The organism is Bacillus sp. TH17, from assembly GCF_016651125.1.
GTDB lineage: Bacteria > Bacillota > Bacilli > Bacillales > Bacillaceae_G > Bacillus_A > Bacillus_A mycoides.
The window spans coordinates 173,014-230,684 of the sequence record NZ_JAEKEN010000001.1; the positions used below are offsets into that span (position 1 = coordinate 173,014).

Below are 57,671 nucleotides of genomic sequence, written 5' to 3' on the forward strand. Positions count from 1 at the left end.
AGATAGAGCACGCTCCTTTAACAGTTTCTTTATTAATTTACCGAGCCGCTCATTTGGATTTCCATTGGGCATAATGTAGGCACTCCTTTTCTATTGTCTATCGTTGAAAAAATGTTGAGCATTTATTACAAGTATATGAAACAGACAGGCACAGTTGCTCAACATTTTCATAATATGCAACGAAAAGTGAGAAAAGGGGTGACTGTACGATGAGTACGGCAGGTTTATTTTCAATTTTTTTAATCGGGATTGCGTCTAATTTAGATAATGCAGGTGTTGGAATTGCATATGGCATTCGTAAAATTCGAATTTCGTGGCTTAACAATTTTATCATCGCATTTTTTGGATTTTTATTTACTTTACTAGCTGGATTTTTTGGGAATTGGATCGCATTATTTATTTCAGAGTTCACAGCAAACATTATTGGAGCAGTCGTTTTAGGAATAATCGGGGTGTTTATTTTATGTCAGCCTTTCTTGAGTCAAAAAGATACCGTAGAATCTAAAGATAGTAGTGTACTTATGGGGGTTTTACGTGATCCAGAAAAAGCAGATTTTGATGGTTCTAAAACAATTAGTTTTTCTGAAGCAATTGTTTTAGGAGTTGCATTGTCCATAAACAATATTGCAGGTGGATTTGATGCTGGAGTAACAAATTTAAATCTTTGGCTTACGGCATGTATTTCTGGAGTTTTTAGTTTTATTTGTATTAGTGGTTTTACGTATGTTGGTAAAAGATTTTTAGCTGAATACTTAGGGAAATGGGCAACTATAATTGCAGGTGTGTTATTAATTCTTATTGGAATTGATCAATTGTTGTAAGAAGGATATGGAAAACAGTATTCGAGTATTTCCTTGGAAATACACTAAAAAATTGCATATATCGACGTGAAATCTTTTCACGGTAATGAAAGATTGTAAGTATTATACAAATATTTGGTGTAAAAAGGTTTGAAAAAGTAAAAGCACCTGCATAGGTGCTTTTTAGCGTATATCTTCAATTAGTTGTGCACATTCTTCATCATGCATACTGTACTCACTTAAAACTTGAATACAAAGCCATTTCAGTTCTTCAATACTATGCTCAAGTTCTTCGGGAAGTACATGGTAAATGTCTTCAAGTCCCATTCCGAAATGAATAAGTTCTAATACTTGATCATCGATGTTCCGATCCATTAATAGTTCAAGCACTTCTAAATTGAATATGTATCGGTGAGATTCATCGAGTGAAACAACTTTTAGTTTCAAACTTTCTACAATACTCAATATAAAAAGAAGAATTGTTTTTTCGAGAACAGGTTGTTTCTCCATTTGAAATATGAGTTTCATCTTTTACACCTCCACATACAGCGCTAGGTTGTACTATATTATTCAGGAGGGGGGAGCAAATATGCATAATAAAGAGAACTTTTATTACTGTTTTTTTGAATTGTGTTGATGCCTAGTAGAACGGATTTTTTGTGAAATAAAAAATCCTGCCAATATAGCAGGATAACTTCTAAATTAAAACATACTCCAACCTTCTTGGGCAGAAAGTAATTCAAGAATTTTAAAACCAGCGATACTATTTCCGTTTGCATCTAAAGCTGGTCCGAAAATACCGATTCCCATTTCGCCTTTTACGCAGCCGAAAATGCCGCCCGCTACACCACTTTTTGCAGGGATTCCAACACGAATTGCAAATTCACCAGATTCATTATACATCCCGCAAGTAACCATAAATGTTTTACAAATTTTCGTAATATGTTTAGGGATGATCTGTTTCTTTTTATAAGGATCATATCCATCCATTGCAAAGATTAAACCAATACGTGCTAGGTCGATACAGTTAACCTCAATTGCACATTGACGCGTATATAAATCCATAAGTTCTTCAATATCGTTATCGATGATGCCATTTTGTTTCATATAGTAACAAAGAGAACGGTTTAAGTAAGCTGTTTCTAATTCAGAAGTGGCAACTTTAGAAGAATAACTAATAGTAGGATTGTCTGTTATATCACGCACAAATTGAAGAATGCGTTCCATCTTCTCCTCGTTATCATTACCAGCTAGCATACTTGTAATAGCTAATGCACCCGCATTAATCATTGGATTAAGAGGCTTGGAAGAACTTGTTGTTTCAAGCTTAATAATAGAATTAAATGGGTCACCAGTTGGTTCCATTCCAACTTTAGAAAATACAGATTCTTCACCACGGTCTAAAAGGGCAAGAGCAAGTGTAATTACTTTAGAAATACTTTGAAGAGTAAATAGTGTTTGTGAGTTACCAGCATGGATATATTCTGTTTCTTTATGGAAAATGGCAATCCCTAGATCATTTGGATTTGCATTTCCTAGTTCGGGGATATAAGTAGCAAGTTTTCCTTTTTTCGTATATGGTTTTACTTGTTCTAACAACTGCTGTAAGTTGTTTGTTTCAATGCACTGCATAGTACCAACGCTCCTATTTCGAATTAGCTAAGTTTACTTTTCCCGATATGCTCGGAAATAAATAATAACATGAAAAAGTGGAATGATAAAACGAAAGTTGAATGTTCTATAGTGAGTCTTCAGTTTCGATTATTCCGTGTTATAAAAGGAAAATTTTCCTTTTATATAACAGTTTGGAAATAGGAGATTTATCCATAAAAAGTTCGGAAATAAAAACTACACATCTATACAACTATATGTTATTATGGTTATGTAATAGAAAGCGTTTTCTAAAGCGTACTTATAATGATAACGATTTCATAAATTTGATAGGGGGAATTAAGATGTTGCAGTTTTTACAACGTATTGGTAAAGCGTTAATGCTTCCAATCGCCGTACTACCAGCAGCAGGATTATTGCTTCGTTTAGGGCAACCAGATGTATTTAATATTCCTGTTATGGCACAGGCCGGCGCAGCGGTTTTTGATAATTTAGCACTTATTTTTGCAATTGGTATTGCAATCGGTCTTTCAGTTGATGGTAGTGGTGCAGCAGGTCTTGCAGGTGCAATTGGTTATCTAGTTATGAAAAACAGTATTGATGCACTTAGTAAGGGATATTCTACTGCAGAATTACAAGATAAATTAGGTAAAGTCCAAGATTTAATAGGAAATAGCGCAAATGTAGATCCATCTAAGCTTGCAGATACAATGACACAAGTATCTAAGGCAGCCGAATTATCGACTAAAGTGGATATGAAAGTTTTAGGTGGTATTATTGTCGGTGTTATAGCAGGATTCCTTTATAATAAATTCCATAAAATTAAACTTCCAGAATGGTTAGGTTTCTTTGCTGGAAAACGTTTTGTTCCGATTGTTACATCGGTTGTAATGCTAATATTAGGAATTCTATTCGCACAAATTTGGCCAGCAATTCAAAATGGTATCGATGCATTAGCTCATGGAATTGTTAATTTAGGTGCAGTTGGTTCAGGTCTATTTGGTTTATTAAACCGTCTATTAATCCCAATTGGTTTACACCATGTAATGAACACATATTTCTGGTTCGTATTTGGTGACTTTACAAATGCAGCAGGTAATGTTGTAAATGGTGACATCGCTCGCTTCCTTGCAGGGGATAAAACAGCAGGTATGTTTATGACTGGTTTCTTCCCAGTTATGATGTTCGGTTTACCAGCAGCATGTTTTGCAATGATTGCAGCTGCTAAACCAGAAAAACGTAAAATGGTTACAGGTATGTTAGGTGGCCTAGCATTAACTTCATTCTTAACTGGTATTACAGAACCTATTGAATTCTCATTCATGTTCTTATCACCATTATTATATGGTATTCATGCCGTGTTAACAGGTATATCTTTATTCGTAACAACATCACTTGGCATTCACGATGGTTTCACATTTAGTGCCGGTGCAATTGATTACTTCTTAAACTTTGGTATTGCAACAAAACCAGTGTTACTAGCAGGAATCGGTTTAATTTACGCAGCAATTTACTTCGTAGTATTCTACTTCTTAATTAAGAAGTTCGACTTAAAAACTCCTGGTCGTGAAGATGACGATGAGTTAGCTGAAGAGGGTGATGCACCAGTTGCAGGTTCAATTGGTGAAACTTACGTAGCAGCTTTAGGCGGAAAAGAAAACTTAACAGTTATTGATAACTGTGCAACGCGTTTACGCTTACAAGTGAAAGATGCAGGTTTAGTAAATGAACCAGCATTAAAACGCGCAGGTGCAAAAGGCGTTATGAAATTAAGTAACACAAGTGTACAAGTTATCGTAGGTACAAATGTTGAATCTGTTGCCGATGATATGAAAAAACACGTATAAATAGTTAGATAAGAGGATATCCAAAAAGATTGATAACACCAGTCTTTTACAGGATATCCTCTTTTATTATGTTGAAATTTTAAAGGGAATCTTACTTTTGTAAATTTTCTTTTTCTTTTTTATACATATAGGTTGGTAATATGTTCAGCGCATGATAAAGTAGGGATGACATAGAATGGAATGTCTATAATCTACTGAAATGATTTGGAGAAAGTCTTGTGTAGATGAATTAAATTATCGGTAAATAAGGGGAAAAAGGTAATCATGGATCAGGAAAAAAATACTGTTAATGGGAAAGTACGTCGTCCGATTGTATACATAAAAAGAACAATCATTCTCGTCCTACTATTTTCACTTGTATATTTCATGTATACAAAAATTGTTGCGCATAATAAAAAAGAAGAAACTTTAAAAGCAGCAGCAGAAATGAAGAAGCGAGAAGAGATAAAAAAGATAGAAGAAGTGAAAAGGCAAGAAGCTGAAAAACAAAGAAAACAAAAAGAACAGGAAGAACAGATAAAACAGGCGCAAGTTATAGAGAAACCTGCTGAAGGACCGCCTCAAGAAATTAATGAAAACGCTCAATTGGATCAATATTTACAGAGCATGGGATTTAGTGGGACAGCTGTTATTGTGAAGAATGGGAAAGTTCTTGTGAATAAAGGATACGGCATGGCTAATAAAGAGAAGCAAGTGCCGAATAATTCAGAGACGACCTTTTATATTGGTTCTATTTCAAAAGCATTTGTGGCGACTGCTATTATGCAATTAAAAGATCAAAATAAGTTACAAGTAGAGGATACAGTTGCAAAGTATATTCCAGACTTTCCTCAAGGTAATAGCATTCAGTTAAAACATCTATTAACACATACATCAGGCATTCCGGAATATGAGCAGGGAAAAGAAGATATTTCTCATGAAGAGTTGATAAAACGAATAGGAAACCAAAAGCGTATTGCAGGACCAGGAGAGAAATGGAAGTATTCAGATTCGAACTACTCTATACTTGCTTACATTGCTGAGAAGGTAAGTGGACAACCATTAGAAGAATATATTAAACAACATATTTTTGCTACTGCTGGTATGAAGCATTCTGGTTTCGGTAAAGCGTTAGAGCAAACAAGGTTTCCATCGACAGGTTATAAAATAGTGAATAATAACATGACAACACCTAACATTCCGAGCATGTCACAACTATATGGTTGCGGTGATATATATACAAGCGCGCATGATTTATATTTATTTAATGAAGCACTCTTTTCTGGAAAATTAATTTCAAAAGAGAGTTATGATCAAATGTTTACAGCTGTGAAAAAGGATTACGGATTTGGCTGGTATGTAGATCCAGGAAGCTATTCAAATCACGGTGTAATGCCAGGTTGGAATTGCTTAAATGGTTTTAGTAAAAATGGTAGTGTATATGTGGTTTTATTATCTAACATTCAAAATAACATTAAATCATTTGGTAAAGTGAATAACGACATTTATACGATGTTGCGGAATATTGAAGTGTAAGAGGCTATCCTTTTGGATAGTCTTTTTTGTATTGAGGAAATATATGTGCGGTTCGATGATGAAATAAATGGAAAATGGGAGGTTTATGAGTATACATAAGCATCATGCACGCAATGCGAAACGAATTTTGTGTATTACGGCGTAGCTGCCATTGTGACAATTGAAAATTAATATATATATAAAGACAGATGGGAAACTATCGATCTTTTTTTATGCTCTGAAACAATTATTTCTTTTAGAAAATGTATGCCTTACCTATCACAAAAAAGTCTGCTTTGTATAAATTAAGATGTATGGATGTAAATTTTTATACTTTAAAAATAATAGGAGGAGAAGCATATGTGTCTGTTCAGAAAATATTGGCATAAATTATCCAGACTGTTTAATAGACAATTAGGCTATTTTTTAGATGACAAGTTACTGCCTGCTGTGGAACGACTTTTATTTTCACAAAACTTTGCGAGATTTATTCAAAGAAATTCTAAGCAAGCTACGGAAGAGTTTATAGAATCAAGTCAATTTCAATCTATTATTTGTAACATTTTAAAAGAATGCAATACATCACCTTTTAAGGAAATTGCAAAGCAATATTTAGGTAAAAACGTAGAAATTACTGTGACAGTTGGACAGTTAGTAGGTGTTATTGTAGCAGTTGGTGACGATTTCTTAACGCTGCAAGAAGGAATAGGAACTGAAGTTTTATTACCATTTACAAGTATTATATCAATGAAAGAAGTGTAAGAAAGGAGACTTATATATGTTATTTACTGATGAATTGCGTAACCATGTTGGTGAATTAGTGCAAGTTGTGACAGCGGCCGAAATTGTTGCAGGTATTCTTTTATCTGTTACGGACGGGGCAGTAAGTGTTCGTACATCTCCTTCTTATGGACCACCTGAAGATGTACTTGTGCGTATTCCTATTATTGCTTATGTTCGCTTGGAAGGGTAAGAGTGATACAAGTATGAGAATATCAGTTGTTATTCCAGCGCATAATGAAGCAAGTACTTTATCACAAGTTTTAGTAGAAGTGGAGAAGCTGAAGCCGTATGAAATTATTGTAGTAGATAATGGATCGACAGATGGAACGAATGAAGTCGCATTACAGCATAGTTGCCATGTGATTTATTATAAACATTCTCTTGGTAATGATGTAGGAAGGGCAATTGGAGCTAGAGAAGCAAAAGGTGAAATTGTATTGTTTTTAGATGGTGACATCGTTATTGAGAGTAAAGAGCTACAACGTTTCGTGAAAGGAGTTCAGCAAGGGCACCAAATTGTTGTGAATAATTTAACATGGTCTGTTTATTTAAAGATGAGACCACACTATACGACAGTTGGAAAATTCATGTTGAATCGTTATTTGAATAAAAAAGAGCTTGTTGTTGGTTCTTTAATCGCAATTCCACATGCGATGAATCGGGATGTTATTGAGAATCTTGGGTGGTGGAATTTAGCAGATCCAGCACTATTTCAAGCGATGGCGATGTCTAGAGGAGTAGATATTGCCGATATGGCTTCGGTCGATGTAATTCACACGAATAAGGTTCGTCCTGTGCATACGGGTACATCACCTGGTTCTCCTTATCCGAAGGCGACTAGTCGTATTATGGGTGATCATTTGTGTGCTTTGCAATACATAATCGAAACATATGGTAAACGTGGCGGTTTTTCGGAGGGAAACAGGGATAGAGAGTTTATAGGGAAGTATAAACCAGTTTTATTACAAAAGGAAAAAGCGAAATACAGTGCTATTATACCCGTATCAGAAGAAAAAATGACTATAAGATCTGTCATACAGGAAGTGAAAAAGGCAGGTGTAGATGAAATTATAGTTGTTGCGAATGGAGCAGATGCCGAGACAATTAAACAAGCAAAGCTAGAGAATGTTATTGTAGTTGAATTCGCGAAGGCACTTGGACATAATGTAGCACGAGCGATAGGGGCTATGCATGCTACGGCAGATATTTGTTTATTTGTTGATGGTGATTTTGCTATTCCGGCAAAAAAGCTAATTCCATTTTTGCATGCTATTGAAGACGGAAATGATGTGGCGTTAAATGATTTGCAATGTTTGTTAGATATGTTTCACCCGGCAGATCCAATTAGTATGGGGAAATATTTCGTGAATTTGGTAGCGAAACGACCAGATTTATGGAACAACTCATTAACGGCAGTGCCACATGCTATGCATAAAAAGGTAATAGAGAAAATTGGATATGATTCCCTTATCATTCCACCATTAGCTCAAATGAAAGCTATTTTAGAAGAATGCTCTATTACAGCAGTGGAATTTGTAGATGTTATAAAAACAAATCGAGTACGTCCAGAGCAACATGGGTTTGTAAATGGAAGAATTCCTGCATTCGATCGTATTTTCGGTGACCAGCTTGAGGCGATTGCTTATTTATTACAACATACGAATGGGCGCGGGAGTTTTACAGACGGAGAAAGGGATAGAGATATAATACTACAATTGAGAAGGGAAGAAGAGAATATAGATGAATGCTAGTAGTAAAGTCACCATTATTGGATTAGGATATGTTGGCCTTCCTTTAGCGGTCCTTTTTGCAGAAAGAGGACATGCTGTACTTGGATTAGATAAAGATACTAGGAAGATAGAATCAATAATTAAAGGAGAAAGTTATATTCCTGATGTTTCTTCTAACGTATTACAAAATTTATTGAACGAGAGAAAATTAATAGTAAATACACCAGATAAAGGTGTTGCGGAGTTCCAAAATAGTGAGTATGTTATTGTGACTGTGCCAACGCCAATTAATGAGAATAAAGAACCCGATTTAAGTGCACTCGTTTCAGCCTCCCATTATATACAACAACACCTTCAAGAAGGACAAACCTTCATTTTTGAAAGCTCCACATATCCAGGTACACTGGAGGAAGTTATCATTCCGATTATTTCTCAAACAGGTAAAAAGGTAGGAGAAGATTATTATATTGGGTATTCTCCAGAGCGAATTGATCCAGCGAATAGCCAGTATTCAGTTGAAACAATTCCAAAAGTTATTAGTGGACAAACCGAGCAGTGTAAACAAAAAGTACAGGATTTGTATAGCACTATATTTGATGTAGTCGTTCCAGTTAGCTCTCCGAAAGTGGCCGAGATGTGTAAGCTATTTGAAAATATTCAGCGCTTAGTTAATATTTCATTAGTAAATGAGTTAAATATACTTTGTGAAAGTTTGAATATTAATTTTTATGAGGTGCTTGAAGCGGCATCTACAAAACCGTTTGGATTTACTCCGTATTGGCCAGGACCAGGAATAGGAGGACACTGTATTCCGGTAGATCCTTTATATTTTCAATGGAGAATAAGAAAGGCTGGAGCAATTAGTCAATTAATTGAGGCAGCACATGTAATTAATGAAGAAATGCCAGCGAAAATAATCGGGAAAGTAAAAGGTGTGGTGCAATCACCCGCAACGGTTTTAATAGTAGGGATTGAATATAAGAAAGATGTAAATGATTTGAGAGAATCACCGGCGTTGCCAATTATTCAATTATTAATAAAAGAAGGATACAAGATAGAATATCATGATCCGTATATTTCTACAGCGAAAATTGGAGATACACTATATCAATCTGTTCCATTAGATGAACAAAGAATTAAACAAGCAAATTGTATTTTAATTGTAACGGATCACTCTAGCATCGATTGGAATCTTTTTAAAGGGATTGAGCGATTAATAGATACACGTGGAATCGTAAAGAAGGTGAGTGTATGAGTGAAAAATGTTTAATTACAGGTGGAGCAGGATTTATTGGTTCGCATTTAGCTGAAGAGTTGGTGAAAAGAGGTTATGAAGTTACTATTGTGGATAACTTCTATAAAGGAAAAAATAAATATCATAATGAGTTAATGAAAGAGCTCCGGGTTATTCCAATAAGCGTTTTAGATAAAAATTCAATTTATGAATTAGTGAATCAACATGATGTGGTGTTTCATTTAGCTGCAATTTTGGGAGTCAAAACTACAATGGAAAAAAGTGTAGAGCTTATTGAAACAAATTTCGATGGAACGAGAAATATTTTACAAGCAGCGTTAAAAGGGAAGAAGAAAGTAGTATTTGCATCTACTTCTGAAGTATATGGAAAGGGAGAGCCGCCATTCTCTGAAGAAGGAGATCGTTTATACGGTGCAACTTCCAAAATACGTTGGAGTTATGCAATTTGTAAAACGTTAGAGGAAACATTATGTTTAGGGTACGCATTAGAAGGTTTACCTGTAACGATTGTTCGTTATTTTAATATTTATGGTCCAAGAGCGAAAGATGGTCCGTACGCAGGAGTAATTCCACGCTTTATTCGTGCGGCTTTGCAAGGTGACGATATTCTCGTGTATGGAGATGGAAAGCAGACACGCTGCTTTACGTATGTAAGTGATGCGGTCGAGGCAACAATTCGTGCAATGGATGAGAAGGTAAATGGTGAAATTATTAATATAGGTTCTGAGAATGAAAAAAATATAAGGGTAGTAGCGGAAGATATAAAAAAATTAACGAAGTCTATTTCCAAAATTGTGCACGTTCCATTTGAGGAAGTATATCCACATGGATTTGAAGAGATTCCAAATAGAAGACCAGACGTAACGAAATTAAGAGAACTCGTTCAGTTTCAAGCGAAAGTAACGTGGGAACAAGGATTGAAAGAAACTATTAAATGGTTTCGTGAAGAAAACAATGGCTAAGTCGTTATCAGTTATTATTCCCGTATGTAATGAAGTGGATACGATTTCAGATGTGGTTCAATCGGTAAAACCATTGAATCCAGTAGAGATTATTGTAGTAGCAAATGGTTGTAATGATGGTACAGAAGCGATTGCTGAGAGCTTAGGATGTACAGTAATCCAGCATAAAGAGTCACTTGGTAACGACGTTGGACGCGCAGTTGGTGCAAAACATGCGATAGGTGATGTATTACTGTTTGTAGATGGAGATTTTGCTATTCAAACTTCAAAATTACAATTATTCCTTAATCCGATTTTACATGATCAGGCGGACATCGTTTTAAATAATTTGGACGCATTATTTTTAAAGAAACAAAAACCGCACTCCGTGACAGTATGGCGCCAAATATTAAATGCAATGTTAGAGCGTGAAGAATTAAAAATTGATTCTTTATTATCTGTACCTCATGCGCTGACGAAGGAAGTTGTGCAAAGTATTGGAGAAGAATGTTTTGTTAATCCTATTGTGGCTCATCTACGCCTAGCACAAAGTAAATGGAGAATTAGTCGTCATTGTGCAATTGACGTTATTACGCCAAATAAATTTCGTCCATTCGAGCATGCTGCATATGGCACGGATCTTTCTCAATCTGAAAAACGAATGATAGGTGATCATATAGAAGCTGTAGCAGAGCGGATATTAGGCAGCGATGGGCGCGGAGGATATTATGATGGAAATAGGAAAAGAGAGAGTGTCTATCATACTCTAAATTTTGAAGATTTTTATCAAGGATGGGGCGTTACATCTAATTTGTATAAAGGAGAGCAATTATCGGTAATTATTCCTGTGCAAAATGAAGAGAAAACAATTGGAAACGTTATAGAAGAGCTTCGCAAAATTGAACCTTTTGAAATCATCGTTGTTGTAAATGGTTCGTCCGATAAAACGGCAACAATTGCAAAAGACAAGGGAGCAACAACAATTGTGTATAAAGAAGCACTTGGAAACGATGTGGGGCGTTCGCTTGGAACTTATTTTGCAAAAGGAGAAATTGTTTTATTTATAGACGGTGACTTTGTTATTCCAGCTAGTGAGCTATATCCCTTTGCAAAAGCTATTGCAGATGGAACGGATGTCGCATTAAATGATTTAAATCATTATTTAGATTTGAGAGTACCACTTCATCTTGTAACAGCATTTAAATATGCAGTAAATTTAGCTTGTGATAGAAAAGATTTAGGAGTAGGCTCTCTTATTGCTGTACCTAATGCGTTTAGTCGTACTTGTTTGAAGGAAATAGGGTATAAATCATTATTGTCACCTTGTGTAGCACAAGTGAAAGCTGTACTTTCAGGTTTTGAAATCGCTTGTGTAAGTCGTGTCGATGTTGATAAGATGAACCGTATTCGTCCCAGTGAACATTTCGCAAAAATAGGTCATCCTCCAGCTGTCCTTCGAATTATTGGTGATCATATAGAAGGATTAGAGCAATTAATTGCATTAACAAACAGTCGTGGTGGATTTTACGATGGAAATAGAAAAAGAGATGTTTTATAGTGGTAACAAAAAAAGTGTACAACGTATGTACACTTTTTTGCTCTGTTATAAAAACTATAACAGATTAGGAGATAAGAGTATTACAGCTCTACAATGGGTATCGTTCTTATATTACAAAATAGGACTCGTATATAAGAATACCAAAAAAATACAATTAAAGAAAGGGTTAATTCTAAAGAGTTTTATATGAGGTTAACACTATGTATGTAGTAGTTTGCTCAACATTTCACAAACATGTCACAACTATTTCGTCCACTTCCGAAAAAAAGTAGTATTCTAAGTGTGTAAGCTGTTATATAAAAAAACGTAGTCCTGTACTAATCAAAAATGGAGGAGATTAGGATGACTCAAGTATTAGAAAATGTAAAAAGCGCGTGGGAAAACTTTAAAGGTGAAAAATGGAAAGCAGAGATTGATGTTCGCGATTTCATTTTAAATAATGTAAACGTTTACGAGGGAGAAGACTCTTTCTTAGCGGAAGCAACTGAAGCAACGAAACAACTTTGGGATCAAGTAATGGATTTAACAACAAAGGAACGTGAAAACGGTGGCGTTCTTGATATGGATACAAAAATTGTTTCTTCTATTACATCACATGAACCAGGATTTTTAAATAAAGATATTGAAAAAGTGGTCGGTTTCCAAACTGATAAACCATTTAAACGTTCTTTACAACCATATGGTGGTATTCGTATGGCAGAACAAGCTTGTGAAGCGTATGGATATGAAATGGATAAAGAACTTAGCAAGATTTTCAGAGACTGGCGTAAAACTCATAATCAAGGTGTATTTGATGCATACACACCAGAAATGAAAGCGGCTCGTAAATCAGGTGTTATTACTGGTCTTCCAGATGCGTATGGACGTGGACGTATTATCGGTGACTATCGCCGCGTAGCGCTATATGGTATAGATCATTTAATTGAAGCGAAAAAAGCTGATTATAATTTAACTGGCGGTGTAATGAGCGAAGATACAATGCGTTTACGTGAAGAATTATCTGAGCAAATGCGTGCACTTCAAGAGTTAAAACAGATGGCTGCTTCTCATGGATTCGATATTTCTAAGCCAGCTACAAATGCACAAGAGGCCTTCCAATGGTTATACTTTGCTTATCTTGCAGCAATTAAAGAGCAAAACGGGGCAGCAATGAGCCTTGGACGTACCTCTACATTCTTAGATGTTTACATTGAAAGAGATTTAGCAAATGGTACTTTAACAGAAGAAAAAGCACAAGAAATTGTTGACCATTTCATTATGAAATTACGTCTTGTGAAATTTGCAAGAACACCTGATTATAATGAACTATTCTCTGGAGACCCAACTTGGGTAACTGAATCTATCGGTGGTATGGCGTTAGACGGTCGTCCGTTAGTAACAAAAAACTCATTCCGTTTCTTGCATACATTAGATAATTTAGGACCAGCACCAGAACCAAACTTAACAGTTCTTTGGTCTAAACAATTACCAGAGAACTTTAAAAACTACTGTGCAAAAATGTCTATTAAAACATCAGCAATTCAATACGAAAATGATGACATTATGCGTGCTGACTACGGTGATGACTACGGTATTGCTTGTTGTGTATCAGCAATGAGAATTGGTAAACAAATGCAGTTCTTCGGAGCACGTGCAAACTTAGCGAAAGCATTACTATATGCGGTTAACGGTGGTAAAGATGAAAAGTCAAAAGCACAAGTTGGTCCTGAATACGCACCAATTACTTCTGAAGTATTAGATTATGAAGAAGTTATGCGTAAATTCGATATGACAATGGAATGGTTAGCTGGTCTATACTTAAATACATTAAATGTAATTCACTATATGCACGATAAATATAGCTATGAACGTATTGAAATGGCACTTCACGATACAAATGTTCTTCGTACAATGGCAACAGGTATCGCTGGATTATCTGTAGTAGCAGACTCTTTAAGTGCAATTAAATATGCACAAGTAAAACCAATTCGTGATGAAAATGGTATTGCAGTTGATTTCGAAATTGAGGGAGATTTCCCTAAATACGGTAACAATGATGATCGTGTAGATGAAATCGCAGTAAATCTTGTGAAAACATTTATGAACAAGATTCGCAAACATAAAACATACCGTAATTCTGTTCATACAATGTCAATCTTAACAATCACATCTAACGTTGTATACGGTAAGAAAACTGGTAACACTCCAGATGGACGTCGTACTGGAGAACCATTTGCACCGGGGGCAAACCCAATGCATGGCCGTGATACAAAAGGTGCATTAGCATCATTATTATCTGTAGCTAAATTACCATATGAAGATGCACAAGATGGTATTTCAAATACATTCTCTATTATTCCAAAAGCACTTGGTAAAGAAGATGATGTACAAGTACGCAACTTAGTATCTATGCTTGATGGATATGCAATAAAAGAAGGACACCACTTAAATATTAACGTATTTAACCGTGAAACATTAATGGATGCAATGGAGCATCCTGAAAAATATCCACAATTAACAATTCGTGTATCTGGTTACGCTGTTAACTTTATTAAATTAACTCGTGAACAACAAATTGATGTAATAAACCGTACAATGCATGAAAGCATGTAAGTGAAAAAAGTGTCCCTCTGCTTTTAATATATAGCGGAGGGAGGCTGTTTCAATAAAGGAGGAAGTAACATGGTAAAAGGAAGAATACATTCTGTAGAGTCTTGTGGTACTGTTGATGGCCCAGGGATTCGTTATGTCATATTTACACAAGGGTGTTTATTACGTTGTCAATATTGTCATAATGCTGATACATGGGAAATCGGTAAAGGTAAAGAAATAACAGTTGAAGAAGTGATGCAGGATGTGACATGTTACCTTCCATTTATTGAAGCTTCTGGAGGCGGTATAACAGTTAGCGGTGGAGAGCCACTATTACAGCTAGACTTCTTAACCCAGTTGTTTAAAAAGTGCAAAGAAGCTGGTATCCATACAACAATCGATTCTTCTGGCGGTTGTTATTCTGAAGAACCAGAATTCCAAAATAAGCTAGATATTTTAATGGAGTATACAGATTTAGTTTTATTGGATTTGAAGCATATTGATTCAAAGAAACATCGTAAATTAACAGGGAAACCAAATGAACACATTTTACAATTTGCTCGTTATTTATCGGATATAAAGAAACCAATTTGGGTAAGACATGTATTGGTTCCCGGTGTTACCGATGGTGAAGAGGATTTGCAAAAATTATCAAACTTTATTCAAAGGCTATCTAATGTTAAGAAAGTGGAAGTGCTGCCATATCATAAGCTCGGTGTTTATAAATGGGAGGCACTTGGACATAAGTATCCACTTGCGGATGTGAATCCACCGACAGAAGAAAATGTTGAACATGCAAAACATATTTTACAAGCAGTCTAACCTAAACATTTGGTTAGGCTTTTTGTTTCTTCATAATAAAATCTAGAGTATATATTTAGAAAAGAGTATACTGAAAAGGGAATATCCATATTTTTGTAAAGAATAAGCGGAGAAATTTACATAATTGTAAAGGGAAATCAAAATAGTAAAAAGAATTAAGAAGTAAAAGAGTGAGTATTATGGAATATAGAACATTTGTAAGTTATTGCGAAAGCTCTTATAGGAAAGTATAATGTAAAGATATGAGCACAGATAGGATTAAGGGGTCAATCTTATATGCTTTGCATATCCACGACAGATACATAGCTAACAGGAAAGTATTAGAATCCGAGTATGTAGTTTTTAAGGAAAATGTTTTTCCTATTGTCGTATATGCAATATGGAGAAACAAAAAGCTAGGAGTGGATTTGTTTGATAAAAAACCCCAAGGTTTTAATATTAACTGCACATTACGGTAACGGTCATGTGCAAGTGGCAAAAACATTAGAACAAACATTTCGCCAAAAAGGAATCGAAGATGTAATTGTATGCGACTTGTTTGGAGAATCACATCCAGTTATAACCGATATTACAAAATATTTATATTTAAAAAGCTATACGGTAGGAAAAGAATTATATCGTTTGTTTTATTATGGTGTAGAGAAAATTTATGATAAAAAAATAGCATCTTGGTATGCGAATTTTGGGAGAAAGCGTTTGAAGACGCTATTACAGGTGGAGAAACCGGATATTGTTATTAATACCTTTCCAATCATCGCTGTACCAGAATTGAAAAAGCAAATAGGTATTTCTATTCCTGTTTATAACGTATTAACGGATTTTTGCGTGCATAAAATATGGATCCATCGAGAAGTAGATCGTTATTTTGTAGCAACCGATCATGTGAAAAAAGTGATGGTTGATATCGGTGTACCTGCAGAACAAATTGTTGAAACAGGGATTCCGATTCGTAGCAGTTTTGAGCTAAAGATAAATCCAGCAATTATATATAATAAATATCAGTTATGTAAGGATAAAAAGATGTTACTAATTGTAGCAGGTGCTCATGGTGTGCTAGGGAGTGTAAAAGAGCTATGCCAGTCATTTATGTCAGTACCAAACTTACAAGTAGTTGTCGTTTGTGGGAAAAACGAAGCTTTAAAGCAAGATTTAATGGAACTACAGGAACAAAGTTCTGATGCTTTAAAAGTATTTGGTTATGTTGAAAACATTGATGAATTGTTCCGTGTTACTTCTTGTATGATTACGAAGCCAGGTGGTATTACATTAAGCGAAGCAGCAGCATTACAAGTACCTGTCATTTTATATAAACCTGTCCCAGGACAAGAGAATGAAAATGCGTTGTATTTTGAAAAAAAAGGGGCTGCAGTTGTAATTCGTGATGATAGTGAAGTTTTTGCAAAAACAGAGGCGTTATTACAAGATGATATGAAGCTTCTTCAGATGAAAGAAGCAATGAAAAGTATTTATCGTCCTGAGCCAGCTGGTCATATTGTGGATACAATTTTGGCAGAAAATCATGCAGAGCCGAATCATATACCTATTAAATCACCAGTTCTTGCCGAATCTTTTACTTAATATGAAACCCTCTTTTAAGCATTTAAAGAGGGTTTTTTTATTGTTGTAAAAAAATAAACGTGAATTATTAACTTATCCCGCAAAAGCCCGATTGGTGAGGGCTAATAATCAGTGGGGATAAACAAAACTCCCACTGATTAAAGTTTCACTTTATCCACAAGGGATTGCGCTTTCATTAGACAGTAAAATCGGAATATTAACAGCTATATCCACATAATCCACAATTTTTAGAAAATTATCCACAATTCTCACGTTTAGAATTCATTTAAATAAATGAATTTGTAAAATACTTTTGTAATTTATGCACAATTCTACGGTTTTTGTGGATAAGGTTGTCCACAAAAAAGGTTCCTTATAAATAAGGAACCTTTTTTACTAATTCATTGGAAAATATTATGTAATGAAACTGAATAATTAGGGGGGAAACCTTCTAATTATTCAGTTTCACTTTAAATACTTTTTGAGCGATAGCCCGCTGCACGATCTGCTTTTCGAAATTCTCGCTGATAGAGAACTTCTTGTGTACTAGATAATGTGTTTTTTGCTTTATCACGTTTCTTTTTATCCATTACAAATCACCTCGTGTTCTAAAGTCACTATCTATCGTTTCCAAAGACATGGGGTGATATACATATATGTCAAACTAGTAATGATTAATTATCATTTCTGAATTTTTAGATTACGCTTCTTTTAATTGGTGTGCTTCTTGGAATGTTGTATCTCGCATTGTTGCAAGTGTATACTGATCTTTTGGAATTTCATATAAATTATATACTTCTTCATGCGCGTTAATTTCATCATAAACGGCTTTTCTTGTTTCGTTTGCTAGATTTACATATTGTAGTTTTTCGGCAGCTTTAATAGACCGAATATTTATTTTACGAATACGCATAAAAATCGTTTCAATATCTAATTCATAGAAAAGTTCGCTAAAAAATGAATCTTTCGCCAATTTATTATATCCTTTACCATGATATGGTTTGCCAAGCCAAGTTCCGAGGAATCCAGCTTTTTCTTGCACATCAAATAAAGTAATTGTGCCGATGGGGTTACCCCATTCATCTAAAATTGTGCGTGAGATTAATTCTCCACGCTCTTCGGCTTCGATTGTTTGTTTCGTTAAAAATAAATATTCTTCATAAGAATAGGCCTTTTGACGCACAAAAGGGAAGACAGCAGGATCCACCATTAATTCGTATAGAACGTGGCTGTCGTGTAAGTCGCGTTTTTTCAACACACTAACTCCTCCTCACACGAGGGTAGCATGACGAAAAAGCACCCACCCTCGAAATTTTTATATCAATCTTTAAAAAATTTCGGGGTGGGAATCGAACCCACTAGAACCAGTTTCTAACGCTGGTGGCGCACCATTTGCCTTCCCCATTCATCAATTTGAAAATGATAATCACGACACAAATTGATTATGGTTTCATTCAGTTTATAATCGTATAATACTGTATCTAGTCAAAAAAATAAACTAGTTTTTTTTATTTTTTTTGTAAATTATTTTTCCGTCAATCATAGTGAGTACAGGCTTGGCTAAATAATGGAAAGGATGATGTGTCCATAACACGAGGTCAGCATCTTTTCCAACATCAATGCTTCCAATTCTATCCTCCAAACGTAAATTTCGAGCTGGGAAAATAGTGATTCCTTCCAACGCTGTTTTCTCATCTAATCCTTCTCTTACTGCAATAGCAGCGCAAACATTTAAATATTGAATTGGTGTATAAGGGTGGTCGGTTGTAATAGAAACTTCTACTCCATTTTTCGATAAAATATGATAAGTATCCCACGTTTTGTTTTTAAGTTCGATTTTCGAACGTCGCGTAAGAGTAGGTCCAACTGAAACTTTTAAATTGTGTTTCGAAAGCTCTTCAACAATAAAGTGTCCTTCTGTACAATGTTCAATACGTAAATCAAGATTGAATTCTGTCGCAAAGCGTAAGGCTGAAGTGATATCATCTGCGCGGTGAGCGTGGATACGTACCGGTATTTCTCGGCGGAGTGCTTTTAAAATAGGTAGCATTCGAAAATCAGCTTCATGCCCGTAGTGTTGTGCGTCATAGAATGATTCACGAAGTAACCCCATAATTCCCATACGTGTTATTGATTCTTTTGTACCGTTGCTATGGAACTTTTTAGGATTTTCTCCAAAGGCAATTTTTAAACCAGCAGGTTCCTGAATAATCATATGATCAATACAAGTTCCAGCAGTTTTTATTACGCAAGTAGTACCGCCGATAATGTTTTGGCTTCCGGGCATCACGTGAACAGTCGTAACACCATTTTGTACAGCGTCTTGAAATGCAATATCAAAAGGATGAATCCCGTCTAAAGAACGGATATGTGGTGTTGAAACTTCGGATGTTTCATTTGCATCATTACCAGCCCAACCAGTACCTTCATCGTAGAGGCCAAGGTGAGTATGAACATCAATAAATCCAGGCAAGAGATGAAGAGCTCGTGCATCTATAACGGTCATATCCTGAGTAGTATCAATATGAGGTTTGACCGCGGCAATGCGTTCTCCTATAACGAGTACATCTCCTTGAAACTTTTGGGATGTAATAGGATATACAATGGCTTGTTTGAGCAATATTTTCATAGAGACCTCATTTCCGTCACCTTGTAATGTGTAGAATAGGTTTAGACAAAGTAACTGAAAGGTTTTTCGTGTAGTAATGCTCCGGTGTTTAAAAAGTAAGAAGTCTTGGAGGAGATAGACTACCCGTAAAACTGTATTTTAAAAGTACTACATTGTATGCAAGAGGATATTTTGTAATGCATGGTTAACTGTTGGAAATGTGTATTGATATCCATGTTTAATAGCTTTATTGGGTAATACATGTTGCCCTTCTAATACAAGTATACTCATCTCACCGAGTAAAGCGCGAAGTACAAATGAAGGAACAGGTAGCCAATGGGGTCGCCTAGTTATAGTGGCAATAATTTCACCGAACTCTTTCATCCGTATTGGCGTTGGCGCTGTAATATTAAAAGGTCCGTCAATTTCTTTTTTTTGAATGATGAAATCAATCATGCGAACGACATCGTCTATATGAATCCATGATAACCATTGGTTTCCAGATCCAAGTGTACCGCCGATATATAATTGATAGGGAAGTAGCATTTTTGGAAGAGCTCCTCCATCTGCACCCAATACGACTCCAAATCTTGTGTAGACAGTTCTTATTCCAATGGAGCGGACTTTAGATGCTTCTTGCTCCCACAAATATACTGTGTTTGCTAAAAAGTCATCTCCTGGAGTCTCTTGCTGTTCTGTAAAAGATTCGGTTTCAGATGTCCCATAGTATCCAATGGCACTTGCATTAATAAATGTGTGTGGCTTTGTTTCAAGGGTTTGTAATTGTTTAATGAGTCCTTTTGTTGTTTGAATTCTACTGTTTAAAATTGATTCTTTTTGTTTTTTTGTCCATCTACTATTAATAGATTCTCCAGCTAGATTAATAACTACATCGATAGAGGAGAGAGGGAAGGTCTGTAAATCCGGTGTCCACTGTACGTATTGAAGGTTAGTGTGTGAAGTTTCAGCAATTTTTTTTCGAGTAAGAATGTAAACAGTAAATCCCTTTTGAATAAAAAAACTAGAAAGGGATTTGCCTATAAAGCCAGAGCCACCAGAAATTGCGATTTTCACAATTATTTCCTCCTCATTATATATATTCTTGAAAAGAAAAAACGTTCCTTGACTATGTTAAAATAATAGAGAGGTGAGAGTATGACTGTCATTACAAAAATAGAAGTGCAAAAACGATCGAAAGAACGATTTAATATTTATATTGATAAAGGTCAAGGCGAAGAGTACGGGTTTAGTGTGAATCAATCAATCTTAATGAAACATGGGTTACAAAAAGGCTTAGAAATTGATGAAGTAGCGTTAGGGAATATTTTGTACAATGAAGAGGTACAAAAAGCATATTTACAAGCGATTTCCTATTTATCCTATCAAATGAGAACAAAACAAGAAATAGAAGATTTCTTACGAAAAAAAGAAGTGGGACAGGCCATCATCTCTGAAGTCGTTTCGAAATTATTACATGATCGATATATTAATGATAAAGAGTACGCTATTTCATACGTGCGAACGCAAAGTAATGTGAATCAAAAAGGTCCAACTGTTATTAGGAGAGGGCTATTAAGTAAAGGTGTTCAGGATTTAATCATTACACATAGTTTACAAGAGTATCCAAAGGAGAAGCAAATGGAGAATGCTTTGTTCCTTATAGAAAAGAAGAAAAAATCTTATCAAAAGCATTCATTTTTACAAATGAAGCTAAAGTTAGATGAAATGCTTGTTCGTAAAGGATATTCTAGAGATGTGATTCAAATTTGCTTGGAAGAATTGAAAGACGAAAAAGATGACGAACAGCAACAAGAAGCGTTACACTATCATGGGAATAAATATTATGAGAAATATAAGAAGTATGATGGTTGGACATTCGAAAATAAGGTGAAGCAAGCGTTATATCGAAAAGGATTCTCTATTGATGAGATAGATATATTTTTACAAATGAAACGTGAAGAGGGATGAGGAAATAAGATGGGTACGCCAAAACGCTACAGTGAAATGACACCACATGAGCTAAGGGAAGAAATTGGGGTTTTGAAGGAGCAAGCAGTAAAGGCTGAGCAACTTGGAATTGTAAATGAATTCGATGTATTAATGAGAAAAATGGCTATGGCTCGTGCTTATATGATAGATATAAATAAATTCCATATTGGTGAGACATATGAATTAGTAGAAGAACCTGGTGTGGTATTTAAAATTACGTATTTCAATGGGGTATTTGCTTGGGGATATAAGCAACATGATAATGAAGAGATTGGAATACCAATTTCCTTGCTGCAGGAAAAATAAAAACCAGAGAGTGAATATCTCTCTGGTTTTCATCTTTGGTAGGCGTTAAAGGAGATAGGAGATTCTAAAATTGGCGTTTTTTACATTCGTTTGCCAGTATAATGAGAGACTGGGTTTGTTGCGTCTGTCCATTAACTTGCGCTTTCGCATGTTTTGGACGAGTCCACGTATGGTTAAATAATTCAGAACGACGATCTAAATGGTCACGGTAGCTCATCTTTATCACCTCGTGTAGGAATTTAATTTGTACTACTCTTCCTGCTGATTTGCAGCACGCATACGCTCTTGTGGGTGCGTGTTAATTGTGCCGTTAGGTCGTTTCGAAGCGAAGCGTGATTTCGCTTTCGGTTGACCGTCGATTTTGCTGTTGTTTTTTGACTCAGACCAAAATTCGGCTTGTCTACCCATTAAGAACGCCCCCTCACTATCAGTCGATACCCCTTTAAGAAGTATCACTTATAGAATGTGCAAAATAGAAGAAACTATCCTTTAGAAATTAAGGGAATAAATAGGTAAAAGGAGAATAGAACATGAATGATATTTATGAAACATTAACGAAAGAATTATTAGATAAAAATGACAACCTTTCTTACGCACAAGCTCGTGCATGGGTTGAATTACTGTGGGAAGACTTCCGAACAACTTATGCTAAATCAGGTCGTTACCAAGGTGAGGAAATGACTGAACAAGTGGTACGAACATGGGTTAATAATCATGGAGGGCGCCTTCATGAAATGCGTACAAATAATCCGAAGTATAGCCATTTAATCAATCAAGAAGATCATTTGAAACATTAAAAAAAGCGACGTAGGTCGCTTTTTTTAATGTGGAAGCAATTCCAGTTTCTTTCGAAGTTTCTCTTCGCTGAAAATCCATCCTGTATATGAACTAATAATATTTAAATTTTGATCGAGCTGAACGATTGCGACGAATGGATAATAATCTTTACTTCGATACCGCAAATCAATAAATCGAACTTCATAATAGTTATCATAATCGAAAATATCCCAGCGATATACAGGCGAGAAAGATAAGAAAGCAGATATATTTTCATCTCGCACAGCAGCTTGCATAATGGCGGTATTCGGGAACGGTACGCGATCGAATTTGTCGTATACAAGGATGTTACCGCGGTGCCATCTTGCGACGTAGTAATGTTCAGTTGTAACGACGGCTAAATGATAATGATAAAATTTGTAAGAAGGAGAAATAATTACTTTCTCTACATTTTTGAAACGTTTGTATACTACACTTTTAATATTTCGATGCATCATAATGCGGCCAATGTAGTAAACAAACATTAATATATAAGCTGCTAAAGCAGTATAGCCTTTATGTGCTCCGACAAGCATACAGGCGATAGCTAGTATATGGATAAAGAAAATGACAGTATCAAACGTATTAATTATGCCGAGCGCTACCCATTTTTTTGTGAAGGGCCTTAATGCCTGTGTACCATAGGCATTGAAAATATCCACAAAGACATGAAGAAAGACGGCAATAAATGACCAAAGTAGTAGATGCAGATAGGGAGCGTCTGAAAAGAAGGCGAAAGAGATGCCACTTATAAGGAGTGACCAAAGGATCACTGCAGGGATGGAATGAGTAATCCCGCGATGATTTCTTATATATTTAGCGTTATTACGCAATTTTAAAACTGTATCGATGTCAGGAATATTGGAACCCGCAATTGTTGCAAGCATCACTGCTTGTGGCCCAATATCACTTTGTGCTATAGCTGGATCTAATGTTGCCAAACTGCCTAGAGTAACGCCCATAACAAGGTGAGTGGCTGTGTCCATAGAAATCCACCTCCGTTTTTTATTAATGTAACTCTTTTTATTCGATACCTCAAGTCCTTTGCCTTCTAGTTCCTATGTCATCTTACTTAAATTTTTTCCTAAAATCTTTATAATAGTACGTATATGCAAAAAAATGAGGGGGATCAAGTTTGACACTTGAAATATTAAATGAGTTTAACATAGAACAGTTTCAAAATGATTTAATTGGTTGGTTTGAAAAAGAACAACGTGATTTACCGTGGCGAAAAAATAAAGATCCATACCGTGTTTGGGTTTCAGAAATTATGTTACAGCAAACAAGGGTAGAGGCTGTAAAACCATATTACGCAAATTTTATGGGGAAGTTTCCTACGCTTGAAGCGCTAGCAACTGCCGATGATGAAGAAGTATTAAAAGCATGGGAAGGCTTAGGTTATTATTCTAGAGCACGAAATTTACATGCTGCAGTAAAAGAGGTAAAAGAAGTATACGGCGGGACAGTACCGAGCGATGTAAAGAAAATTGAAAAATTAAAAGGAGTGGGACCATATACAAAAGGTGCCATTTTAAGTATTGCATATGGCATACCAGAGCCAGCGGTTGATGGAAATGTTATGCGCGTATTATCTCGTATTTTATCAGTGTGGGATGATATTGCAAAACCGAAAACGAGAAAAGTTTTTGAAGAGATTGTGCGTGAAATTATTTCTATAGAAAATCCATCTTATTTTAACCAAGGTTTGATGGAATTAGGGGCATTAATTTGTATACCGAAAAATCCATCTTGTTTACTTTGTCCTGTACGTGAACATTGCAGAGGGTATGCTGAAGGTGTTCAAAAAGAACTACCAGTGAAGAGTAAAGCGAAAGCACCTACAATGGTACCGCTCGTTGCGGGAGTACTTCAAACTGAAGATGGCCGTTACGTAATTAATAAACGCCCAAGTACGGGATTACTGGCTAATATGTGGGAGTTCCCGAATATTGAACTAAGTGAAGGTATTCGTAATCAAAAACAACAGCTTACGGATTATATGAAGGAGAGCTTTGATCTCTCTGTTTCTATTGATGAATACGCGATGAATGTACAACATACTTTTACACATCGTACTTGGGATATCTTCATATTTTACGGAAAAGTAACAGGTAATATTGTCGAAACGGATACATTAAAGTTTGTATCGAAAGAAGCGTTTGAACAGTTACCTTTCTCGAAATCACATCGTACAATTTATGAAAAGTGTGTTGAGAAAATTACAATGCAGTAAAGTGAAACTTTAATCAGTGGGGGTTTTCTTCATCCCCCACTGATTATTAGCCCTCACCAATCGGGCTTTTATGGGCAGCCCGACCCCAACCTAACTTCTTTGCTTTCGCTGCATTTTGAGGTGGGGTCTTACTGCCCGGCAAATAGCGGGATAAATAATAAAAAACGTGTTCCAGAACTTTGGAACACGTTTTTTTATATTGAAAATAAATTTGTATTTTGAGGTTGAAAATCCACGCGTTTATAATCCGCCCCGTGACTCGATTTCTTTCACAACTTCTTTATAAATCGTTTGTCCCTCTACATTTAGATAAGGCATAATTTGCTGAAATGAATGATGAAAATAAGCTAATTCATCCTCTTTCCATTCATTTTTGGAAATCATAGTTAGCTCAGTCATATCACGTCCAGTATACATATTCCCACCTCCATCATATGTAGTTTGAATGAGTGATAAGAGATATATACGTGAATTTTCAAAAAGAAAATTAGGGATAACTTCTAAGTGAATTGGTTACATTATTGATTGTGGAGGTGAGAAAGATGAGTAAAAAACAACAAGGTTATAATAAGGCAACTTCTGGTGCTAGCATTCAAAGTACAAATGCTAGCTATGGTACAGAGTTTGCAACTGAAACGAATGTACAAGCAGTAAAACAAGCGAACGCACAATCAGAGGCACAGAAAGCACAAGCTTCTGCTGCTCAAAGTGCAAATGCTAGTTATGGTACAGAGTTTGCAACTGAAACAGATGTGCATGCAGTGAAAAAACAAAATGCACAATCAGCTGCAAAACAATCACAATCTTCTAGTTCAAACGAGTAATGAAAGAAAAACACTTCTCCAATTCGAGAGAAGTGTTTTCTTTGTGTGCGTGACACTGTAATGAAAATAAAGGGAACGACATAACTTCTAATAAGTCAACAAATGTAGTCAAAGGAGAAAGAAGTTCACGATTAGAAATATGTAATAGGAATTATAAATGGCGAATGAATCAAAAAAGGGGGTAAGTGATGAACGACTTTGATAAGTTGGTAGGAGAGCAGTTGGAAACGATGGATGAGCTTTTAAAGTTACAATCGCATTTAGAGAAGTATCAGCAAATTGAAATGAGTGAAAGGGATACGTGCGATAAAAAAGAATTGCATTTTATCCGTCAAGAAATATATAGAACAGAAATAGCATTAAAACTTTTACATGAAAAATTTGAACAGCAAACGAATAATGTGATTCAATCTTTTGAAATCGAAAAAATAATTTCAAATTAAGGGTGAGATATGTTGTTGATTTTAGGTGAAAAGTCCTTTCTTAAACAGAGGTGAGGGGGCTTTTCTTTTTGTTATATCTTCGTTTAATCTTCTAAAATACGTATTGCTAATTCATAGGAAATGTTCCTTCGTTAAAAGGGTTAGTGATGTGGTATTCAATAATACAAACTTCATTATATTCCTCATGAAAACAAGTGTCCTATCGCTTTAGTTTTAAAATTTTGACAAAAAAGTTATAATAGAAAAAAAGTGAATGCAGTTCAAGGGGTAGTTAAAATAACTTAAGAAAAGCATTTGCAGTTGAAAGAAGGGAGCATATATGGGATTTCCCAAAGAAGGAGAAAAGGTACAAATACATAGTTATAAACATAATGGCTCCATTCATAGAATGTGGGAAGAGACAACAATTTTAAAAGGGACGCAGAGCCTTGTGATCGGAGCAAATGATCGTACAGTAGTTACGGAATCAGATGGTCGAACATGGGTTACTCGCGAGCCTGCGATTTGTTACTTCCATGCTAATTATTGGTTTAATGTAATTGGAATGCTGAGAGAAGAAGGAGTATATTATTATTGTAATTTAAGTTCTCCTTTTGCATATGACTCTGAAGCATTAAAGTATATTGATTACGACTTAGACATTAAAGTGTATCCAGATATGACATATACACTTTTGGATGAAGATGAGTATGAAAAGCATAGTCAAATCATGCAGTATCCACCTGTTATTGATACAATTTTAAAACGAAATGTAGCACATTTAACACAGTGGATTCATCAAAGAAAAGGTCCATTCGCACCGGATTTCGTAGATATGTGGTACGAAAGATATTTAATGTACAGAAATTAAAACAAACCTGCAGGGAATTTCCCGGCAGGTTTGTCCTATTAGAGGGGGGATTATGTGCAAGGTATAAAAAGATATTTACAATTTGTTAAACCATATCGATGGCTTATTGCTATTACAATTATTATTGGTCTTGTGAAGTTCGGTATCCCGCTTATTATGCCATGGTTATTAAAGTATATTATTGATGATGTTATTCAAGGCACGGGATCGCTTCAAGAAAAAACGTCTCAATTAATAACCGCAATTGGGATTGCTTTTTTTATTTTTGCAGTAGTAAGACCGCCGATAGAATATTATCGTCAATATTTCGCGCAGCGCATTGCCAATACAATACTATACGATTTACGAAAATACATTTTTGGGCACTTGCAAAAATTGAGCTTACGTTATTATTCGAACACAAAAACAGGGGAGCTTATTTCACGTGTAATCCATGATGTAGAACAAACGAAGGACTTTGTAATTACTGGTCTTATGAATGTCTGGTTAGATACTGCAACAATTGTTATTGCCATTATCGTTATGTTTTCTATGAATATAAAATTAACCTTTGTTGCTTTATTAATCTTACCTATTTATGTAGTTGCAGTGAAATATTTTTTCGGGCGCCTTCGAAAATTGACGAAAGAGCGCTCGCAAGCGTTAGCAACTATGCAAGGGTATTTACATGAACGTATTCAAGGGATGCAAGTGACACGTAGTTTTGCATTAGAAGAGTATGAAAGAGGACAGTTTGAAAAGAGAAATAATGAATTTTTAACGAAAGCACTAACTCATACGAGTTGGACAGCGAGAACGTTTTCGGTAGTGAATACGTTAACGGATTTAGGGCCGTTACTTGTTATTGGTTTTGCGGCATATGAGGTAATTCAAGGGTCGTTAACACTGGGTACGATGGTTGCTTTTGTTGGATATATGGATAGTTTATATAGTCCGCTTCGTCGCCTTGTTAATTCATCTACAACATTAACACAGTCTTTCGCCTCGATGGATCGAGTGTTTGAATTGTTGGATGAAAAATACGATATTGTTAATGTGCCAAATGCGGTGCAAACGAAAAGGCTAGATGGGGAAGTTATATTTGATAATGTTTCTTTTCGTTATAATGCGGATGAAAAAGAAATATTGCATAATCTATCATTAACTATGCGCCCGGGAGAGAAGGTTGCGCTTGTAGGGGCAAGCGGAGGAGGAAAGTCATCTCTTGCTAGTTTAATTCCGCGTTTTTACGATGTTTCTGAAGGTGCAGTTTATATAGACGGGGTAGATGTAAGAAAGTATAATATGAGAAATTTACGTAGTCATATTGGAATTGTGCTACAAGATAATTTATTATTTAGCGATACAATCGGGGCTAATATTTTATATGGCAATCCGAAAGCTACAGAGGCGGAAGTGATTTCAGCTGCCAAAGCTGCACAAATTCATAATTTTATTACAGAGTTGCCAGAGGGCTATGATACTGTCGTTGGGGAACGTGGTGTGAAATTATCTGGTGGACAAAGACAGCGTGTAGCAATCGCACGGGTTTTTCTAAAGAATCCGTCTTTACTTATATTAGATGAAGCAACTTCCGCTTTAGATTTAGAAAATGAACGATATATTCAAGAGGCACTGCAAACGTTAGCTGCAGATCGGACAACAATTATTATTGCACATCGATTAGCGACGATTACGCATGTTGATACAATTATTTATGTTGAAGATGGTGTAATAAAAGAAAAGGGTTCTCATGAAGAGTTAATGAAAAAGAGGGGATTTTATTACAATCTATATCAACTTCAGCATATAACAGAAACAGCTCCTTTAGCGTAAAAGGAGCTGTTTTTTATTCGTCTTCTTTTTTATCTTCGATTTGGAGTTCGCTTTCTGGTTTATGGTATGTGTAGAAGCTATCCACAAGTAAATCTAAATGCTCTACTTCCTCACTGTAGTTAATAATTGAAGAAATAAGAGGGAAGAGGTGTAACCATATTTTATATGCTTCCTCATCGTCTTTATTTTGATAATCCATAAAGATATCAATCAATTCTTGTTTACCGGTTTCAACTTCATCAAGCATCTCAACGGATTGTTGTTTCTTTGCTTTACCAATAAATTTTAATAACACTTGTTCGTGATAATGCGTTAATGAATCAAGTTCGTTTTGAATAGATTCCTGAAACTCTTCTGGCATATAGCGCAGTTCATTTTCGGTGCGATGTAATGATTTTAACGTGCTTAAAGCGCGGCTTGTTGTCGCTAACATTTGTCTGAATAAAACGAGCTTACGAATTTTCGCGAATTGTATTTTTTTCGTATAGCTTCTTTCTTCTTTATACAGCAAATAGTAATGATTTAGTTTAATCATTTTTTCTTTCATGCGATCAATATCGGTTTTTAGCGTTGTAAAATCAGAAGCTTGCCTACTGTTCATACGAATCCATTTAACAATTTCCTCTGTATTATCAACGATGCGATGGTAAAGTTTTGTTTCATATTTTGGCGGCATAAATACTAAATTTACAAGCGAAGCCGCAATAATTCCAATCATAATCGTCGCGAATCGAAGTAAGGCAAAATTAAAGAAATCTTCGCCTTGATACTCCATAATGGCGATAACTGTTACTAAAGCGAGTGATATTGTTTTTTCTAAGCGTAATTGTAAAGTAAGAGCAATTACTAATATACACGTTAATCCAATAATAAAAGGATTATGTCCAAAAGCAGTAGCAAATACGATAGCGAATACAGCACCAATTACGTTTGCTTGAATTTGCTCAAGAGCAGTTAAATACGAGCGGTATACAGACGGTTGAACAGCAAAGATAGCTGAGATTCCCGCGAATACAGGACTCGGTAATTGAAGTAAAATACAAGCAAATAAAGCTAATGTAATGGCAATACCCGTTTTTAAAATGCGAGCACCAAGTTTCATACCCTTATTGATATCCTTTCTCTTGTCATAATGAATGTACAACATGATACTATACATTCATTACAATATGTTAGCAAGTGATATTTTAGTGACGTTAAAAAGTTTAATAAATAAATTACAATCAATTTATAATTTCTCCAAATTCTCTTTAAACATCTATTCTTTAATAAAAAAACCTGCTGAATTTCAGCAGGTTTCAAATTGTTATTCTAGATTACTATGCGATGCTCGCTTCGTCAATTTTTTTATGAAAATAAATATTGTACATATCATTCAGTTGAAATAGATGGATCCGCCTGTTCTTTTTTCGGGATAATTTCATAGAAGTGAAGCTGGATATCATCTAATAATGGTGTTAACAAAGCGACTTCTTCATATTGTTCGTGCTCATTTAATACACGAATGTAGTCTAATAATAATTCATTCACATCTTGCAAACCATTTTTACTAATTGGCTGCAATGTTACATTTGCACCTTTAGCAATTCTTCTTTTTAAAGCGTGCTCTGTTAAACCTAAGTTTGGCTCATGATGTAAATAAACAACACCACCAGTCATGCCGGCACAAATCCATGGACCAGGATCTCCTAAAACAAGAGCGCGACCATTTGTCATATATTCAAAAGCAAATCCTTTTATATTAGAATATACTCCGATATTTCCTTGTTCTTTTTCGCGGAGTGGTTTTGTAATTCTGCCTCCAATTATCATATCTGCTCCAGAAAGGCGAATGCCAGCACGAGCATCAGCGTTACCTTGCACGTATAATGCACCTTTTTGAGCACCGTATCCAAATCCTTTTCCGACAGAACCGTTATAATATGTTCCATCTGTTCCTTTTGCTTTCGTTATATAAATGCCACCGCCAAATGAAGTTTTTCCAATTCCATCTTGCGCGCCACCATTTACGTGTATAAATAAGTTCTCGCTATTGTACGCGCCTAATCCGTTTCCGGGAACAGATCCGTTTGTATACTTTAATGTAAGTGGTTCAAGATGAGTGTTTTCATATAATTTGCTACGAATACGATAACAGGATTCTAGACCGCCCATTACGCGTTGCTCTACGCCGACGCTTACTAATTCTTTTGACTGGAGAGAATTTGTTGTTTCAAATTGTTTTTCTTGTACAGATGCCGTTATTTTCACAGATGAATCTTCTATCGTTTGTATTAAATTACGTAAGTCTAATAAGTCCTTGCCTCGAGTTTGTTCTAATAAATCCGATCGTCCGATAATATCTTGTAAGTTTGTGTAACCGAGCTGCCCTGTTAAACGTTTCAATTCTGTACCGAAAGTAGTGAATAGGCTTAATAGCCCTGTAACTGCGCTTTCTAATTCACGTGGAACGAAACGGCGCAGTCCATGTTCTTTCGCTTGAGCTTCAGACTCAATTTGTGTTGCAATTCCGACGTGGCACGTATCAAGATGACAACCACGGCAAGTTGTACAGCCAATTGCAATCATTGATAATGTGCCAAATCCGATCCGGTTTGCTCCAAGGAGCATGATTTTTAAGGCGTCATTTACACTTCGAATACCGCCATCTGCCCAAATCTCTACTTTATGTCTCATATTTGCTTCTAGTAACGCATTGTGAGCAGCTTTAACACCAATCTCTACAGGAAGACCAACATGTTGCAATGCGTGAATACGCGCAGCACCTGTTCCGCCATCAAATCCACTAATGTTAATAAAGTCAGCGCCAGCTTTTGCGATACCGACAGCAATTGTTCCGATGTTAGGAACGACAGGAACTTTTACAGCTACTTTTGCAAGATGATTAGCCGTTTTAATTTCTGTAATCATTTGAGCCAAGTCTTCAATTGAATAAATATCATGGTTGTTAGAAGGTGAAATTAAATCCGAACCAATTGTAGCATTACGTGCTTCCGCAATTTTGGCAGTCACTTTTGAACCAGGCAAATGTCCACCTTCACCAGGCTTTGCTCCTTGACCTATTTTAATTTCAATTAAATTTGATGAATTTAGTAGTTCAGCGTTTACTCCAAATCGGCCAGATGCAACTTGTTGTCCGCGTGTATGTGGGTACTTACCAATCATATCTTTAATTTCGCCGCCTTCACCGTTCAAACTAATCATATTTAGCTGATCGGCAGCTTCTGCATACGCGCGAAAGGCAATTTCATTTTGAGAACCAAATGACATGGAACTAATAATAAATGGTAAATCATGATTGTGAATGCCGATGGACACTTCTTCAGTCGGAACTACATGCTGTGCTTGTTTTGTTTGAACAAGGTGCCTGATTGCGATGGGAGTGTTTTCTTCTAATTCACTTAACTTGTCGCGGTAATCATCATAAGAGTTTCCTTTTGCAACATCACCAATTGCTTTCCAAATCCGCGGGAATATATGAAATGATTTTCGCATTCTAACTTTTGGATTGTTAAAATCCTCAGCTCGAATTTTTGCATCTTCAGCAAGTGATTCAAGTGAAAAAGCTAAATTATTTGAACCGCAGAAGTTTGTAATTTGTAATATATTTGCGATTTCCTCATGTAATCCAATAGAGGAGAAGAGGCGACCGTAACCGCGTAATTCATGAATTCCAATCGTTGAAATTACTTTCTCTAGTCCTTTATTAAGTGCGGTATACAAATTAGTAATTGGTACTTTTGTTTCATCATTTACCGTTGCGAACAATAAATATGGATTAATACCATCTGCCCCTAATCCGTATAGCGTGACGATATCGTGTAAGGAGCGAAGGGCACCGGAACGTATAACGAGAGAGCATTTCCGGCGTAATTTATTTTCAGTTAATGCTTGATGTACTTTAGCAGTAACTAAATGTGGGTCAATCCATAACAGTTCATTTTGATGAGATTTAGCGTCATCTAATAATAGTAGGGAAGCACCATTTTTAACGGCTGCTATCGCTTCGGAACTAATTCGATTTAATGCGATTTGTAGAGTTTCTGATGGACTAAATGTAATAGAAATTGTAGAGACCGAGCTATGAGTAATGAATAGCTGTATAAGTTGTTCGTACGTAATCGTGTGTAAGTCTGCCGCGATAGATTGAGCTAAATTCCCTTCTAAAATAATGGGTGAAAGCATCTCGATTACAAATGGTTGTTTAGAGTTATCTAATAAACCCGGACGCTCTCCGAGTACAGTACGTGTGGAGAAGTGTTCAACTTCTCGATCGCGATCGATTGCTGGATTTGTAACAACGGCTACACTTTCCTTAATGAAATCAGCAATATTTCGTCTATCTGTATCAAGTGCGGCAAGTGGTGAGTCGTGCCCAAGTGACCGAATTGGTTCGACGCCTTTTGTCGCCATTTGTTCAAGGAGCTGAATATGTTCTCGATCCCAGCCAAAAGCGACGTATTGATTCGTTTCAACTTGAACCGAATCACATAATCCCTCAGCTTCTTTCGTTTCAGGGATAGATAAGTTTACATGATAATTGGTAACATCGATTCGTTTCTTAAAACGGTTATATACTTCAATTTGATAATTGTCGTATTCATAGAGAACGAGCTCATCTTGTTGATTCCATTTTAGTCCAACTTTTTCTCCAGGAGCGAGTGGTTTCGGCTCTGCTACATATTCAGTTGGTGATACAACGCCAGGTTCAGAAGAGAAAATATAGGAGCTCTCTGTCTCTACTTTCCAAACTGGGCGTAATCCAAGGGAATCGACACTGAAAACAGCTTCATCTTTATAACGTGAAATAATACCAGCTGGACCTTGTGCGAAATGCCCCCAAGCCTCACGTATATAAGTGTATAAGTTTTGTAAGTTTGTTTCGTAAAGTTTTATTTCATTAATAATTGGTGGAAATAATATATCCATTGCTTCAAATAAACTGTAGTTATACTGAACGAGAAGGGTTTCTAAGGTGCGGTTTAAATCTTGGGAATCACTGCCCCCGGCAGTAAGTGGTACATTAATCATTTCAGCTTGATCGCGTAATTTTGCAATCGTGTTAATTTCGCCATTATGTCCGAGAATGCTAAATGGTTGTACACGAAAAAAATTAGATAACGTATTAGTAGAATAGCGATTATGTCCTAGTGTCATAGTTGAAGCGATAAGTGGGTGTTGTAAATCATTGTAATAAGCAACGAGTGTATCGCCAGCACCGAGAACTTTATATACAACATGTTCATGACTTAATGAGGCAACATGAATTGCTTCATTTTCTTCGATTTTTATTGTTACAGAAAATAATGTTTGTTCAATATTTTTAACTTCACTTTCGGCGATAAGGGCAATTTGCCAAAATAAAGGTTCTTCTTGTTTACCAAGAGGACCGAGTGCATCTGAGTTTATTACATCATCATTTTCGAGAACAATTGTAAAGCTTTCATTGTTTAGTTGCGTACGAATATAATCTTTTAACTCAGCAATGTTTTCTTGTTTGTTTAGAAAAAAATGTCCAACGATAAAGTGGGGATGATCCACAATCGTTGGATTATATCCGCTACTTTTCAGTTTTTCATTCCAAAGTGCTTTTGGCATGTCGATATGAATTCCGATACCATCTCCTTCGCCATTAATGAAACCAGCTCTATGATTCATTTTGACTAGCGATTGTATACAAAGATCGATGTTTTCTTTTGTAGGAATTCTTCGTTTTTCCATAACGGAAACGATTCCACACGCATCATGTTCTGCATTTTTATAATTCCGAAATAAAGACGGTGACCATTTGTTTTTTTTGTTGAGCATCCGTCAATCCCCCCTCTGGAAAATGAATTATGAATAATCTTACTATTTAAGGCGTGAACTGCCTTGTATACATGGATAGTAAGGATATAAAAGAATATAAAACAGATAATTATGAATAATTATACTATTAATGAGGGATTTATGAAATAGAAAAAAGGAAAAAAGAAAGATGGGCTTTCTTTTTTCCTTTTGTAATGAAGAGATTATTTATTGTTCGCTAGGGTAGAAAATGCTCTGCCAACAGCTTCAATTGTATATTCGATATCTTCTTTTGTATGTTCTGTCGTTAAGAACCATGCTTCATATTTAGAAGGTGCTAAATTAATACCTTCTTGAAGCATCAGCTTGAAGAATCTACCGAACATTTCACCATCTGTATTTTTGGCTGCATCGTAATCTTCAATTGTATTTGTTGTGAAGTATACAGTTAATGCACCCTTTAGACGGTTTACTGTAATATCGATGTTATGTTTTGTAGCTTGATCTAAAATTCCTTTTTCAAGCATTGCGCCAAGTGCATCTAATTTCTCGTATACGCCTTCTTGTTGAAGTACTTCTAGGCAGGCAATCCCTGATGCCATAGAAGCAGGGTTCCCAGCCATTGTACCAGCTTGGTATGCAGGACCGAGCGGTGCAACTTGTTCCATAATTTCTTTCTTACCACCGTAAGCACCAATTGGAAGTCCACCGCCGATAACTTTACCAAGTGCTGTTAAATCTGGGGTTACGCCAAGTAAGTCTTGAGCGCCGCCATACATAAAGCGGAAAGCAGTAATAACTTCATCATAAATTACTAGTGCACCAGCTTCGTGAACAAGTTCATTAACTTTTTCAAGGAAGCCAGGTTTTGGCTCAACAATACCGAAGTTTCCAACGATTGGCTCTACAAGGATAGCTGCTACTTCATGTCCCCATTTATCTAACGCTTCTTTTAAAGTTTCTACATTATTAAACGGAACAGTAATAACTTCTTGAGCGATACTTTGTGGCACACCCGCTGAATCAGGAATTCCAAGAGTAGAAGGACCAGAGCCAGCTGCTACAAGTACTAAATCGGAATGACCGTGGTAACAACCAGCGAATTTCATAATTTTTGTGCGGCCAGTGTAAGCACGAGCAACACGAATGGTTGTCATAACGGATTCTGTACCAGAGTTCACGAAGCGAACTTTATCTAAAGCGGGCATTGCTTCTTTTAACATTTTTGCGAATTTTACTTCTAATGCTGTTGGAGTACCGTATAGTACGCCGTTTTCAGCCGCTGTTTTAATTGCTTCTGTCACGTGTGGGTGAGCATGTCCAGTAATAATAGGGCCATACGCTGCTAAATAGTCGATATATTTATTTCCATCTACATCCCAGAAATAAGCACCTTTTCCGCGTTCCATTGCAACAGGAGAACCGCCTCCAACTGCTTTAAAAGAACGGGAAGGACTATTAACACCACCAACGATATGTTCTAAAGCTTCTTTATGTAACGCTTCTGATTTTGTGAAATTCACTACAATTCATCTCCTTACAAAAATCTATGTATTATTCTAACATGTTTTTTGAAAAGACGTATTGTTTGTGATAGAAGGAGCAGTTGGGTAAACTATTCGTTGTGACATTTAGGAAGGGGGTCCGATTATGAAATCGGTAATTGAGGTACAAGGGTTACGTAAAGAGTTTACAGCTTATTCAAGTCGTCCGGGATTAAAGGGTGCATTTCGCGATTTATTAAATCGTAATTATAAAATAGTACCAGCAGTAAATGATGTTTCTTTTACTGTAAAGCAAGGTGAAATGGTTGGTTATATTGGTGAGAATGGTGCTGGTAAATCAACGACGATTAAAATGCTTACAGGGATTTTGACTCCGACATCAGGACAAATTACAGTGAATGGAATGAATCCACACAAACAGAGAGAAGAATTTGTAAGAACAATCGGCGTTGTGTTTGGTCAGCGTTCCCAGCTTTGGTGGGATATTGCTGTACAAGAATCATTTCGTTTATTGAAGAAAGTGTACGGTGTATCAGACGCTCAGTATAAGGAACATATGGAACATGTTATTGAAACGTTAGATATCGGTCCTTTATTAGATAAACCGGTACGGAAATTATCTCTTGGTCAAAGAATGCGTTGTGAATTGGCAGCGGCGTTAATTCATAATCCGCCGTTATTATTTTTAGATGAGCCAACAATTGGACTAGATGTTCTTGTGAAATTGAAAATACGAGAATTCTTAAAAGAGATGAATGAACGTTATAAAACAACAATTTTATTAACGACACATGATATTACTGATATTGAAGCTTTATGTGAACGCGTCATCATGCTTGATGAAGGGAATATTATGTATGACGGATCTTTAGATAATCTTCGTACGCAGTGGGGAGTAGAGAAGGAAATACATTTTCAGTTTGTTGCCCCAGTTTCATACCAGGAGTTATCAATGGTTATGCCGGATAGTCATGTTGTTTGGTCAAAAACGAAAGAAGAAAACGCATGGGTTGCAAAAATACCGAATGAAGAAGTTATCATTTCTATGTTGATTTCTAAAGTAGTACAAGCCTTTCAAATTAAAGATTTGAAAATTAACGAAGTGTCTACAGAGGAAATTATTCGTAACATTTATGAAGAAGGTATTATGCATGGGTAAGTATATTGAAATGATTCGGATTCGCTTTTTAATGATGCTTGCTTATCGTACAAATTATTACAGCGGGATTTTAATTTATACGATTAACATTGGTGCGTATTATTTTTTATGGCAAGCAATTTATAGCGGGAAAGAGAATATTGAAAGTTTATCTATTTCGCAAATGACTACGTATATTGCGATCGCATGGATGGCACGCGCTTTTTATTTCAATAATATAGATAGAGAAATTGCGATGGAAATTCAAGAAGGACGTGTGGCGGTAGAGCTAATTCGTCCATATAACTATTTAGGTATGAAAGTTATGCAAGGGCTTGGAGAAGGGATATTTCGTTTTGCTTTCTTTTCAATTCCGGGTATGGTTATTGTTACGTTATTATTTTCATTACAAATTACAACAAATTTTCAAACGTGGTTATATTTCTTCTTATCTTTAATATTTAGTTTTATCATTAATACACAAATAAATTTAATGACAGGAATGCTTACATTCTTCTTATTTAATAATAGTGGAATTATGTATGCGAAACGTGTTGTTATCGATTTATTTTCTGGTTTATTATTACCGATTAGTTTTTATCCGTTATGGGCCCAAAAGCAATGGTGTTTTTACCGTTTCAAGCAATTAGTTATATTCCGAGTATGATTTTCTCTGAAGGTATACAAGGAAATAAGTTATATGAAGCTTTATTATTTCAAGTGATTTGGGCAATTATACTTATTATTCCAATTGTACTGATGTGGAAAACGGCGAGAAAACGTCTAATCGTACAAGGGGGATGACGAGATGATATATATAAAATTATTTTTGCAATATGCAAGTCAATATATAAAAACAAAATTGGAGTATCGTGGCGATTTTATCGTCGGATTACTTTCAGATTTATCACTACAAGCTGTTAATTTAATCTTCATTCTCGTTGTGTTTGGGCATACCCAAGCACTAAAAGGGTGGAGCCGAGAAGAAGTGATCTTTATTTATGGGTTCTTTTTAGTACCGTTTGCCATTTTTTCAGCTTTCTTTAATATATGGGACTTTAATGATCGTTACATTATTAAAGGAGAAATGGACCGTATATTAACGAGACCGATTCATAGTTTATTTCAAATTATATTAGAAAGAATGGAACTTGAATCTTTAATTGGAGCTATTACGGGGATTATTGTGATGGGTTATGCAGCAATGGAGCTGCAATTATCTTTTTACTGGTATGATTTCTTCTTATTCCTACTCATGGTAGGGGGAGGGGCACTTGTGTACGGCGGGATATTTGTTACGCTTGCAAGTTTTGGCTTTTGGTCGGATGCGAAAAGTTCCATTATGCCGCTTATGTATAACATAGGGAATTATGGACGCTACCCTGTTGATATTTATAATCGTGTTATTCGCTTTGTTTTAACGTTTGTTTTACCGTTTGCATTTGTTGGGGTATATCCAGCAGCATACTTTTTAAGAAAAACAGAGTGGAATAGCTATGCTTTCGCAACTCCAATTGTTGGTGTTATCTGTTTTACTATTGCAATTACCCTCTGGAATCAAGGGGTTAAACGATATCGTGGTGCAGGAAATTAATTATAGAAGCTTGTTCGTTTCTAAGGGATAAATCAGCTACAGTCCTCATACATATAAAACGAGGTGGAGGACATGTTATGGGGATTTATTCTATTAATTGCAGCAATCGCTATTTTGAGAAGTGTCCAATTATTATGGAGTTCATATTCAAATTCCAATCGTTTCTTTTCGCTGTACAATTTAGCTACGTTGTTTTTGATTTATACAACGGTACTGATTGCGTTTGGATTAAGTTATGTTGTGCTAGAGGAAATGGGTTTTGCAGTTTTGAAAGAAGATGGGGATAGGTTAAGTGCTCATTCCTTTCAGCTCGTTGAAATATGTTTATATTTTAGCGCGGTTACTTTATTGTCCGTTGGATATGGTGATATAGCTCCGATTGGAATCGGAAGATGGATTGCAATTGGAGAAGCGCTAATTGGATATACATTACCGTTTGCCTTTGTGATGAGATCTGTAATAGACAATGAAAAATAAGGTCGCATTTGATATAGTAAAAGAAAAGAGAAGGAGTGATAACAATGATTACAGTAGGAGAAATGGCACCAGAATTTACATTAGAAGGAAGTACCGGAGAACAAATTCGCTTAGCAGACTTTCGCGGTAAAAATGTAGTCCTATATTTTTATCCGAAAGATATGACTCCGGGATGTACAACTGAAGCATGTGATTTTCGTGATGCATATGGATTATTTCAAGAGAAGGATACGGTTATACTTGGTGTAAGTCCAGATTCAGCAAATAGACATATGAAATTCATTGAGAAGCATGAGCTTCCATTTGTACTTTTAGTAGACGAAGATCATAAAGTAGCAGAATTGTACGATGTTTGGAAGCTGAAAAAGAACTTCGGAAAAGAGTACATGGGAATTGAGCGTTCTACATTCCTTATTAATAAAGACGGTGAGCTTGTAAATGAGTGGCGTAAAGTGAAAGTGAAAGGGCATATTGAGGATGTTCTTTCTTATATAAAATAAATCTATATTAATGAGGAGAAAAAATACATATGTAAGGCATGCGTCTATACATATTTTCTTGCGATACATAAAGTGAAAGTGTAGGGCATACCTCCTCAGATGATTGTATTCCAAGTGCGATTATGTCGCACTTTTTTCTATGTAAATGTATAGGGAATGGGGGAAGATACATAAGAATAAGGCTATATACGAAAATAAACCACATACTTATAGTAGAAATATTGACGATTTATAAGAAAAAGAGTACACTCTTTATAAGAATTATAAAATAATAATCCGTATAGAATCGGGGTGCATGACGGTGGTCAAAGAAGAATTAAAAGAAGCGCTAGAAATGCTGAAAAATACGGGTGTACGCATTACTCCACAGCGTCATGCTATTTTAGAGTACCTTGTGGAATCTATGACGCACCCAACAGCGGATGACATTTATAAAGCATTAGAAGGTAAGTTTCCAAATATGAGTGTTGCAACTGTCTATAATAACTTACGTGTGTTTAAAGAAGTTGGACTTGTAAAGGAATTAACTTATGGGGATGCTTCAAGTAGATTTGATTATGTTACAAGTCAACATTATCATGTGATTTGCGAAAAATGTGGTAAGATTGTTGATTTTCCTTATGGAGGATTGGAACAGCTTGAAGAGGAAGCTGCAAAAACGACAGGCTTCGTTATTAATAGTCATCGCTTAGAAATTTATGGCGTTTGTCCAGAGTGTCATAAGGCGTAATATATAATAAAAAGAAAGAGGCTGACGGCTATACGTCGACCTCTTTCTTTATTATATATGGGAATCGTGTTAGACTCATGAGGATTTAAAATGTTAAGTGAAGAATCAAATTTAATAAGAACAAATACAAGAGGTGATTTCTTAGTTAAGAAATCACCTTTTTAATGAGATGAAACTTCTTTAGTTTTGTAAGCTCCATATACCTATGATTTATAACTCTTCTTATTATATTTCTCATCAAATTCTTTTCCTTCTAGATTTCGATCAAGTGTTAAAGGTTGATTGCAATGCATACATGCGTCGACACGACCGAGCATTTTGGTCGGTTTATCGCAGCTTGGACAAATAATTTGTATCGTTTTTGTAGATAACATACCAATCCAAAAGTAAACAACAGTGCTAGCGATGACAGCTAAAAAACCAACCATCATAAAGGTTGTCATAATAATGATGTTTTCGCGAAAAAAGACACCTAAGTATGCAATGAAGAGGCCGATAAATACTAAACTCAATGCAAAGGTTCGGATTTTATTAATTTTGTTCGAATATTTAATACCCATTCCCACCACACTCCTATAGGAATAATATAACACAAAATTTAGAATATTTTACGAAAACGAAGGTGATGATTAAATTTATCACTTATTAAAGAACAGTAGTGCTTTCTTTTAAGATGCAATACAGAAAGAGATTAGGTGGAAGGAGCATGTCTATAAAAGAGGAGTAGTAATTTTTTTCTATAGTTAATTTAGTTTTTTAACGGGATGTGAAATTTTTTCGGAAAAAGTATTGACCCTATATATACTGCGTGATATATTAATAAACGTCGCTGATGCGGAAACGCAGTAAACGACAAAAAAGAAATTTGAAAAACTTAGTTGACATCGAAAAACGAAGATGTTAACATAAGGAAGTCGCAATTGAGCGGCGAAGTAGTTCTTTGAAAACTGAACGAAACAAACAACGTGAACGTCAATTTTTATTTTTAGATGCTAGACAAACTAACTTTATTGGAGAGTTTGATCCTGGCTCAGGATGAACGCTGGCGGCGTGCCTAATACATGCAAGTCGAGCGGATGGATTAAGAGCTTGCTCTTATGAAGTTAGCGGCGGACGGGTGAGTAACACGTGGGTAACCTACCCATAAGACTGGGATAACTCCGGGAAACCGGGGCTAATACCGGATAATATTTTGAACTGCATAGTTCGAAATTGAAAGGCGGCTTCGGCTGTCACTTATGGATGGACCCGCGTCGCATTAGCTAGTTGGTGAGGTAACGGCTCACCAAGGCGACGATGCGTAGCCGACCTGAGAGGGTGATCGGCCACACTGGGACTGAGACACGGCCCAGACTCCTACGGGAGGCAGCAGTAGGGAATCTTCCGCAATGGACGAAAGTCTGACGGAGCAACGCCGCGTGAGTGATGAAGGCTTTCGGGTCGTAAAACTCTGTTGTTAGGGAAGAACAAGTGCTAGTTGAATAAGCTGGCACCTTGACGGTACCTAACCAGAAAGCCACGGCTAACTACGTGCCAGCAGCCGCGGTAATACGTAGGTGGCAAGCGTTATCCGGAATTATTGGGCGTAAAGCGCGCGCAGGTGGTTTCTTAAGTCTGATGTGAAAGCCCACGGCTCAACCGTGGAGGGTCATTGGAAACTGGGAGACTTGAGTGCAGAAGAGGAAAGTGGAATTCCATGTGTAGCGGTGAAATGCGTAGAGATATGGAGGAACACCAGTGGCGAAGGCGACTTTCTGGTCTGTAACTGACACTGAGGCGCGAAAGCGTGGGGAGCAAACAGGATTAGATACCCTGGTAGTCCACGCCGTAAACGATGAGTGCTAAGTGTTAGAGGGTTTCCGCCCTTTAGTGCTGAAGTTAACGCATTAAGCACTCCGCCTGGGGAGTACGGCCGCAAGGCTGAAACTCAAAGGAATTGACGGGGGCCCGCACAAGCGGTGGAGCATGTGGTTTAATTCGAAGCAACGCGAAGAACCTTACCAGGTCTTGACATCCTCTGAAAACTCTAGAGATAGAGCTTCTCCTTCGGGAGCAGAGTGACAGGTGGTGCATGGTTGTCGTCAGCTCGTGTCGTGAGATGTTGGGTTAAGTCCCGCAACGAGCGCAACCCTTGATCTTAGTTGCCATCATTAAGTTGGGCACTCTAAGGTGACTGCCGGTGACAAACCGGAGGAAGGTGGGGATGACGTCAAATCATCATGCCCCTTATGACCTGGGCTACACACGTGCTACAATGGACGGTACAAAGAGCTGCAAGACCGCGAGGTGGAGCTAATCTCATAAAACCGTTCTCAGTTCGGATTGTAGGCTGCAACTCGCCTACATGAAGCTGGAATCGCTAGTAATCGCGGATCAGCATGCCGCGGTGAATACGTTCCCGGGCCTTGTACACACCGCCCGTCACACCACGAGAGTTTGTAACACCCGAAGTCGGTGGGGTAACCTTTATGGAGCCAGCCGCCTAAGGTGGGACAGATGATTGGGGTGAAGTCGTAACAAGGTAGCCGTATCGGAAGGTGCGGCTGGATCACCTCCTTTCTATGGAGAATTGATGAACGCAGTTCATCAATAAACGTTGACTTGTTTTGTTTCGTTCAGTTTTGAGAGAACTATCTCTCAAGTTTAAATGTATGTTCTTTGAAAACTAGATAACAGTGTAGCTCATATTTTTTTAATTTTAGTTTGGTTAAGTTAGAAAGGGCGCACGGTGGATGCCTTGACACTAGGAGTCGATGAAGGACGGGACTAACGCCGATATGCTTCGGGGAGCTGTAAGTAAGCTTTGATCCGAAGATTTCCGAATGGGGAAACCCACTATACGTAATGGTATGGTATCCTTACCTGAATACATAGGGTATGGAAGACAGACCCAGGGAACTGAAACATCTAAGTACCTGGAGGAAGAGAAAGCAAATGCGATTTCCTGAGTAGCGGCGAGCGAAACGGAATCTAGCCCAAACCAAGAGGCTTGCCTCTTGGGGTTGTAGGACATTCTATACGGAGTTACAAAGGAACGAGGTAGACGAAGCGACCTGGAAAGGTCCGTCACAGAGGGTAATAACCCCGTAGTCGAAACTTCGTTCTCTCTTGAATGTATCCTGAGTACGGCGGAACACGTGAAATTCCGTCGGAATCTGGGAGGACCATCTCCCAAGGCTAAATACTCCCTAGTGATCGATAGTGAACCAGTACCGTGAGGGAAAGGTGAAAAGTACCCCGGAAGGGGAGTGAAAGAGATCCTGAAACCGTGTGCCTACAAATAGTCAGAGCCCGTTAATGGGTGATGGCGTGCCTTTTGTAGAATGAACCGGCGAGTTACGATCCCGTGCAAGGTTAAGCTGAAGAGGCGGAGCCGCAGCGAAAGCGAGTCTGAATAGGGCGTTTAGTACGTGGTCGTAGACCCGAAACCAGGTGATCTACCCATGTCCAGGGTGAAGTTCAGGTAACACTGAATGGAGGCCCGAACCCACGCACGTTGAAAAGTGCGGGGATGAGGTGTGGGTAGCGGAGAAATTCCAATCGAACCTGGAGATAGCTGGTTCTCCCCGAAATAGCTTTAGGGCTAGCCTTAAGTGTAAGAGTCTTGGAGGTAGAGCACTGATTGAACTAGGGGTCCTCATCGGATTACCGAATTCAGTCAAACTCCGAATGCCAATGACTTATCCTTAGGAGTCAGACTGCGAGTGATAAGATCCGTAGTCAAGAGGGAAACAGCCCAGATCGCCAGCTAAGGTCCCAAAGTGTGTATTAAGTGGAAAAGGATGTGGAGTTGCTTAGACAACTAGGATGTTGGCTCAGAAGCAGCCACCATTTAAAGAGTGCGTAATAGCTCACTAGTCGAGTGACTCTGCGCCGAAAATGTACCGGGGCTAAATACACCACCGAAGCTGCGAATTGATACCAATGGTATCAGTGGTAGGGGAGCGTTCTAAGTGCAGTGAAGTCAGACCGGAAGGACTGGTGGAGCGCTTAGAAGTGAGAATGCCGGTATGAGTAGCGAAAGACGGGTGAGAATCCCGTCCACCGAATGCCTAAGGTTTCCTGAGGAAGGCTCGTCCGCTCAGGGTTAGTCAGGACCTAAGCCGAGGCCGACAGGCGTAGGCGATGGACAACAGGTTGATATTCCTGTACCACCTCTTTATCGTTTGAGCAATGGAGGGACGCAGAAGGATAGAAGAAGCGTGCGATTGGTTGTGCACGTCCAAGCAGTTAGGCTGATAAGTAGGCAAATCCGCTTATCGTGAAGGCTGAGCTGTGATGGGGAAGCTCCTTATGGAGCGAAGTCTTTGATTCCCCGCTGCCAAGAAAAGCTTCTAGCGAGATAAAAGGTGCCTGTACCGCAAACCGACACAGGTAGGCGAGGAGAGAATCCTAAGGTGTGCGAGAGAACTCTGGTTAAGGAACTCGGCAAAATGACCCCGTAACTTCGGGAGAAGGGGTGCTTTCTTAACGGAAAGCCGCAGTGAATAGGCCCAAGCGACTGTTTAGCAAAAACACAGGTCTCTGCGAAGCCGTAAGGCGAAGTATAGGGGCTGACACCTGCCCGGTGCTGGAAGGTTAAGGAGAGGGGTTAGCGTAAGCGAAGCTCTGAACTGAAGCCCCAGTAAACGGCGGCCGTAACTATAACGGTCCTAAGGTAGCGAAATTCCTTGTCGGGTAAGTTCCGACCCGCACGAAAGGTGTAACGATTTGGGCACTGTCTCAACCAGAGACTCGGTGAAATTATAGTACCTGTGAAGATGCAGGTTACCCGCGACAGGACGGAAAGACCCCGTGGAGCTTTACTGTAGCCTGATATTGAATTTTGGTACAGTTTGTACAGGATAGGCGGGAGCCATTGAAACCGGAGCGCTAGCTTCGGTGGAGGCGCTGGTGGGATACCGCCCTGACTGTATTGAAATTCTAACCTACGGGTCTTATCGACCCGGGAGACAGTGTCAGGTGGGCAGTTTGACTGGGGCGGTCGCCTCCTAAAGTGTAACGGAGGCGCCCAAAGGTTCCCTCAGAATGGTTGGAAATCATTCGTAGAGTGCAAAGGCATAAGGGAGCTTGACTGCGAGACCTACAAGTCGAGCAGGGACGAAAGTCGGGCTTAGTGATCCGGTGGTTCCGCATGGAAGGGCCATCGCTCAACGGATAAAAGCTACCCCGGGGATAACAGGCTTATCTCCCCCAAGAGTCCACATCGACGGGGAGGTTTGGCACCTCGATGTCGGCTCATCGCATCCTGGGGCTGTAGTCGGTCCCAAGGGTTGGGCTGTTCGCCCATTAAAGCGGTACGCGAGCTGGGTTCAGAACGTCGTGAGACAGTTCGGTCCCTATCCGTCGTGGGCGCAGGAAATTTGAGAGGAGCTGTCCTTAGTACGAGAGGACCGGGATGGACGCACCGCTGGTGTACCAGTTGTTCTGCCAAGGGCATAGCTGGGTAGCTATGTGCGGAAGGGATAAGTGCTGAAAGCATCTAAGCATGAAGCCCCCCTCAAGATGAGATTTCCCATAGCGTAAGCTAGTAAGATCCCTGAAAGATGATCAGGTTGATAGGTTCGAGGTGGAAGCATGGTGACATGTGGAGCTGACGAATACTAATAGATCGAGGACTTAACCATATAATATGAAGCAACGTTATCTAGTTTTGAGAGAATATAAAAAACTTATTGACTTTCAGGGTGAATAAGTTATAATAATGATTGTCTCAAAAGAATAATGTCTGGTAATGATGGCAGAGAGGTCACACCCGTTCCCATACCGAACACGGAAGTTAAGCTCTCTAGCGCCGATGGTAGTTGGGACCTTGTCCCTGTGAGAGTAGGACGTTGCCAGGCAATATTATTCCGCAGTAGCTCAGCGGTAGAGCTATCGGCTGTTAACCGATCGGTCGTAGGTTCGATTCCTACCTGCGGAGCCATTGGAGAGCTGTCCGAGTTGGCCGAAGGAGCACGATTGGAAATCGTGTATACGTCACAAGCGTATCAAGGGTTCGAATCCCTTGCTCTCCGCCATAAGGAATTTATAATATTTGGCCCGTTGGTCAAGTGGTTAAGACACCGCCCTTTCACGGCGGTAACACGGGTTCGAATCCCGTACGGGTCACCACTTTTGGAGGATTAGCTCAGCTGGGAGAGCACCTGCCTTACAAGCAGGGGGTCGGCGGTTCGATCCCGTCATCCTCCACCATATATTATATGAATAATATTGTCGCGGGGTGGAGCAGTACGGTAGCTCGTCGGGCTCATAACCCGAAGGTCGCAGGTTCAAATCCTGTCCCCGCAACCAAATGGTCCCGTGGTGTAGTGGTTAACATGCCTGCCTGTCACGCAGGAGATCGCCGGTTCGACCCCGGTCGGGACCGCCATTTTAATAAGGCTCGGTAGCTCAGTCGGTAGAGCAGAGGACTGAAAATCCTCGTGTCGGCGGTTCGATTCCGTCCCGAGCCACCATTTTAATAAAATATGCCGGCTTAGCTCAATTGGTAGAGCAACTGACTTGTAATCAGTAGGTTGGGGGTTCAAGTCCTCTAGCCGGCACCATGTAAGTTTCGGAGGGGTAGCGAAGTGGCTAAACGCGGCGGACTGTAAATCCGCTCCTTCGGGTTCGGCAGTTCGAATCTGCCCCCCTCCACCATTTTACATAGGGGCATAGTTTAAAGGTAGAACTGAGGTCTCCAAAACCTCCAGTGTGGGTTCAATTCCTACTGCCCCTGCCAAATATATAAACACAACATGGCGGTTGTGGCGAAGTGGTTAACGCACCGGATTGTGGCTCCGGCATTCGTGGGTTCAATTCCCATCAGTCGCCCCATTTTTATTTTTTAAAAAATTACAAATAAATTAATGGATACTTACATATAATTAAGTAAAACTTCGGTGGGCTATAGCCAAGCGGTAAGGCAACGGACTTTGACTCCGTCATGCGCTGGTTCGAATCCAGCTAGCCCAGCCATTTTTGCGGAAGTAGTTCAGTGGTAGAATACAACCTTGCCAAGGTTGGGGTCGCGGGTTCGAATCCCGTCTTCCGCTCCATTTTAACTTCATATGGCGGCATAGCCAAGTGGTAAGGCAGAGGTCTGCAAAACCTTTACCACCGGTTCAAATCCGGTTGCCGCCTTTCTTTTATGCCGATGTGGCGGAATTGGCAGACGCGCACGACTCAAAATCGTGTTCCTTCGGGATTGTCGGTTCGACCCCGACCATCGGTATCATGAACGGCGTAACATCAAGGCTCTACACTAATTGTGTAGAGTTTTTTTGTGTTTTCTTCACACTACAAAATAAGCACTAATAGTGCGTTGGGGTAGTGTGCGGTGAGTAAGTGACGAACTTTAGATACAGTTGGAAGAAACTATGAAGTATTAAAAGGATAAAACCGAACTTTCGGTTTTATCCTTTTATAAAATTTCAGTAGAATATTACATATACAAGAATTTTTTCGAGCACTCTAGAGAGAATCTCTCCACCCTGGTGACATGAAGTTAAATCCGATACCACCAGTTGAAATTACCACATTATCAGCTGGTAATTTCGTAATTTCGAAAAACTTCTTTTCAAACTCTTCTCTGTTGTACTTGTACATAGTTGAGTGACACGACCATATTTGCGTTGAAGTACTCAACCAGTCCCCTAATTCCTTTAATTTAGGGAACGAATCAAAGTGAATTGGACCATCCAATTTCATGAATCTCACTTGATAGATAGTTGGGTTTAACTTCTCTCCTATTCCTTTAAAACCATGTGCTTTTTTCTCACTTGAATGTGTCATAATTACTCTCCCCCATCTTTTCTTCAAATTTTTTCCTATTTTAATTATACAGCAATAGAAAGTAATTATGGTAATATTATGGAATTAATAGAGGAATGAAAAGGAATAGCTTTAGTTTGATAATGAATAGTTCATAACATACTACATAACAAATCTTTAAAAGGACATGGCAGCTTTGCCCTGTTTCTTATTGTTTAGCGAGAAATAATAAAATAAATCATCACAGTAATAAATGAAATATGATAAATTTAATCAAGGGAGAGAAATGAAAATAAAAGGTGTCAGTTATTTAATATGATTCCATTTTGGCTCCGTTACATTTTAATTTATCATGTTTAAAGAAGGTCAAAATTTTTAAAATGCTTTAAAATAAAGGATTTTAAGGGTAGCACTCTATATAAATGTCACCTAAAAAGACCCTAACAGAAATGTTAGGTTTTTTTGTTAAATTATGCTATGTGATTCTAAAATTCGTAATAAACTTAGGAATTCATGTATAATATAACTTGTCGAAAGAACAAAATGATAGTGATTTATATTATGTCTGTAATATGAATCAAAAATGAACTTTTTATATTTCTTTTAAAAATGTGTTGAATACACATTATATTTCATATTAATATTTTTATGTAGATTTAAAATGGGAAAGAGAGTGGAAAGTATGGGCCGTAAATGGAACAATATTAAAGAAAAAAAAGCATCAAAAGATGCAAATACAAGCCGTATATACGCGAAATTTGGACGTGAAATTTATGTGGCAGCAAAACAAGGCGAGCCAGATCCAGAATCAAACCAAACGTTAAGAGTTGTATTAGAACGTGCGAAAACATACAACGTGCCAAGAACAATTATTGACCGTGCGATTGAAAAGGCAAAAGGCGGTTCAGAAGAAAACTATGACGAGCTTCGTTATGAAGGCTTTGGACCAAACGGATCTATGGTAATTGTAGATACACTGACAAATAACGTAAACCGTACTGCAGCAGATGTACGAGCTGCATTTAGCAAAAACAGTGGTAACATGGGTGTAAACGGTTCTGTCGCTTACATGTTTGATGCGACAGCTGTTATCGGTCTTGAAGGTAAAACATCAGATGAAGTTCTTGAAATCTTAATGGAAGCAGATGTAGATGCACGTGACATTCTAGAAGAAGAAGATTCTGTTATCGTTTATGCTGAACCTGATCAGTTCCATTCAGTACAATCTGCACTTAAAGGTGCTGGTGTTGAAGAATTTACAGTTGCAGAATTAACAATGCTTGCACAAAGTGATGTGGAACTTCCTGAAGATGCTCAAGTACAATTTGAAAAAATGGTTGATGCATTAGAAGATTTAGAAGATGTACAGCAAGTTTACCACAACGTAGACTTAGGGGAATAATATAAGACAGAAGACCCTTTCCTTTAACGGATAGGGTCTTTTTTTATGGAGTTAATTAAGGTGGTAAAGTATTAAAGGTATTTTGTAGCTGCTAGGGAATATGGTTATAGGTTTGTATTTTAAATAATCATATTTCTAGGAGGTATTTCTGTGGAGCATAAAACACCAAAGCATATTGTTGCCGTAGCAGGTTATTTAACAAATGAAAAGAATGAGGTGCTTTTAACGAAAGTGCACTGGCGAGCAGATACGTGGGAAATGCCTGGAGGACAGGTAGAAGAAGGGGAAGCGCTCGATCAAGCTGTTTGCAGAGAAATAATGGAGGAAACAGGATTAACTGTGAAGCCTATCGGAGTTACAGGGATTTATTATAATGCTTCTATGCATATTCTAGCTGTTGTTTTTAAAGTAGCATATGTTAGTGGTGAAATAAAAATTCAATCTGAAGAAATACAAGAGGCTAAATTTGTTGCTTTAAACGAAGAGAACATTGATGAGTATATAACGCGTCCTCATATGAAATCAAGGACACTTGATGCGATGAAAGCAATGCATTTTATTCCATACAAAACATGGGAAGTTCAGCCATATAATCTTATAGGAAGGTTGTAAAGAAAAGGTTAGTTATTTGAGGACAGCTCAAATTGCTAACCTTTTCTTTATGTATACTGTTTCAGAAAAAGGTCACAATAATAAAGTGTAGGCTAATAATTGGTGGAGGAAGCAGGACTACCACCTAATTTCCTAGCTTTAGCCAAGTTTTGAGGGAGAATTCTTACTGCACACAAATAGCGAGATAATCCGAAAGCTAGTATTGATTTATAGAACGTTCGTTCTGTATAATGGTGATATATCGTATATAATTAGATTGCTAGATGTTTAAAAGTATAAATGTATAAACTGATATAATAAAAGAATAAAGTGAAATTAAGGAGAGTCCTACTTCCTATAAATAGTGTGATAAATAAATGTATATTCAACATTTCATATGAATAGTAGATAAAAAGGGACTGTGATACAATACATTTTTACACCTTACAATGTTGTAAGGTAGGTGTAAGAGAAATCGATGGGATATTCTTTTATAACAAGGTATTCTTAAATTAAGAGTTATATGCTGTGTGGAAAAGAGGTGTTCGAGATGAAAGAACGAGTATTATCTAGAGTGAATTATCATCAAAAAGTTGCATTAAATCCATTAACCAAATTTCTTTATAAAGCCATTATATTATTATTATTGTTAAGTTTTGCATTATTATTCGTTGGAAATGTAATGATTGAGCGAAGTGATATTAGTAAATTACATGTACCCGCTAAGTTAGAGGTGCCAGAATCATTAACACACGCATTTATTGCGACGGAAGATAAAAGGTTTTATCATCATAACGGTTTAGACTATATAGCGATTATCAGGGCGTCTATTGAAAATATAAAAGCTGGTGGTGTTGTGCAAGGAGGAAGCACGATTACACAGCAGTTATCTAAAAATGCTTTCTTATCTAATGAACGTACATTTTCCCGTAAGTGGAAAGAAATTTTTTATACGAAAAAGATTGAACGTACATTCACAAAGGATGAGATATTAAAATTGTATGTAAGTAATATTTACTACGGAGAAGGCGCATGGGGGATTGAAAAAGCAGCAAACCTTTACTTCGGTAAAAAAGTGGATCAATTAACACTGGCTGAAAGTGCAATGATGGCTGCTATAGTAAAAGCACCGGCTTATTACTCACCTGCACAAAATTATGATAAAGCAGTTGAGAGACGGAATGTAGTTTTAAGGCTAATGGAGAAAGAAGGGTATATAAATCATGATGAATATGTGCAAGCAGTTAGTGAGAAATTAGTAATTCGCCATGATATAAAAACAGAGCAATCCATGTTAAAAAATGCCCGTGAAAAAGCAGTAAGTTAAAAGAAGTTCCTACATAGGAGCTTCTTTTTTTAATAATTTGTGACAAAAGGCGACACAATATTGTCACAAACGTTGTATTTTTGTAATTTATGTGAGCGTGTTCATTGCGTGACCTATGTAAGTATTGATATTATGTGTATTGTGTACAATGATGTATACAGAATATGAAATTAAAGAGGAATGTATATGAAATCATCAAACAAACTCATGGCTCTTGGTATAGTTTTTTCTATCGCAGTATTGATTGTAATCGGGACGATTGTGTATAGCATCATAAATGACAAGAAAGATAAAGGGAATGAGATGTTTGCTTATTCTACGCAACAATCTTTAGGAAAAGATGATGCTCCAGTTAAGGTAGTTGAATTTGGAGACTTTAAATGTCCAGCTTGTCGTACTTGGGATGTAACAGTATTACCACGATTAAAAGAAGAGTATATTGATAAAGGTAAAGTGCAGTTATATTTTATTAACTTCCCGTTTATCGGAAAAGACTCTGATTTAGGTGCAGCTGCCGGTGAAGCAATTTATAAACAAGATCAAGATTCATTCTGGATTTTCTATGATGAGATTTATCAAAATCAAAAGAAAGATACGGAAGAATGGATTACAGAAGAATTACTTCTTAATATTGTGAAAGAAAAGCTTCCGAAAATTAATGTAGAACAGTTTAAAAAAGATTTACACAGTAAAGAAATGAAAGACAAAGTACGTAAAGATTCAGATCGTGCTCAAAAATTAAAAGTTCAAGGTGCTCCTTCAGTATATATAAATGGGAATCTTGCAAACCCTGATTTCGATAGTATGAAGAAGGCGATTGATAAAGAATTGAAAAAGTGATGAGGTATCTCATCACTTTTTCGACTTTTTTCGATAAATTTCTTGCTTCGATTTTTTTTACATGCTATACTACTTTACATAAGTTATTTCAATATCTTATATTTTTTTCGTATTTGCGGGTGTAGTTTAGTGGTAAAACAAGAGCCTTCCAAGCTCTGGTCGAGAGTTCGATTCTCTTCACCCGCTCCAAATTTTATTTAATGTTTTTCTAATAAATTGTGATCAACGCAGTGTTTCGTTTCTAAGATAAACGAAGCATTGCGTTTTTTAATGTTTGAAAATCATAATTGTATGCGAAAATAGAAGTGAAGAATATTATCCAAAAGTGAATTGATAACCAGTATAGTCGTTACATAAGGGATGGATTCATCGGTGGAGGCGATTGAAAATGGACTTTGAACAATTAAAGCAAGATGTAATTGCGTATAGTAAAACGATTGGTATAGATAAAATAGGTTTTGCCAGTGCTTCACCATTTGAGGAATTAAAGCAGCGTCTAATCCAGCAACAACAATTGAATTATCAGTCTGGATTCGAAGAGCCTGATATAGAGAAGAGAACGAATCCACAGCTATTGTTACCTGGTGCGAAATCAATTATTGCGATTGCTTTAGCATACCCTTCAAAATTAAAAAATGCACCATTAAGTAAACGTGGGGAACGACGTGGGATTTTTTGCCGTGCTTCTTGGGGCCAAGATTATCACCTTGTTCTACGAGATCGTTTGCAAAAGTTAGAGGCGTATTTAATCGAAAAGCTGCCGGATATAGAAGTGAAATCAATGGTTGATACAGGGGAGCTAAGTGATCGAGCTGTTTCAGAGCGTGCCGGTATTGGATGGAGTGGTAAGAACTGCGCTATTATTACACCGGAATTTGGTTCGTATGTATACTTAGGAGAAATGATTACGAATGTTCCATTCCCCCCTGATCGGCCAATAGAAGATCAATGTGGAAGTTGTACGAAATGTATTGATATTTGTCCTACAGGTGCTTTAGTACAAGGCGGGCAGTTGGACTCGAAGAAATGTATTGCATTTTTAACACAGACAAAAGGGTTTCTGCCTGAAGAATATCGCGATAAAATAGGAAACCGTATATATGGATGTGATACGTGTCAGACTGTTTGTCCGAAAAATAAAGGAATGGATTTTCATAACCATCCTGAAATGGAGCCTGACCCTGAGTTAGTTAAACCGTTATTAACACCACTTTTAACAATTAGTAATCGTGATTTTAAAGAGAAGTATGGAATTATGTCTGGTTCATGGAGAGGTAAAAAACCATTGCAACGAAATGCTATTTTAGCACTTGCGCATTTTAAAGAAACAGCAGCAATTCCTGATTTAATCGGTGTTATGAAAGATGATCCAAGACCAGTCCTTCGGGGAACAGCAGCATGGGCACTTGGGAAAATTGGTGGAGATGGAGTAGGAGAAGCGATTGAAAAAGCGATGGAACGTGAGAAAGATGAAGAGGTTCTTCATGAAATGAATCGTGGACTTGAATTGTTAGCACAGAAAAAAGAGTAGATAATATCTCCCTTTTTCATATTGTAATATGGGAGGGAGACGAAATGGTTGTAAAAGCGAATATTGAAAAGCAAGTGCAACAGTTTTTAGCATATATAACAGAGAAACGAACAGATGTAGATGGTATTGCAGTAGATTTGTTACAAATGGTACAGAGAAAGAAACAATTGTTTCAAAAGCGTAGTGCACATATAGTGAAAGCAACTGCAGATATTTCTTTCGTTAGACAATTAAATAGTAATGAGCATCAAGAAATTGATTATCAAATACACTTGAAATATTTAATTAAGCATAAAGAATTATTTTATATCGAAGAGGAACAATTAAAACGACGAGTTTGTTTAAAAAATAGTTGTATAATAGATGATTATGCTCTCGAAGTGTCAGAAGAAATAGGAATAGGTGAAACGTTAGAACGGGAAGTCACGAAAGAAAAATACGGTTCATATCAATATAATCGTTTAGAGGCAGTGAAATATGCAGAGCGTTGGTGGGATGATCGTAATTCTGCATACCGTAATTTTCCGGATAATTGTACAAATTTCATTTCACAATGTCTGCATACTGGAGAAGTACCAATGAATGGACATCCTAACATTCGTAAAGGGTGGTGGCAAAGGGGAAACCAGTGGAGTTGGAGCTGGGCTGTAGCACACTCTTTTTATTGGTATTTGTCAGGTGCTACAACAGGGCTTCGAGCAGAAGCAGTAGAAAGGCCAGAAGACCTTATTCTTGGCGATGTAATTGCGTATGATTTTGAGGATGATGGTAGGTGGAATCATACGACAATTGTAGTAGCAAAAGACGCAGATGGTATGCCGCTTGTAAATGCACATTCAGCGAATAGCCGCAGGCGTTATTGGAACTATGAAGATTCTAGTAAATATACACCACAAATGAAATATAAATTCTTTCATATTATTAATGGGTAGAGATTTTTCGTTCAAGTGGTATAATACGTAGTAGATAAAAAATAGAGGTGAATATCGCGTGGGAGTACATGTTGTTTTATATCAACCAGAAATTCCAGCAAATACAGGAAATATTGCACGTACTTGTGCAGCAACTGGAACAGAATTACATTTGATTAGACCGCTTGGATTTTCAACGGATGACAAAATGTTAAAGCGTGCAGGATTAGATTATTGGCAGCACGTAAAAGTTACGTATTATGATTCAATCGAAGAATTTTATGAGAAAAATAAAGATGGTGAATTCTTTTATTTAACAAAGTATGGCGAGAAAGCTCATACAGCATTTAATTATAGCAAACGTGAGAAGGATTACTATTTCGTATTTGGAAGAGAAACAAATGGATTACCAGCTAATGTAATTGAAGAAAACTTCGATCATTGTTTACGTATTCCAATGACGGATAAAGTACGTTCATTAAATTTATCTAATACAGCAGCAATTTTAATTTATGAAGCGTTCCGTCAACAAAATTATCCAGGATTAGATTTAGAAATCGTGTATTAAAAGTCGCCATTTGGCGGCTTTTTTATTTTTTAAAAAATATGTAATCATACATTTTAAAAAGGTACATATTCATATAGAATGAGATATATGAATGAAAATAGATAAGACGGGTTGAGATAAATATGAAGGAACAATATAATAATCAAAATACCTTTTTAAGTATGATAGATATGGATTTAGTAAGACAGGGATTGTTACATGCTATTCAAGATTTAGTGTTTATTGTGAAAGTTATTGATGATGAAACTTTTAAATATATTTATGTGAATAAAATAGGAATGAATCACGCCAGGCTAGGGAAAGAATGTTATGGGAAAACTTTTGCAGAAGTATTACCAGAAGATACGGCAAGGTTATTGCAAGGACACTATGCAAAAGTAATGAGAGAAGCGAGAGCAATTACATTTTGTGATGTAATTAGTTTGCCAACTGGTGATATACATTATGAATCTTCACTTAATCCAGTATGCGATGTAAATGGAACATGTCAGTTTATTATTTGTATTACTAGAGATATTACAGCACAGGTTAAGAAAAAGTGGAAATAGAAGAAAAACAAATGTTATTTAAGTCATTACTAGAATATAATAATGATTCCATTATATCTGTAGATTCTATTGGAAGAATTACATATGCAAATCCAGCGACTTATGAAATTTTTGGGTATCGATATGAAGAGTTAAAGGACCAATTTATTTTTCAGTTTATAAATAAAGAATATGAAAAAACTTTTCAAATTATATTTAAAAATGCTTTACAGGGAAGAGCAAAACAAATTGTTGCAAAGAAATATATTCATAAAGAAGGATATGAACTTTATATTTCCGTGAGGACAATCCCCATTATTGTGAATAGTGAAATCGTCGGGGTGTACATTGTTACGAGGGATGTTACGAGGCAAGTATTAAATGAGATGAAAACAGAATATTTGGCTTACTTTGATCAGTTAACGGGGTTAATGAATAGAATATCATGTACAAATAAGCTAAATGAATTTTTAGCTGAGAATAAGGAATTCGCATTGGTTTTTATAGATTTGGATGAATTTCACCTTATTAATGATACATTTGGTCATAAAGAAGGGGATCAAGTCTTAAAAAAAGTTACTGAATGCTTACGAGACCTAAAAATAGAAGATATGCATTTATTTAGAGAACATGATGATCAATTTGTTATGTTAATAGAAAATATAACGAGAGAATACGTAGAGGAAGTTGCACAAACAATATTAAAGAAAATTAGTGGGCATTTTGTAATAGAAGAAGAGGATGTTTATTTGAGTGCATCAATTGGGATTGTAATGGCCCCAGAAGATGGAATGGATGAAAAAATGCTTTTCCAAAGAGTCGACGCAGCTTTGGAAAAAGCAAAGGAAAAAGGAAAAGGGTATTATCATTTTTATTGTAGTGGATTAGATTGTGAACGTGAACAAAGGTTTATAATAGAAAATCAGTTACATCGTGCTATAGAGAAAAATGAATTTTCCCTCTATTATCAACCTCAAATTAATATTGAAACGGGAAAGATGGCCAGTATGGAAGCCTTAATAAGGTGGGAGAATAAGGAGCTAGGTTTTGTCTCGCCAAATCAATTTATCCCACTTGCTGAAAGAACAGGGTTTATTATTAAACTTGATGAATGGGTAGTACATCAAGTTTGTGAACAGATACGTGAATGGTTAAATAAAGGATATGAGGTTGTACCAATCGCAGTTAATATTTCAGCTAGACATTTTCGTTCTATTACATTAATAGAGATGATTACACGTGCTTTAAATAAGTACAACGTTCCCCCTCATTTATTAGCAATAGAAGTTACAGAAGGGGCTCTTATACATAAAGATGTATCAAAAAGAGTGTTATTGCAGTTAAAAGAACAAAATTTAAAGATTCATTTAGATGACTTTGGAACGGGATATTCATCTTTAAGTTATTTAAAAACATATCCGATTGATACGTTAAAAATTGATCGTTCTTTTATGGAAGGTATATATAAAGATGAAAGAGATACGAATATTACGGCTGCAATTATTCATTTAGCACATACTCTAGGGTTAAATGTAATTGCAGAAGGAGTAGAAAAGGCGGAACAAATACAGTTCTTAAAGGAAAAGAATGTGAAAATCGTACAAGGTTATTTTTATAATCGCCCTTTATCGATAT

49 protein-coding genes, 16 tRNA genes, 3 rRNA genes and 2 pseudogenes (2 of these 70 only partly in view) are annotated in these 57,671 nt (G+C 37.0%); 54 read left to right on the plus strand and 16 right to left on the minus strand.

The annotated features are described in order from the left end of the window. On the minus strand, positions 1 to 72 hold the start of the coding sequence (locus JFT95_RS00770) for a helix-turn-helix domain-containing protein (RefSeq protein WP_002029602.1). It extends 582 nt beyond the left edge of the window; only the first 72 of its 654 coding nucleotides appear in the window; it begins with the start codon at positions 70 to 72; the stop codon falls past the left edge of the window. A 137-nt stretch (positions 73 to 209) separates the two neighbouring features. On the opposite strand from JFT95_RS00770, the gene ytaF reads away from it, so the two are divergent. Then, positions 210 to 821 carry a sporulation membrane protein YtaF gene (gene ytaF / locus JFT95_RS00775; protein ID WP_002125037.1) on the plus strand — a complete coding sequence of 204 codons (612 nt, stop codon included), beginning with the start codon at positions 210 to 212 and terminating at the stop codon, positions 819 to 821. A 162-nt stretch (positions 822 to 983) separates the two neighbouring features. On the opposite strand, the gene JFT95_RS00780 is transcribed toward ytaF, so the two are convergent. Both JFT95_RS00780 and glsA read right to left on the minus strand, forming a co-directional pair. Next, entirely contained in the window at positions 984 to 1,328 is a 345-nt protein-coding gene (locus JFT95_RS00780; protein ID WP_002125038.1) for a DUF3969 family protein, read from the minus strand. A 174-nt stretch (positions 1,329 to 1,502) separates the two neighbouring features. Next, positions 1,503 to 2,432 carry a glutaminase A gene (glsA, locus tag JFT95_RS00785; protein WP_201051142.1) on the minus strand — a complete coding sequence of 310 codons (930 nt, stop codon included), beginning with the start codon at positions 2,430 to 2,432 and terminating at the stop codon, positions 1,503 to 1,505. 323 nt (positions 2,433 to 2,755) lie between these two features. Here glsA and nagE point away from each other — a divergent pair, with 323 nt between their 5' ends. The 12 genes from nagE (at position 2,756) to JFT95_RS00845 (ending at position 16,990) form a co-directional block, all read left to right on the plus strand. After that, entirely contained in the window at positions 2,756 to 4,258 is a 1,503-nt protein-coding gene (nagE, locus tag JFT95_RS00790; RefSeq protein ID WP_003187209.1) for an N-acetylglucosamine-specific PTS transporter subunit IIBC, read from the plus strand. Positions 4,259 to 4,522: 264 nt separating this feature from the next. Further along, positions 4,523 to 5,773: a serine hydrolase domain-containing protein gene (locus JFT95_RS00795; RefSeq protein WP_002132176.1), complete on the plus strand. Its 1,251-nt coding sequence runs from the start codon at positions 4,523 to 4,525 to the stop codon at positions 5,771 to 5,773. Between the two features lie 339 nt (positions 5,774 to 6,112). Next, positions 6,113 to 6,514, plus strand: coding sequence for an LSm family protein (locus JFT95_RS00800; protein WP_201051144.1), 402 nt, complete (start codon positions 6,113 to 6,115; stop codon positions 6,512 to 6,514). A gap of 16 nt (positions 6,515 to 6,530) precedes the next feature. Further along, positions 6,531 to 6,725 (plus strand): LSm family protein, encoded by a 195-nt coding sequence (locus tag JFT95_RS00805; protein ID WP_002125042.1) that lies wholly within the window; start codon positions 6,531 to 6,533, stop codon positions 6,723 to 6,725. A 13-nt stretch (positions 6,726 to 6,738) separates the two neighbouring features. Continuing rightward, positions 6,739 to 8,286 carry a glycosyltransferase family 2 protein gene (locus JFT95_RS00810; protein WP_201051146.1) on the plus strand — a complete coding sequence of 516 codons (1,548 nt, stop codon included), beginning with the start codon at positions 6,739 to 6,741 and terminating at the stop codon, positions 8,284 to 8,286. Then, positions 8,276 to 9,520 (plus strand): nucleotide sugar dehydrogenase, encoded by a 1,245-nt coding sequence (locus JFT95_RS00815; protein WP_201051148.1) that lies wholly within the window; start codon positions 8,276 to 8,278, stop codon positions 9,518 to 9,520. The genes JFT95_RS00810 and JFT95_RS00815 overlap by 11 nt, the downstream gene beginning before the upstream one ends. Next, entirely contained in the window at positions 9,517 to 10,482 is a 966-nt protein-coding gene (locus tag JFT95_RS00820) for an NAD-dependent epimerase/dehydratase family protein (RefSeq protein ID WP_002140285.1), read from the plus strand. The genes JFT95_RS00815 and JFT95_RS00820 overlap by 4 nt, the downstream gene beginning before the upstream one ends. Continuing rightward, complete coding sequence (locus JFT95_RS00825) at positions 10,475 to 12,019, plus strand: glycosyltransferase family 2 protein (RefSeq protein ID WP_201053577.1); 1,545 nt, start codon at positions 10,475 to 10,477, stop codon at positions 12,017 to 12,019. The genes JFT95_RS00820 and JFT95_RS00825 overlap by 8 nt, the downstream gene beginning before the upstream one ends. Next, positions 11,991 to 12,209, plus strand: a complete 219-nt coding sequence (locus JFT95_RS00830) for a hypothetical protein (protein WP_002125049.1) — start codon at positions 11,991 to 11,993, stop codon at positions 12,207 to 12,209. The genes JFT95_RS00825 and JFT95_RS00830 overlap by 29 nt, the downstream gene beginning before the upstream one ends. 152 nt (positions 12,210 to 12,361) lie before the next feature. Then, entirely contained in the window at positions 12,362 to 14,611 is a 2,250-nt protein-coding gene (gene pflB, locus JFT95_RS00835) for a formate C-acetyltransferase (RefSeq protein WP_201051149.1), read from the plus strand. Positions 14,612 to 14,680: 69 nt separating this feature from the next. Continuing rightward, entirely contained in the window at positions 14,681 to 15,412 is a 732-nt protein-coding gene (pflA, locus tag JFT95_RS00840) for a pyruvate formate-lyase-activating protein (RefSeq protein ID WP_201051151.1), read from the plus strand. 411 nt (positions 15,413 to 15,823) lie between these two features. Beyond that, positions 15,824 to 16,990: a diglucosyl diacylglycerol synthase gene (locus JFT95_RS00845; protein ID WP_002139554.1), complete on the plus strand. Its 1,167-nt coding sequence runs from the start codon at positions 15,824 to 15,826 to the stop codon at positions 16,988 to 16,990. Between the two features lie 449 nt (positions 16,991 to 17,439). On the opposite strand, the gene JFT95_RS00850 is transcribed toward JFT95_RS00845, so the two are convergent. From JFT95_RS00850 to JFT95_RS00865, 4 genes are all read right to left on the minus strand, one after another. Further along, positions 17,440 to 17,559, minus strand: a complete 120-nt coding sequence (locus tag JFT95_RS00850; protein WP_000358484.1) for a YfhE family protein — start codon at positions 17,557 to 17,559, stop codon at positions 17,440 to 17,442. A gap of 110 nt (positions 17,560 to 17,669) precedes the next feature. Beyond that, positions 17,670 to 18,227, minus strand: a complete 558-nt coding sequence (locus JFT95_RS00855) for a GNAT family N-acetyltransferase (RefSeq protein ID WP_002091129.1) — start codon at positions 18,225 to 18,227, stop codon at positions 17,670 to 17,672. Between the two features lie 240 nt (positions 18,228 to 18,467). After that, entirely contained in the window at positions 18,468 to 19,598 is a 1,131-nt protein-coding gene (locus JFT95_RS00860) for an amidohydrolase (RefSeq protein ID WP_002010318.1), read from the minus strand. A 147-nt stretch (positions 19,599 to 19,745) separates the two neighbouring features. Beyond that, positions 19,746 to 20,651 carry a TIGR01777 family oxidoreductase gene (locus JFT95_RS00865; RefSeq protein WP_002191853.1) on the minus strand — a complete coding sequence of 302 codons (906 nt, stop codon included), beginning with the start codon at positions 20,649 to 20,651 and terminating at the stop codon, positions 19,746 to 19,748. 81 nt (positions 20,652 to 20,732) lie between these two features. On the opposite strand from JFT95_RS00865, the gene recX reads away from it, so the two are divergent. Next, positions 20,733 to 21,545, plus strand: coding sequence for a recombination regulator RecX (gene recX, locus JFT95_RS00870; RefSeq protein WP_002029629.1), 813 nt, complete (start codon positions 20,733 to 20,735; stop codon positions 21,543 to 21,545). Between the two features lie 9 nt (positions 21,546 to 21,554). Then, complete coding sequence (locus JFT95_RS00875; RefSeq protein ID WP_002010323.1) at positions 21,555 to 21,872, plus strand: YfhH family protein; 318 nt, start codon at positions 21,555 to 21,557, stop codon at positions 21,870 to 21,872. A 64-nt stretch (positions 21,873 to 21,936) separates the two neighbouring features. Here the strand turns inward: JFT95_RS00875 and JFT95_RS00880 are convergent, their stop codons facing one another. Together JFT95_RS00880 and JFT95_RS00885 are read right to left on the minus strand one after the other, a co-directional pair. Next, positions 21,937 to 22,089 (minus strand): YpzG family protein, encoded by a 153-nt coding sequence (locus tag JFT95_RS00880; RefSeq protein WP_002010325.1) that lies wholly within the window; start codon positions 22,087 to 22,089, stop codon positions 21,937 to 21,939. Between the two features lie 32 nt (positions 22,090 to 22,121). Continuing rightward, positions 22,122 to 22,280 carry a small, acid-soluble spore protein K gene (locus tag JFT95_RS00885; RefSeq protein ID WP_002010326.1) on the minus strand — a complete coding sequence of 53 codons (159 nt, stop codon included), beginning with the start codon at positions 22,278 to 22,280 and terminating at the stop codon, positions 22,122 to 22,124. Positions 22,281 to 22,402: 122 nt separating this feature from the next. Here JFT95_RS00885 and JFT95_RS00890 point away from each other — a divergent pair, with 122 nt between their 5' ends. Further along, the gene (locus tag JFT95_RS00890) at positions 22,403 to 22,669 is read left to right on the plus strand and encodes a YfhJ family protein (RefSeq protein WP_002010328.1); all 267 of its coding nucleotides are present in this window, start codon (positions 22,403 to 22,405) and stop codon (positions 22,667 to 22,669) included. Positions 22,670 to 22,693: 24 nt separating this feature from the next. Here JFT95_RS00890 and JFT95_RS00895 read toward each other — a convergent pair whose 3' ends face one another. Beyond that, positions 22,694 to 23,674, minus strand: a complete 981-nt coding sequence (locus JFT95_RS00895) for a metal-dependent hydrolase (RefSeq protein ID WP_002010329.1) — start codon at positions 23,672 to 23,674, stop codon at positions 22,694 to 22,696. Between the two features lie 149 nt (positions 23,675 to 23,823). Here JFT95_RS00895 and mutY point away from each other — a divergent pair, with 149 nt between their 5' ends. Next, positions 23,824 to 24,921, plus strand: a complete 1,098-nt coding sequence (gene mutY / locus JFT95_RS00900) for an A/G-specific adenine glycosylase (protein ID WP_002091125.1) — start codon at positions 23,824 to 23,826, stop codon at positions 24,919 to 24,921. Between the two features lie 240 nt (positions 24,922 to 25,161). Here mutY and JFT95_RS00905 read toward each other — a convergent pair whose 3' ends face one another. After that, complete coding sequence (locus tag JFT95_RS00905; protein WP_002091123.1) at positions 25,162 to 25,338, minus strand: hypothetical protein; 177 nt, start codon at positions 25,336 to 25,338, stop codon at positions 25,162 to 25,164. Between the two features lie 125 nt (positions 25,339 to 25,463). Here JFT95_RS00905 and JFT95_RS00910 point away from each other — a divergent pair, with 125 nt between their 5' ends. From JFT95_RS00910 to JFT95_RS00930, 4 genes are all read left to right on the plus strand, one after another. Next, positions 25,464 to 25,745, plus strand: coding sequence for a gamma-type small acid-soluble spore protein (locus tag JFT95_RS00910; RefSeq protein WP_002125062.1), 282 nt, complete (start codon positions 25,464 to 25,466; stop codon positions 25,743 to 25,745). Positions 25,746 to 25,933: 188 nt separating this feature from the next. Continuing rightward, complete coding sequence (locus tag JFT95_RS00920) at positions 25,934 to 26,188, plus strand: YgaB family protein (RefSeq protein WP_000997588.1); 255 nt, start codon at positions 25,934 to 25,936, stop codon at positions 26,186 to 26,188. Positions 26,189 to 26,507: 319 nt separating this feature from the next. Continuing rightward, positions 26,508 to 27,038: a nucleoside tri-diphosphate phosphatase gene (gene ntdP / locus JFT95_RS00925; protein ID WP_000506630.1), complete on the plus strand. Its 531-nt coding sequence runs from the start codon at positions 26,508 to 26,510 to the stop codon at positions 27,036 to 27,038. Positions 27,039 to 27,092: 54 nt separating this feature from the next. Further along, positions 27,093 to 28,853, plus strand: coding sequence for an ABC transporter ATP-binding protein (locus tag JFT95_RS00930; RefSeq protein ID WP_002191857.1), 1,761 nt, complete (start codon positions 27,093 to 27,095; stop codon positions 28,851 to 28,853). 13 nt (positions 28,854 to 28,866) lie between these two features. On the opposite strand, the gene JFT95_RS00935 is transcribed toward JFT95_RS00930, so the two are convergent. The 3 genes from JFT95_RS00935 to hemL form a co-directional block, all read right to left on the minus strand. After that, entirely contained in the window at positions 28,867 to 29,955 is a 1,089-nt protein-coding gene (locus JFT95_RS00935; RefSeq protein ID WP_002063696.1) for an aromatic acid exporter family protein, read from the minus strand. A gap of 269 nt (positions 29,956 to 30,224) precedes the next feature. Further along, the gene (locus JFT95_RS00940) at positions 30,225 to 34,661 is read right to left on the minus strand and encodes a glutamate synthase-related protein (RefSeq protein ID WP_201051153.1); all 4,437 of its coding nucleotides are present in this window, start codon (positions 34,659 to 34,661) and stop codon (positions 30,225 to 30,227) included. A 203-nt stretch (positions 34,662 to 34,864) separates the two neighbouring features. Continuing rightward, positions 34,865 to 36,163, minus strand: coding sequence for a glutamate-1-semialdehyde-2,1-aminomutase (gene hemL, locus JFT95_RS00945; protein ID WP_002010346.1), 1,299 nt, complete (start codon positions 36,161 to 36,163; stop codon positions 34,865 to 34,867). Between the two features lie 127 nt (positions 36,164 to 36,290). Between hemL and JFT95_RS00950 the strand changes: the two genes are divergently transcribed. The 6 genes and pseudogenes from JFT95_RS00950 (at position 36,291) to perR (ending at position 40,584) form a co-directional block, all read left to right on the plus strand. After that, positions 36,291 to 37,304 (plus strand): ABC transporter ATP-binding protein, encoded by a 1,014-nt coding sequence (locus JFT95_RS00950; protein ID WP_002029644.1) that lies wholly within the window; start codon positions 36,291 to 36,293, stop codon positions 37,302 to 37,304. After that, positions 37,297 to 38,087 (plus strand): annotated as a pseudogene (locus JFT95_RS00955) (ABC transporter permease). The gene JFT95_RS00950 and the pseudogene JFT95_RS00955 overlap by 8 nt, the downstream one beginning before the upstream one ends. A gap of 4 nt (positions 38,088 to 38,091) precedes the next feature. Next, positions 38,092 to 38,877 (plus strand): ABC transporter permease, encoded by a 786-nt coding sequence (locus tag JFT95_RS00960; RefSeq protein WP_002125070.1) that lies wholly within the window; start codon positions 38,092 to 38,094, stop codon positions 38,875 to 38,877. A gap of 72 nt (positions 38,878 to 38,949) precedes the next feature. Beyond that, positions 38,950 to 39,354: a potassium channel family protein gene (locus JFT95_RS00965; protein ID WP_002125072.1), complete on the plus strand. Its 405-nt coding sequence runs from the start codon at positions 38,950 to 38,952 to the stop codon at positions 39,352 to 39,354. A gap of 44 nt (positions 39,355 to 39,398) precedes the next feature. After that, positions 39,399 to 39,854, plus strand: a complete 456-nt coding sequence (gene bcp / locus JFT95_RS00970; RefSeq protein WP_201051155.1) for a thioredoxin-dependent thiol peroxidase — start codon at positions 39,399 to 39,401, stop codon at positions 39,852 to 39,854. Between the two features lie 301 nt (positions 39,855 to 40,155). Continuing rightward, positions 40,156 to 40,584 (plus strand): peroxide-responsive transcriptional repressor PerR, encoded by a 429-nt coding sequence (perR, locus tag JFT95_RS00975; RefSeq protein ID WP_000237831.1) that lies wholly within the window; start codon positions 40,156 to 40,158, stop codon positions 40,582 to 40,584. 203 nt (positions 40,585 to 40,787) lie between these two features. On the opposite strand, the gene JFT95_RS00980 is transcribed toward perR, so the two are convergent. Next, positions 40,788 to 41,144 carry a YgzB family protein gene (locus JFT95_RS00980; protein WP_002125074.1) on the minus strand — a complete coding sequence of 119 codons (357 nt, stop codon included), beginning with the start codon at positions 41,142 to 41,144 and terminating at the stop codon, positions 40,788 to 40,790. A gap of 447 nt (positions 41,145 to 41,591) precedes the next feature. Between JFT95_RS00980 and JFT95_RS00985 the strand changes: the two genes are divergently transcribed. From JFT95_RS00985 to JFT95_RS01070, 18 genes are all read left to right on the plus strand, one after another. After that, positions 41,592 to 43,143: ribosomal RNA gene (locus tag JFT95_RS00985) — 16S ribosomal RNA — on the plus strand. A gap of 146 nt (positions 43,144 to 43,289) precedes the next feature. Continuing rightward, positions 43,290 to 46,211: ribosomal RNA gene (locus tag JFT95_RS00990) — 23S ribosomal RNA — on the plus strand. Positions 46,212 to 46,311: 100 nt separating this feature from the next. Beyond that, positions 46,312 to 46,427: ribosomal RNA gene (rrf, locus tag JFT95_RS00995) — 5S ribosomal RNA — on the plus strand. The 16S, 23S and 5S rRNA genes sit together here with 15 tRNA genes alongside, the layout of an rRNA operon. A gap of 8 nt (positions 46,428 to 46,435) precedes the next feature. Next, positions 46,436 to 46,510: transfer RNA gene (locus JFT95_RS01000), tRNA-Asn, on the plus strand. A 2-nt stretch (positions 46,511 to 46,512) separates the two neighbouring features. Continuing rightward, positions 46,513 to 46,604: transfer RNA gene (locus JFT95_RS01005), tRNA-Ser, on the plus strand. A 19-nt stretch (positions 46,605 to 46,623) separates the two neighbouring features. Then, positions 46,624 to 46,698: transfer RNA gene (locus tag JFT95_RS01010), tRNA-Glu, on the plus strand. Between the two features lie 5 nt (positions 46,699 to 46,703). Next, positions 46,704 to 46,779: transfer RNA gene (locus JFT95_RS01015), tRNA-Val, on the plus strand. 22 nt (positions 46,780 to 46,801) lie between these two features. Beyond that, positions 46,802 to 46,878 (plus strand) — tRNA-Met (locus JFT95_RS01020). 3 nt (positions 46,879 to 46,881) lie between these two features. Beyond that, positions 46,882 to 46,957, plus strand: a tRNA-Asp gene (locus tag JFT95_RS01025). 9 nt (positions 46,958 to 46,966) lie between these two features. After that, a tRNA-Phe gene (locus tag JFT95_RS01030) sits at positions 46,967 to 47,042 on the plus strand. Positions 47,043 to 47,056: 14 nt separating this feature from the next. Then, positions 47,057 to 47,132 (plus strand) — tRNA-Thr (locus JFT95_RS01035). Positions 47,133 to 47,142: 10 nt separating this feature from the next. Then, a tRNA-Tyr gene (locus tag JFT95_RS01040) sits at positions 47,143 to 47,226 on the plus strand. 8 nt (positions 47,227 to 47,234) lie between these two features. After that, positions 47,235 to 47,308: transfer RNA gene (locus JFT95_RS01045), tRNA-Trp, on the plus strand. A gap of 19 nt (positions 47,309 to 47,327) precedes the next feature. Then, positions 47,328 to 47,403, plus strand: a tRNA-His gene (locus JFT95_RS01050). A 66-nt stretch (positions 47,404 to 47,469) separates the two neighbouring features. Continuing rightward, a tRNA-Gln gene (locus tag JFT95_RS01055) sits at positions 47,470 to 47,544 on the plus strand. Between the two features lie 5 nt (positions 47,545 to 47,549). After that, a tRNA-Gly gene (locus JFT95_RS01060) sits at positions 47,550 to 47,624 on the plus strand. Between the two features lie 14 nt (positions 47,625 to 47,638). Then, a tRNA-Cys gene (locus JFT95_RS01065) sits at positions 47,639 to 47,709 on the plus strand. A 9-nt stretch (positions 47,710 to 47,718) separates the two neighbouring features. Further along, positions 47,719 to 47,800, plus strand: a tRNA-Leu gene (locus tag JFT95_RS01070). A gap of 239 nt (positions 47,801 to 48,039) precedes the next feature. On the opposite strand, the gene JFT95_RS01075 is transcribed toward JFT95_RS01070, so the two are convergent. Next, the gene (locus JFT95_RS01075; RefSeq protein WP_061675866.1) at positions 48,040 to 48,360 is read right to left on the minus strand and encodes a DUF3884 family protein; all 321 of its coding nucleotides are present in this window, start codon (positions 48,358 to 48,360) and stop codon (positions 48,040 to 48,042) included. Between the two features lie 661 nt (positions 48,361 to 49,021). Here JFT95_RS01075 and JFT95_RS01080 point away from each other — a divergent pair. The 9 genes and pseudogenes from JFT95_RS01080 to JFT95_RS01120 all read left to right on the plus strand — a co-directional run. Further along, positions 49,022 to 49,741 (plus strand): YebC/PmpR family DNA-binding transcriptional regulator, encoded by a 720-nt coding sequence (locus JFT95_RS01080; RefSeq protein ID WP_002113875.1) that lies wholly within the window; start codon positions 49,022 to 49,024, stop codon positions 49,739 to 49,741. A 150-nt stretch (positions 49,742 to 49,891) separates the two neighbouring features. Further along, positions 49,892 to 50,353 (plus strand): NUDIX hydrolase, encoded by a 462-nt coding sequence (locus JFT95_RS01085; protein WP_201051157.1) that lies wholly within the window; start codon positions 49,892 to 49,894, stop codon positions 50,351 to 50,353. Between the two features lie 529 nt (positions 50,354 to 50,882). Next, a complete protein-coding gene (locus JFT95_RS01090) occupies positions 50,883 to 51,659 on the plus strand; it encodes a transglycosylase domain-containing protein (RefSeq protein WP_002091102.1) in 777 nt (258 codons plus the stop codon). 186 nt (positions 51,660 to 51,845) lie between these two features. Further along, on the plus strand, positions 51,846 to 52,499 hold the full coding sequence (locus JFT95_RS01095) for a DsbA family protein (protein ID WP_002091101.1): 654 nt from the start codon (positions 51,846 to 51,848) through the stop codon (positions 52,497 to 52,499). Between the two features lie 115 nt (positions 52,500 to 52,614). Then, positions 52,615 to 52,688, plus strand: a tRNA-Gly gene (locus tag JFT95_RS01100). Between the two features lie 199 nt (positions 52,689 to 52,887). After that, positions 52,888 to 54,030 carry a tRNA epoxyqueuosine(34) reductase QueG gene (gene queG, locus JFT95_RS01105; RefSeq protein ID WP_002115986.1) on the plus strand — a complete coding sequence of 381 codons (1,143 nt, stop codon included), beginning with the start codon at positions 52,888 to 52,890 and terminating at the stop codon, positions 54,028 to 54,030. Positions 54,031 to 54,074: 44 nt separating this feature from the next. Continuing rightward, complete coding sequence (locus JFT95_RS01110; RefSeq protein ID WP_002029655.1) at positions 54,075 to 54,962, plus strand: amidase domain-containing protein; 888 nt, start codon at positions 54,075 to 54,077, stop codon at positions 54,960 to 54,962. A gap of 58 nt (positions 54,963 to 55,020) precedes the next feature. Continuing rightward, a complete protein-coding gene (trmL, locus tag JFT95_RS01115; protein WP_002029656.1) occupies positions 55,021 to 55,509 on the plus strand; it encodes a tRNA (uridine(34)/cytosine(34)/5-carboxymethylaminomethyluridine(34)-2'-O)-methyltransferase TrmL in 489 nt (162 codons plus the stop codon). A gap of 122 nt (positions 55,510 to 55,631) precedes the next feature. Next, a pseudogene (locus JFT95_RS01120) lies at positions 55,632 to 57,671 on the plus strand (sensor domain-containing protein); it runs 29 nt beyond the window's last position.

Coding starts and splice junctions, on each gene's coding strand:
- JFT95_RS00940 (WP_201051153.1), bottom strand. CDS start 34,661: ATGCTCAACAAAAAAAACAAATGGTCACCGTCTTTATTTCGGAATTAT.
- JFT95_RS00950 (WP_002029644.1), top strand. CDS start 36,291: ATGAAATCGGTAATTGAGGTACAAGGGTTACGTAAAGAGTTTACAGCT.
- JFT95_RS00830 (WP_002125049.1), top strand. CDS start 11,991: ATGGAAATAGAAAAAGAGATGTTTTATAGTGGTAACAAAAAAAGTGTA.
- JFT95_RS00905 (WP_002091123.1), bottom strand. CDS start 25,338: ATGTATACTGGACGTGATATGACTGAGCTAACTATGATTTCCAAAAAT.
- pflA (WP_201051151.1), top strand. CDS start 14,681: ATGGTAAAAGGAAGAATACATTCTGTAGAGTCTTGTGGTACTGTTGAT.
- ytaF (WP_002125037.1), top strand. CDS start 210: ATGAGTACGGCAGGTTTATTTTCAATTTTTTTAATCGGGATTGCGTCT.
- bcp (WP_201051155.1), top strand. CDS start 39,399: ATGATTACAGTAGGAGAAATGGCACCAGAATTTACATTAGAAGGAAGT.
- JFT95_RS01080 (WP_002113875.1), top strand. CDS start 49,022: ATGGGCCGTAAATGGAACAATATTAAAGAAAAAAAAGCATCAAAAGAT.
- JFT95_RS00825 (WP_201053577.1), top strand. CDS start 10,475: ATGGCTAAGTCGTTATCAGTTATTATTCCCGTATGTAATGAAGTGGAT.
- JFT95_RS00920 (WP_000997588.1), top strand. CDS start 25,934: ATGAACGACTTTGATAAGTTGGTAGGAGAGCAGTTGGAAACGATGGAT.
- glsA (WP_201051142.1), bottom strand. CDS start 2,432: ATGCAGTGCATTGAAACAAACAACTTACAGCAGTTGTTAGAACAAGTA.
- JFT95_RS00875 (WP_002010323.1), top strand. CDS start 21,555: ATGGGTACGCCAAAACGCTACAGTGAAATGACACCACATGAGCTAAGG.
- JFT95_RS00980 (WP_002125074.1), bottom strand. CDS start 41,144: ATGGGTATTAAATATTCGAACAAAATTAATAAAATCCGAACCTTTGCA.
- JFT95_RS01075 (WP_061675866.1), bottom strand. CDS start 48,360: ATGACACATTCAAGTGAGAAAAAAGCACATGGTTTTAAAGGAATAGGA.
- recX (WP_002029629.1), top strand. CDS start 20,733: ATGACTGTCATTACAAAAATAGAAGTGCAAAAACGATCGAAAGAACGA.
- JFT95_RS00890 (WP_002010328.1), top strand. CDS start 22,403: ATGAATGATATTTATGAAACATTAACGAAAGAATTATTAGATAAAAAT.
- JFT95_RS00880 (WP_002010325.1), bottom strand. CDS start 22,089: ATGAGCTACCGTGACCATTTAGATCGTCGTTCTGAATTATTTAACCAT.
- JFT95_RS00885 (WP_002010326.1), bottom strand. CDS start 22,280: ATGGGTAGACAAGCCGAATTTTGGTCTGAGTCAAAAAACAACAGCAAA.
- JFT95_RS00965 (WP_002125072.1), top strand. CDS start 38,950: ATGTTATGGGGATTTATTCTATTAATTGCAGCAATCGCTATTTTGAGA.
- JFT95_RS00800 (WP_201051144.1), top strand. CDS start 6,113: ATGTGTCTGTTCAGAAAATATTGGCATAAATTATCCAGACTGTTTAAT.
- pflB (WP_201051149.1), top strand. CDS start 12,362: ATGACTCAAGTATTAGAAAATGTAAAAAGCGCGTGGGAAAACTTTAAA.
- JFT95_RS00850 (WP_000358484.1), bottom strand. CDS start 17,559: ATGGATAAAAAGAAACGTGATAAAGCAAAAAACACATTATCTAGTACA.
- nagE (WP_003187209.1), top strand. CDS start 2,756: ATGTTGCAGTTTTTACAACGTATTGGTAAAGCGTTAATGCTTCCAATC.
- JFT95_RS00815 (WP_201051148.1), top strand. CDS start 8,276: ATGAATGCTAGTAGTAAAGTCACCATTATTGGATTAGGATATGTTGGC.
- ntdP (WP_000506630.1), top strand. CDS start 26,508: ATGGGATTTCCCAAAGAAGGAGAAAAGGTACAAATACATAGTTATAAA.
- JFT95_RS00805 (WP_002125042.1), top strand. CDS start 6,531: ATGTTATTTACTGATGAATTGCGTAACCATGTTGGTGAATTAGTGCAA.
- JFT95_RS01090 (WP_002091102.1), top strand. CDS start 50,883: ATGAAAGAACGAGTATTATCTAGAGTGAATTATCATCAAAAAGTTGCA.
- JFT95_RS00895 (WP_002010329.1), bottom strand. CDS start 23,674: ATGGACACAGCCACTCACCTTGTTATGGGCGTTACTCTAGGCAGTTTG.
- JFT95_RS01110 (WP_002029655.1), top strand. CDS start 54,075: ATGGTTGTAAAAGCGAATATTGAAAAGCAAGTGCAACAGTTTTTAGCA.
- JFT95_RS00780 (WP_002125038.1), bottom strand. CDS start 1,328: ATGAAACTCATATTTCAAATGGAGAAACAACCTGTTCTCGAAAAAACA.
- JFT95_RS00795 (WP_002132176.1), top strand. CDS start 4,523: ATGGATCAGGAAAAAAATACTGTTAATGGGAAAGTACGTCGTCCGATT.
- queG (WP_002115986.1), top strand. CDS start 52,888: ATGGACTTTGAACAATTAAAGCAAGATGTAATTGCGTATAGTAAAACG.
- JFT95_RS00910 (WP_002125062.1), top strand. CDS start 25,464: ATGAGTAAAAAACAACAAGGTTATAATAAGGCAACTTCTGGTGCTAGC.
- JFT95_RS00860 (WP_002010318.1), bottom strand. CDS start 19,598: ATGAAAATATTGCTCAAACAAGCCATTGTATATCCTATTACATCCCAA.
- JFT95_RS01095 (WP_002091101.1), top strand. CDS start 51,846: ATGAAATCATCAAACAAACTCATGGCTCTTGGTATAGTTTTTTCTATC.
- JFT95_RS00810 (WP_201051146.1), top strand. CDS start 6,739: ATGAGAATATCAGTTGTTATTCCAGCGCATAATGAAGCAAGTACTTTA.
- JFT95_RS00960 (WP_002125070.1), top strand. CDS start 38,092: ATGATATATATAAAATTATTTTTGCAATATGCAAGTCAATATATAAAA.
- JFT95_RS00820 (WP_002140285.1), top strand. CDS start 9,517: ATGAGTGAAAAATGTTTAATTACAGGTGGAGCAGGATTTATTGGTTCG.
- JFT95_RS00935 (WP_002063696.1), bottom strand. CDS start 29,955: ATGAAACTTGGTGCTCGCATTTTAAAAACGGGTATTGCCATTACATTA.